This is a genomic window from Priestia sp. YIM B13489 (assembly GCF_042787645.1).
GTDB classification, from domain to species: Bacteria; Bacillota; Bacilli; order Bacillales; family Bacillaceae_H; genus Priestia; species Priestia megaterium.
Genome location: NZ_JBHZOQ010000036.1, coordinates 205,001 through 262,671, shown reverse-complemented (window position 1 = coordinate 262,671; position 57,671 = coordinate 205,001). Strand labels below are relative to the sequence as shown.

General features: G+C 36.6%; 50 protein-coding genes, 1 tRNA gene and 1 pseudogene (2 of these 52 running past the window's edge). 32 read left to right on the top strand and 20 right to left on the bottom strand.

The annotated features are described in order from the left end of the window. The 3 genes from ACFX4W_RS03185 to iolG form a co-directional block, all read right to left on the bottom strand. Positions 1 to 1,408, bottom strand: partial view of a CoA-acylating methylmalonate-semialdehyde dehydrogenase gene (locus tag ACFX4W_RS03185; protein WP_043982695.1) — the 5' portion only. 50 nt of this gene lie to the left of the window's left edge; the window shows 1,408 of its 1,458 coding nt (coding positions 1-1,408); its start codon is at positions 1,406 to 1,408; its stop codon lies beyond the left edge, outside the window. Positions 1,409 to 1,481: 73 nt separating this feature from the next. After that, entirely contained in the window at positions 1,482 to 2,489 is a 1,008-nt protein-coding gene (iolC, locus tag ACFX4W_RS03180; protein WP_043982693.1) for a 5-dehydro-2-deoxygluconokinase, read from the bottom strand. Between the two features lie 76 nt (positions 2,490 to 2,565). Next, the gene (gene iolG / locus ACFX4W_RS03175; protein WP_043982691.1) at positions 2,566 to 3,588 is read right to left on the bottom strand and encodes an inositol 2-dehydrogenase; all 1,023 of its coding nucleotides are present in this window, start codon (positions 3,586 to 3,588) and stop codon (positions 2,566 to 2,568) included. A 427-nt stretch (positions 3,589 to 4,015) separates the two neighbouring features. Between iolG and ACFX4W_RS03170 the strand changes: the two genes are divergently transcribed. Beyond that, on the top strand, positions 4,016 to 5,296 hold the full coding sequence (locus tag ACFX4W_RS03170; RefSeq protein WP_013055219.1) for an MFS transporter: 1,281 nt from the start codon (positions 4,016 to 4,018) through the stop codon (positions 5,294 to 5,296). Between the two features lie 63 nt (positions 5,297 to 5,359). Here the strand turns inward: ACFX4W_RS03170 and ACFX4W_RS03165 are convergent, their stop codons facing one another. Both ACFX4W_RS03165 and ACFX4W_RS03160 read right to left on the bottom strand, forming a co-directional pair. After that, positions 5,360 to 6,358: a LacI family DNA-binding transcriptional regulator gene (locus ACFX4W_RS03165; RefSeq protein WP_013055218.1), complete on the bottom strand. Its 999-nt coding sequence runs from the start codon at positions 6,356 to 6,358 to the stop codon at positions 5,360 to 5,362. 137 nt (positions 6,359 to 6,495) lie between these two features. After that, positions 6,496 to 7,827: a prolyl oligopeptidase family serine peptidase gene (locus ACFX4W_RS03160; RefSeq protein WP_043982690.1), complete on the bottom strand. Its 1,332-nt coding sequence runs from the start codon at positions 7,825 to 7,827 to the stop codon at positions 6,496 to 6,498. Positions 7,828 to 8,097: 270 nt separating this feature from the next. On the opposite strand from ACFX4W_RS03160, the gene ACFX4W_RS03155 reads away from it, so the two are divergent. Continuing rightward, positions 8,098 to 8,307, top strand: a complete 210-nt coding sequence (locus ACFX4W_RS03155; protein WP_016762907.1) for an alpha/beta-type small acid-soluble spore protein — start codon at positions 8,098 to 8,100, stop codon at positions 8,305 to 8,307. Positions 8,308 to 8,534: 227 nt separating this feature from the next. Here ACFX4W_RS03155 and ACFX4W_RS03150 read toward each other — a convergent pair whose 3' ends face one another. From ACFX4W_RS03150 to ACFX4W_RS03135, 4 genes are all read right to left on the bottom strand, one after another. Further along, positions 8,535 to 8,762 carry a hypothetical protein gene (locus ACFX4W_RS03150; RefSeq protein ID WP_028410211.1) on the bottom strand — a complete coding sequence of 76 codons (228 nt, stop codon included), beginning with the start codon at positions 8,760 to 8,762 and terminating at the stop codon, positions 8,535 to 8,537. 75 nt (positions 8,763 to 8,837) lie between these two features. Beyond that, entirely contained in the window at positions 8,838 to 9,329 is a 492-nt protein-coding gene (locus tag ACFX4W_RS03145; protein ID WP_043982688.1) for a YflT domain-containing protein, read from the bottom strand. Positions 9,330 to 9,503: 174 nt separating this feature from the next. Further along, a complete protein-coding gene (cls, locus tag ACFX4W_RS03140; protein WP_043982686.1) occupies positions 9,504 to 10,955 on the bottom strand; it encodes a cardiolipin synthase in 1,452 nt (483 codons plus the stop codon). A 468-nt stretch (positions 10,956 to 11,423) separates the two neighbouring features. Further along, a complete protein-coding gene (locus ACFX4W_RS03135; protein WP_043982685.1) occupies positions 11,424 to 12,254 on the bottom strand; it encodes a GNAT family N-acetyltransferase in 831 nt (276 codons plus the stop codon). Positions 12,255 to 12,402: 148 nt separating this feature from the next. Between ACFX4W_RS03135 and ACFX4W_RS03130 the strand changes: the two genes are divergently transcribed. Both ACFX4W_RS03130 and ACFX4W_RS03125 read left to right on the top strand, forming a co-directional pair. Then, a complete protein-coding gene (locus ACFX4W_RS03130; protein ID WP_165575601.1) occupies positions 12,403 to 12,576 on the top strand; it encodes a hypothetical protein in 174 nt (57 codons plus the stop codon). Positions 12,577 to 12,736: 160 nt separating this feature from the next. Then, entirely contained in the window at positions 12,737 to 13,273 is a 537-nt protein-coding gene (locus ACFX4W_RS03125; RefSeq protein WP_043982683.1) for an SH3 domain-containing protein, read from the top strand. Between the two features lie 53 nt (positions 13,274 to 13,326). On the opposite strand, the gene ACFX4W_RS03120 is transcribed toward ACFX4W_RS03125, so the two are convergent. From ACFX4W_RS03120 to ACFX4W_RS03110, 3 genes and pseudogenes are all read right to left on the bottom strand, one after another. Next, a complete protein-coding gene (locus ACFX4W_RS03120; RefSeq protein WP_080781703.1) occupies positions 13,327 to 13,449 on the bottom strand; it encodes a YjcZ family sporulation protein in 123 nt (40 codons plus the stop codon). Positions 13,450 to 13,678: 229 nt separating this feature from the next. Then, positions 13,679 to 14,440: a M15 family metallopeptidase gene (locus ACFX4W_RS03115; protein WP_043982682.1), complete on the bottom strand. Its 762-nt coding sequence runs from the start codon at positions 14,438 to 14,440 to the stop codon at positions 13,679 to 13,681. 208 nt (positions 14,441 to 14,648) lie between these two features. Then, positions 14,649 to 14,993, bottom strand: a pseudogene (locus ACFX4W_RS03110) (3D domain-containing protein); the annotation flags it as partial. Between the two features lie 45 nt (positions 14,994 to 15,038). Between ACFX4W_RS03110 and ACFX4W_RS03105 the strand changes: the two are divergent. The 12 genes from ACFX4W_RS03105 to ACFX4W_RS03050 all read left to right on the top strand — a co-directional run bounded on the left by ACFX4W_RS03105 (position 15,039) and on the right by ACFX4W_RS03050 (position 29,520). After that, positions 15,039 to 15,119 carry a gallidermin/nisin family lantibiotic gene (locus ACFX4W_RS03105; protein ID WP_377559249.1) on the top strand — a complete coding sequence of 27 codons (81 nt, stop codon included), beginning with the start codon at positions 15,039 to 15,041 and terminating at the stop codon, positions 15,117 to 15,119. 85 nt (positions 15,120 to 15,204) lie between these two features. After that, the gene (locus tag ACFX4W_RS03100; RefSeq protein ID WP_377559233.1) at positions 15,205 to 18,423 is read left to right on the top strand and encodes a lantibiotic dehydratase; all 3,219 of its coding nucleotides are present in this window, start codon (positions 15,205 to 15,207) and stop codon (positions 18,421 to 18,423) included. Next, a complete protein-coding gene (locus tag ACFX4W_RS03095) occupies positions 18,389 to 20,272 on the top strand; it encodes an ABC transporter ATP-binding protein (protein ID WP_043981768.1) in 1,884 nt (627 codons plus the stop codon). The genes ACFX4W_RS03100 and ACFX4W_RS03095 overlap by 35 nt, the downstream gene beginning before the upstream one ends. A gap of 17 nt (positions 20,273 to 20,289) precedes the next feature. Next, a complete protein-coding gene (locus tag ACFX4W_RS03090; RefSeq protein ID WP_043981769.1) occupies positions 20,290 to 21,648 on the top strand; it encodes a lanthionine synthetase C family protein in 1,359 nt (452 codons plus the stop codon). Between the two features lie 25 nt (positions 21,649 to 21,673). Further along, entirely contained in the window at positions 21,674 to 22,279 is a 606-nt protein-coding gene (locus tag ACFX4W_RS03085) for a flavoprotein (protein WP_043981770.1), read from the top strand. Positions 22,280 to 22,365: 86 nt separating this feature from the next. After that, positions 22,366 to 23,100, top strand: coding sequence for an ABC transporter ATP-binding protein (locus ACFX4W_RS03080; RefSeq protein ID WP_043981771.1), 735 nt, complete (start codon positions 22,366 to 22,368; stop codon positions 23,098 to 23,100). Continuing rightward, positions 23,097 to 23,927: an ABC transporter permease gene (locus ACFX4W_RS03075; protein WP_043981772.1), complete on the top strand. Its 831-nt coding sequence runs from the start codon at positions 23,097 to 23,099 to the stop codon at positions 23,925 to 23,927. Before ACFX4W_RS03080 ends, ACFX4W_RS03075 begins: the two co-directional genes overlap by 4 nt. Before the next feature lie 17 nt (positions 23,928 to 23,944). After that, positions 23,945 to 24,706, top strand: coding sequence for an ABC transporter permease (locus ACFX4W_RS03070; protein ID WP_043981773.1), 762 nt, complete (start codon positions 23,945 to 23,947; stop codon positions 24,704 to 24,706). A 24-nt stretch (positions 24,707 to 24,730) separates the two neighbouring features. Continuing rightward, complete coding sequence (locus tag ACFX4W_RS03065; protein WP_043981774.1) at positions 24,731 to 25,510, top strand: ABC transporter ATP-binding protein; 780 nt, start codon at positions 24,731 to 24,733, stop codon at positions 25,508 to 25,510. After that, positions 25,491 to 27,323, top strand: coding sequence for an FtsX-like permease family protein (locus tag ACFX4W_RS03060; RefSeq protein ID WP_080781678.1), 1,833 nt, complete (start codon positions 25,491 to 25,493; stop codon positions 27,321 to 27,323). The genes ACFX4W_RS03065 and ACFX4W_RS03060 overlap by 20 nt, the downstream gene beginning before the upstream one ends. Positions 27,324 to 27,412: 89 nt before the next feature. Continuing rightward, positions 27,413 to 28,093 (top strand): response regulator transcription factor, encoded by a 681-nt coding sequence (locus tag ACFX4W_RS03055; protein WP_043981776.1) that lies wholly within the window; start codon positions 27,413 to 27,415, stop codon positions 28,091 to 28,093. Next, positions 28,093 to 29,520 carry a sensor histidine kinase gene (locus tag ACFX4W_RS03050; RefSeq protein WP_377559232.1) on the top strand — a complete coding sequence of 476 codons (1,428 nt, stop codon included), beginning with the start codon at positions 28,093 to 28,095 and terminating at the stop codon, positions 29,518 to 29,520. Before ACFX4W_RS03055 ends, ACFX4W_RS03050 begins: the two co-directional genes overlap by 1 nt. Positions 29,521 to 29,557: 37 nt before the next feature. On the opposite strand, the gene ACFX4W_RS03045 is transcribed toward ACFX4W_RS03050, so the two are convergent. Both ACFX4W_RS03045 and ACFX4W_RS03040 read right to left on the bottom strand, forming a co-directional pair. Then, the gene (locus ACFX4W_RS03045) at positions 29,558 to 30,970 is read right to left on the bottom strand and encodes a S8 family peptidase (protein WP_043981777.1); all 1,413 of its coding nucleotides are present in this window, start codon (positions 30,968 to 30,970) and stop codon (positions 29,558 to 29,560) included. A gap of 27 nt (positions 30,971 to 30,997) precedes the next feature. Beyond that, a tRNA-Cys gene (locus ACFX4W_RS03040) sits at positions 30,998 to 31,069 on the bottom strand. A gap of 376 nt (positions 31,070 to 31,445) precedes the next feature. Between ACFX4W_RS03040 and ACFX4W_RS03035 the strand changes: the two genes are divergently transcribed. The 4 genes from ACFX4W_RS03035 to ACFX4W_RS03020 all read left to right on the top strand — a co-directional run bounded on the left by ACFX4W_RS03035 (position 31,446) and on the right by ACFX4W_RS03020 (position 34,956). After that, on the top strand, positions 31,446 to 31,682 hold the full coding sequence (locus ACFX4W_RS03035; protein ID WP_241771387.1) for a hypothetical protein: 237 nt from the start codon (positions 31,446 to 31,448) through the stop codon (positions 31,680 to 31,682). A 12-nt stretch (positions 31,683 to 31,694) separates the two neighbouring features. Continuing rightward, positions 31,695 to 32,816 (top strand): FtsK/SpoIIIE domain-containing protein, encoded by a 1,122-nt coding sequence (locus ACFX4W_RS03030; RefSeq protein ID WP_377559231.1) that lies wholly within the window; start codon positions 31,695 to 31,697, stop codon positions 32,814 to 32,816. Between the two features lie 198 nt (positions 32,817 to 33,014). After that, entirely contained in the window at positions 33,015 to 33,758 is a 744-nt protein-coding gene (locus tag ACFX4W_RS03025) for an ABC transporter ATP-binding protein (protein ID WP_043981714.1), read from the top strand. Then, a complete protein-coding gene (locus tag ACFX4W_RS03020) occupies positions 33,751 to 34,956 on the top strand; it encodes an ABC transporter permease (protein ID WP_043981715.1) in 1,206 nt (401 codons plus the stop codon). Before ACFX4W_RS03025 ends, ACFX4W_RS03020 begins: the two co-directional genes overlap by 8 nt. 39 nt (positions 34,957 to 34,995) lie before the next feature. Here the strand turns inward: ACFX4W_RS03020 and ACFX4W_RS03015 are convergent, their stop codons facing one another. Together ACFX4W_RS03015 and ACFX4W_RS03010 are read right to left on the bottom strand one after the other, a co-directional pair. Next, positions 34,996 to 35,715, bottom strand: coding sequence for an EcsC family protein (locus ACFX4W_RS03015; RefSeq protein ID WP_043981716.1), 720 nt, complete (start codon positions 35,713 to 35,715; stop codon positions 34,996 to 34,998). 114 nt (positions 35,716 to 35,829) lie between these two features. Then, entirely contained in the window at positions 35,830 to 37,038 is a 1,209-nt protein-coding gene (locus ACFX4W_RS03010) for a M20 family metallopeptidase (RefSeq protein WP_043981717.1), read from the bottom strand. Between the two features lie 224 nt (positions 37,039 to 37,262). On the opposite strand from ACFX4W_RS03010, the gene ACFX4W_RS03005 reads away from it, so the two are divergent. Beyond that, entirely contained in the window at positions 37,263 to 37,928 is a 666-nt protein-coding gene (locus ACFX4W_RS03005) for a phosphatase PAP2 family protein (protein ID WP_043981718.1), read from the top strand. A gap of 47 nt (positions 37,929 to 37,975) precedes the next feature. Here the strand turns inward: ACFX4W_RS03005 and ACFX4W_RS03000 are convergent, their stop codons facing one another. After that, complete coding sequence (locus tag ACFX4W_RS03000; protein WP_043981719.1) at positions 37,976 to 39,364, bottom strand: hypothetical protein; 1,389 nt, start codon at positions 39,362 to 39,364, stop codon at positions 37,976 to 37,978. Between the two features lie 83 nt (positions 39,365 to 39,447). Further along, positions 39,448 to 39,954 (bottom strand): antibiotic biosynthesis monooxygenase family protein, encoded by a 507-nt coding sequence (locus ACFX4W_RS02995; RefSeq protein ID WP_013055327.1) that lies wholly within the window; start codon positions 39,952 to 39,954, stop codon positions 39,448 to 39,450. A gap of 185 nt (positions 39,955 to 40,139) precedes the next feature. Here ACFX4W_RS02995 and ACFX4W_RS02990 point away from each other — a divergent pair, with 185 nt between their 5' ends. The 5 genes from ACFX4W_RS02990 (at position 40,140) to ACFX4W_RS02970 (ending at position 46,830) form a co-directional block, all read left to right on the top strand. Continuing rightward, entirely contained in the window at positions 40,140 to 42,269 is a 2,130-nt protein-coding gene (locus ACFX4W_RS02990) for a transglycosylase domain-containing protein (protein ID WP_043981720.1), read from the top strand. A gap of 196 nt (positions 42,270 to 42,465) precedes the next feature. Further along, positions 42,466 to 43,509, top strand: coding sequence for a uroporphyrinogen decarboxylase (gene hemE, locus ACFX4W_RS02985; protein ID WP_013055329.1), 1,044 nt, complete (start codon positions 42,466 to 42,468; stop codon positions 43,507 to 43,509). A gap of 97 nt (positions 43,510 to 43,606) precedes the next feature. Next, complete coding sequence (gene hemH, locus ACFX4W_RS02980; RefSeq protein ID WP_043981721.1) at positions 43,607 to 44,539, top strand: ferrochelatase; 933 nt, start codon at positions 43,607 to 43,609, stop codon at positions 44,537 to 44,539. 137 nt (positions 44,540 to 44,676) lie between these two features. Beyond that, positions 44,677 to 46,098, top strand: a complete 1,422-nt coding sequence (gene hemY / locus ACFX4W_RS02975) for a protoporphyrinogen oxidase (protein ID WP_013055331.1) — start codon at positions 44,677 to 44,679, stop codon at positions 46,096 to 46,098. 162 nt (positions 46,099 to 46,260) lie between these two features. Continuing rightward, positions 46,261 to 46,830, top strand: a complete 570-nt coding sequence (locus tag ACFX4W_RS02970; RefSeq protein WP_013081690.1) for a TetR/AcrR family transcriptional regulator — start codon at positions 46,261 to 46,263, stop codon at positions 46,828 to 46,830. 52 nt (positions 46,831 to 46,882) lie between these two features. Here ACFX4W_RS02970 and ACFX4W_RS02965 read toward each other — a convergent pair whose 3' ends face one another. Then, entirely contained in the window at positions 46,883 to 49,054 is a 2,172-nt protein-coding gene (locus ACFX4W_RS02965; RefSeq protein WP_043981722.1) for a peptidoglycan D,D-transpeptidase FtsI family protein, read from the bottom strand. 280 nt (positions 49,055 to 49,334) lie between these two features. Between ACFX4W_RS02965 and ACFX4W_RS02960 the strand changes: the two genes are divergently transcribed. From ACFX4W_RS02960 to ACFX4W_RS02950, 3 genes are all read left to right on the top strand, one after another. Then, entirely contained in the window at positions 49,335 to 50,624 is a 1,290-nt protein-coding gene (locus ACFX4W_RS02960) for an ABC transporter substrate-binding protein (RefSeq protein ID WP_043981723.1), read from the top strand. A 149-nt stretch (positions 50,625 to 50,773) separates the two neighbouring features. Further along, on the top strand, positions 50,774 to 52,594 hold the full coding sequence (locus tag ACFX4W_RS02955; RefSeq protein WP_043981724.1) for a cache domain-containing sensor histidine kinase: 1,821 nt from the start codon (positions 50,774 to 50,776) through the stop codon (positions 52,592 to 52,594). Then, complete coding sequence (locus ACFX4W_RS02950; RefSeq protein ID WP_377559230.1) at positions 52,572 to 54,155, top strand: response regulator; 1,584 nt, start codon at positions 52,572 to 52,574, stop codon at positions 54,153 to 54,155. Before ACFX4W_RS02955 ends, ACFX4W_RS02950 begins: the two co-directional genes overlap by 23 nt. A gap of 38 nt (positions 54,156 to 54,193) precedes the next feature. Here ACFX4W_RS02950 and yhfH read toward each other — a convergent pair whose 3' ends face one another. After that, positions 54,194 to 54,325 carry a protein YhfH gene (yhfH, locus tag ACFX4W_RS02945; RefSeq protein ID WP_080781675.1) on the bottom strand — a complete coding sequence of 44 codons (132 nt, stop codon included), beginning with the start codon at positions 54,323 to 54,325 and terminating at the stop codon, positions 54,194 to 54,196. A 228-nt stretch (positions 54,326 to 54,553) separates the two neighbouring features. On the opposite strand from yhfH, the gene ACFX4W_RS02940 reads away from it, so the two are divergent. The 3 genes from ACFX4W_RS02940 to ACFX4W_RS02930 all read left to right on the top strand — a co-directional run. Continuing rightward, positions 54,554 to 55,285, top strand: a complete 732-nt coding sequence (locus ACFX4W_RS02940) for an MBL fold metallo-hydrolase (RefSeq protein ID WP_043981726.1) — start codon at positions 54,554 to 54,556, stop codon at positions 55,283 to 55,285. A gap of 15 nt (positions 55,286 to 55,300) precedes the next feature. Then, on the top strand, positions 55,301 to 56,290 hold the full coding sequence (gene lplA / locus ACFX4W_RS02935; protein WP_043981727.1) for a lipoate--protein ligase: 990 nt from the start codon (positions 55,301 to 55,303) through the stop codon (positions 56,288 to 56,290). A gap of 169 nt (positions 56,291 to 56,459) precedes the next feature. Further along, positions 56,460 to 57,671, top strand: the 5' portion of a protein-coding gene (locus ACFX4W_RS02930) for a fatty acid--CoA ligase family protein (RefSeq protein WP_043981728.1). It continues 321 nt past the right edge of the window; the window shows 1,212 of its 1,533 coding nt (coding positions 1-1,212); it begins with the start codon at positions 56,460 to 56,462; the stop codon falls past the right edge of the window.

Here is a 57,671-nt window from a genome sequence, read left to right as displayed (position 1 = left end):
CCGTACCGTTTGCATGAAGATCACCATAAAAAGAATCTTTCCAGCCAGAGAATGGGAAGAATGCCATAGGTGCCGGTACCCCTACATTTACTCCTAACATACCAGATTCAATATTTTCACGGAACTCACGTACACTTGCGCCGCTATCTGTATAAATACAAGCACCGTTTGCAAATCGAGAGTTATTAGCTACTTCAATAGCTTCTTCTAATGTTTTCACACGTACAATGGACAGCACAGGTGCAAAAATTTCATCTTGCCAAATTTTCATTTCTTGCGTAACATGATCAAAAATCGTTGGTCCGACAAAGTAGCCATTGCCATTTACTGCTGCATCTGTGCGACCGTCACGAATAAGCTTTGCTCCTTCTTGCACGCCTGATTCAATATAGCTGAGCGTACGCTCTTTATGATTTTCACGAATAACTGGTCCTAAGAAGACATTTTCTTCTAAGCCGTCGCCAATTACAATATCATTTGCTTCCTCTACTAATCTTTCAATTAGCTGATCCGCAATTTCTTCTTGTACAGTAACAACAGATGCTGCCATACAACGTTCACCTGCTGAACCAAAAGCGGCTCCGATAATTTGTTTTGTTGCTACGTTCAAATCTGCATCCTTTAATACAATTGAATGGTTTTTAGCACCGGCTAAAGCTTGAACACGCTTTAAGTTTTCCGTACCTTTTTTGTACACGTACTCAGCTACAGGCTGGGAACCTACAAACGAAATAGCTTTCACTAACTTATGTTCAAGAAGACCGTTTACCACATCATGCGCGCCGTTTACAATGTTTAATACACCTTTTGGCAAACCAGCTTCTTCAAATAATTCTACTAATCTTGCAGCTAAAAGCGGTGTACGCTCAGAAGGCTTTAACACAAATGTATTGCCGCAAGCGATCGCAAGCGGGAACATCCAGCAAGGAACCATCATTGGAAAATTAAACGGCGTAATTCCCCCAATGACACCAATTGGGTAGCGGTACATGCCAGACTCAATGTCTGTTGCAATATCAGGAAGCTGTTTCCCCATCATTAACGTAGGAGCACCCGCCGCAAATTCTACACATTCAATACCACGCTGCACTTCGCCTCGCGCTTCGTTAAAGCTTTTTCCGTTTTCAACCGTCACTAACTTTGCTAATTCATCCCAGTTATCTACTAATAGCTGCTGATACTTGAATAAAATTCGTGCACGTTTAGGCACGGCTGTTTTTGCCCACCCTTTGAACGCTTCATTTGCTGCTTGCACCGCTTGATCTACGTCTTCTTTTGTAGAAAGAGGTACCTGTGCGATTAATTCACCTGTCGCTGGGTTATACACAGGTTCCGTTTTTGATGTAGCTGATTCAATCCATTGTCCACCAATATAGTTTTTTACTGTTTTTACTGCTGTCTGTGTCATAGAATATCTCTCCCTTTATCTCATTTTAATAAGTTGCTATTCCTTTAATCTCTCAAGATTTTCCCTTTGTTTATTAAACTTCCTGCAAAACTTCCGTTGCTGTCTCCATAAAGTTGAAGAGCTCAACGCTTGTCGGCATAGCATCTGAACAGCTGTGTTTTGAAATTACAATCGAAGCGGAGGCACCCCCCAATCGCATTGCCTGTGGAATTTCCAGCCCTTGCATCAATCCGTAAATAAAGGCTGAAGCATATGAATCACCAGCGCCAAACGTTTTCAGAACTTTTGTTTTAAATATTCCTCCGCGGTGAGATTTACCATCTCTTGTATAGGCAATAGACCCTTCTCCACCGTGCTTAATCACGACGATTTGAGCATGGTGAGAAAACCAGCGCTCTGCTGTTACTTGATCATTAGATTCTTTATAATTTAAAAGTTTTTCCATCATGTCAAACTCTTCTCGCGTACCAATAATTACATCTGATTTTTCAGCGGCTAAATTAAAATAGACTGCCGTTTCAGCTTCCGATTCCCATGTATATGGACGATAGTCGATATCAAAAAACACTACAACTTCATGCTTGCGTGCGTGTTCTAGTGCTAAAAACACTGCTTCACGAGAAGGACTTTGCGCAAGAGCTGTTCCAGATATTAAAAGTGCCTTTGACTGTTTGATATATTCTTCGGATACTTCTGTAGGACTTAGCTTTAAATCCGCTACGTTATCACGATACATTAAGATGCTGCAATCTGTAGGGCTCTTGATTTCCGTAAAAGCAAGCCCCGTTACGGCCCCCGTTTTATCAACAACAATGCTATCTGTATTAATCTTATTTTTTTGCAGATAATCCATAATGAAGCGTCCCATTTGATCATCTGATACTTTTCCGATAAAACCGGTTTTTAAGCCTAGCCTTGCTGCTCCAATCGCAATATTAGCCGGAGAGCCTCCGACATATTTAGTAAATGTTTTAGTCTCTTCCATTGGACGCTGTGTTTCATTTGCATTTAAATCAATACATAAACGGCCAACAGCGATGAAATCTAACCCACGATTTTCTTTAAAAACAAGCGGATTCATCTTTATTCCTCCTTAGTTAAGCGCTTTCTTAAAAGGGTAGAAAGACCAATTTCTTTCATCCCCACGTTTACTGTCATTAATTCACTGCGTATTTTTTATGTTCAATCTTCACTGGCTGCCCGGATAGTAAAGATTCTTTTGCTGCTTTAGCAATCCGTTCTGCTTGTAACCCATCGTTCCCTGTACAAATAACGCTTTGCTTTTCCATAATTGCTCTTGCAAACTGTGTCACTTCCGCTATGTACGCTTGTGTATAGCGCTCAAGAAAGAAATACAGCGGCTTCTCTTTGACTACGCTTTCGCCTGTTGATATTTCTACTGTAGTAGGACGGCAATTGTCAGCGGCAGCTGCACCTTTTTCACCAAAAACTTCAAGGCGCTGATCGTAACCGTAGACAGCTTGACGACTGTTATCGATTACACCTAAAGCTCCATTTGCAAATTTTAATGACACAATTGCTGTATCTATATCCCCTGCTTCTTCAATAGCAGGATCGATGAGCGTAGTGCCGTAAGCCGATACTTCAATTACTTCACTGTCCATTACATAACGAGCCATATCAAAATCATGAATCATCATATCCATGAACAATCCTCCTGAAGCGCGAACGTATTCCGGACTCGGAGGCTGAGGATCTCTGGAGGTGATTTTTAAAATGTGCGGCTGTCCTACTTCTCCTTGCTGTACAAGATCATGCACTTTTTTAAAATTGGGATCAAAGCGTCGGTTAAAGCCAACTTGAAGCTGCACGCCATGTTCTTTTACTACTTCTAACGCTTGGATTGTTTCTTCTACTGAAAAACTAACGGGCTTTTCACAGAAAATATGCTTTTTCGCTCGAGCTGCTTCTTTAATAATCGATGCGTGCGTATTCGTTGGCGAACAAATGAAAACGGCATCAATTTCTGGATCAGCTAATAAATCTTGATAATTTGTTGTTAACGTCGAAATTTCTTTACTTGTAGCCCATTCATGTAAATGGTCTACTACCACATCTGAAACCGCTTTAATTTTTATTTGCGGCATTAATTTTAAATTATCAACGTGTAATTTCCCTATGCGTCCAGCACCAATTATTCCAATTGTAAGAATCCCCATCTTATTTTCCCCTTTAATTAAAAGTTAAGAAAACATTCGCTCAAACCTTTATACAGGTTAAGCGCTTTCCTGATTCCAATTATACATAACGTTTTCTGAAATGCAAACAGTTTTTATAGATTATTTAGAATATTTGTTTTTTAGCATTCTAAATAATCTATAAAAAACTATTTTTATTTTTTATCTATTTATCGATGAAACATAAAGAAATTCTCTATATTTAAGTATTTTTATCATGAATTCAGTGATTATTGACTTACATACTAATATTTTTATGATCGAAATAATTTAATTGAAAATTATATATATTTGAAATTTTAATTGACGTTCAAAAAATGTAAGCGTATACTTTTTATCAAATAGATTAAGCGCTTAACCAAATTAGTTTGATGTTTTACACAAAATAATCGATCTGGTGGTGTGGAAAATGAATGAATTTATTTCCAGAAAAACGGCTTTAGACAGGATTGGGATCCCTTCTCATTTAACGTGGGGATACATAGGTATTATTGTTTTTATGATTGGCGATGGTTTAGAACAAGGATGGTTATCTCCTTATCTTGTAGAACGAGGTTTAACCATTGAACATGCTGCTTTACTGTTTACTGTTTACGGCATTACGGTCTCTGTTTCTTCCTGGTTCTCCGGCGTACTGGTTCAACTGTGGGGTCCTAGAAAAGCAATGGCATTCGGCTTGATATCCTTTATTATTGGTTCAATTGGATTTATAGGTTTAGGACTTCATATTATGAATTACACCATTATACTAATTTGTTATGCTCTTAGAGGATTTGGTTACCCTTTATTTGCTTACTCATTCTTGGTCTGGGTGTCTTACCGCACACCCCAGGAAATGCTTTCAAAAGCAGTAGGCTGGTTTTGGTTTGTCTTCCAGCTCGGATTAAGCGTAATCGGAGCCTTTTACTCAAGTTATATGGTTCCAAAGATTGGAGAAATCGCTACCTTATGGAGTGGTTTACTTTTTGTTTTGATCGGTGGAATCTTTTCGATTATTATGAATAAAGACAAGTTTACCGTACAAAAAGTAAACGATAATAAAACAAAAGAATTAATGAAAGGGATTACAATTGCATTTGAGAACCCTAAAGTAGGAATCGGCGGTATCGTAAAGATTATTAACTCTGCTGCTCAATTTGGATTTGTTGTTTTCTTGCCAACATATATGATGAAACATGATTTTACGATGAGTGAATGGTTGCAAATCTGGGGTACATTGTTTTTTGTGAATATGGCTTTTAATATTATTTTTGGTATTGTTGGAGATAAGTTTGGCTGGGTAAATACAATCAAATGGTTTGGCGGAGTTGGATGCGGAATTGTAACACTTGCTCTCTACTATGTACCGCAATTCGTCGGACATAATTATTGGGTAATGATGATTGTCGCATGCTGTTACGGTGCAACGCTAGCAGGTTATGTCCCTCTTACAGCGTTAGTGCCTTCTTTAGCTCCGGAGAATAAAGGAGCTGCAATGTCTGTGTTGAACTTAGGATCTGGACTTTCTGCTTTTGTAGGTCCTTTAATTGTGACCGTTTTTATTGGTCTTTTGGGCACGGGCGGCGTAATTTGGATCTTTGCTTGCTTATACTTCTTTGGTGCTTTTCTAACTGGTTTCCTTACGATTCCAACAGAGACAACTATTAAAGGCGAAACAATAAACGAAGTCAAAAGTCCGGTCTCTCTATAAATATGCTTAAGAAGAAAAAGCTGCAGGTGTCTCAACACCTGCAGCTTTTTTACTTTCTCTATTTTATAACTTTTTTACCGACGCACGTTCTACTAGTTCGGGAATAATCGTTACTCGCTGTTTCGCATGCTCTTCTTTTTTCATAGACTTTAACAGCTGTTCAAACGTACTAGTAGCCATCTGAGAAATGGGTTGTTCAATCGTTGTCAAACCCGGCTCAGCAATATCAGCATAAATCGTATTATCGAATCCAATTACCGACAGATCTCCCGGGATCGAAAGCCCCTGCTTTCTTGCCTCGTTTATGAGCGATACCCCAATTAGATCTGTACATGCAAAGACTGCTGTTGGCCTATTAGGCAAGGAAAGCAGCTGTTTACTTGCTCTCCTGCTATCTTCTACTGTTGAATAACAGCTGATAATGGATTGATTTTCTAGTGATAAATTTGCTTCTGTGAGCGCTTGTTTAAATCCCGCTAATCGTCCCTCACTGCTTTTTCTATCTTTTTCAGTCATAATCGTTACCGATTGATGACCTTTTTCTATTAAATACGTACCTGCGATATATCCTCCGCGAACGTTATCAATTGTCACTACATGCGTTGAAATAGAAGGATGGTCAACTGAAAACAATACAAGCGGTACATCATGCTTCACGATCTTCTTTACGAGCTTCGTATCATTTAGTTCGGTTGCGATAATGATTCCATCTACTTGTTTTTTAAATAAAAGATCTATATATTCATGTTCGCGCGCAGTTTGATGATCTGTACTGCATAAAAAAAGCGTGTATCCCGCTGCTCTAGCACTATTTTCAAAAGCTCTTGCTACCTCTGCAAAAAAAGGATTCGAGATATCAGGAACTAGAACACCGATCGTGTACGTCTTTTTTCCTGTTAACGCCGCTGCAACACTGCTAGGCTGATAATCTAATTCCATCATTACTTCATTCACTTTTTTTATCGTTTTTTCACTAATACGGCCTGTTTGATTGATTACTTTGGATACAGTGGCTATTGATACCCCTGCTTTTTTCGCAACATCGTAAATGGTTGGTTTCACTTTCACTGTTCCTTTCTTCGTGATCTCTTTCCTTATTTTATCACGAAAGTATTCAATCGTTTATTTTAGATAAAATCTTTCGTTTTAAAAGAGAAATAAAAAAGCTGTTCAATGTGCAACAGCTTTTTTTAAAATGATTAATTTTTCAACGATTGTTTGCTCATCCATTCCATTATGCTTGTTGTGCTTCCGTTTATTTTAGCGTTGGGCTCATTATTATACAGATATATCCAAGATGAATGTCCATTATACTGATAGGGCGAACCATCGTTATTTTTATACAAGCCTGTGGTGTCATGGACATCTTCAAATAGTGATAAATAAACATTATTTGCATGGCTTTTCACCAAACGTTCATAAGTTGGAAGAGTGTTAATTGTTGGCGGAAGGACCGTATCATTCTTGGCGGCTACGAACCAAATAGGTGTTTCTTTCATCTTTTCAATATCTTGATTCGTAATTAATCTATCATTTAGTCCTTCACATACTGGAAATGCTGCTGCAAAGTATTTTGGATAATCACGAATCATAAGCATAGTCATATATCCGCCATTAGATGCTCCTCCGATATAGATTCTATTGGGATCAATATCAGGGTTTTTAGAAACATATTCTTCAATTAAGGCCATCAGTGATTCTTTATAAATAGAAGTTCCATCCGCTTTACTCGTATAACCATCCATCCATTTTGTTGGCGCTTGCGGTACTAAAACGTAGGCACCTTCAAAATAAGCCTGAGTTTCTTTTGTGATAAAACTAACAGCTTTATTGGCAGATAAGGGAATTTTTGCATCTGTTCCTCCCTCTCCTCCACCATGTAGCCAAATGATTAATGGATTCTTTTTCTTATCCTTTGCCGGTGCATGACTTGCGTATGCTAATTCTATATTTTGATATATACCTTTTTTAATTGTAAAATCATCTACGAGTTCTTTTTTCTCTCCCGCAAACTGTTTCACTACAAGCCCTGACAACTTTCCTTTATTTGTTATCATGTCTTTTTGCTGAGTAATGGTATATTGACTGTCTATCCATGCATTTAACCCTGTACCATATTCATCGTAATTTAGTGGTGCTCCTAATGAAACAGCTGGTCCAACTTCCATTTCTAAAACTGCATATTTTCCAGTATGTACGGCTGGTTGTCCATCTTTATCGGATACATAGGCTTTTTTTACTGTACGACCTCCTTGTTCCAATAAAGACGGTTCTAATCGACTATCACTGCGAGCCACATGCACCTTAAACGTTTCTTTTGTAAGTGAATTGGTTGGAACAGGTTCACCTAAGTCAATAATAATTTTTGTGATCGCCGCTCCCCAGTCATAAATCTCTGTCACTGTACGATAGGATGTAGATTTTTCGTGCGTCTGCTTCGCCAGCGCTGCTTTCTCATAAGAGAGTACAATGCCAATTGCTAAACTCAATGTAATAGCCAATAGTACAGACTTTTTTAACCTTTGATACATACCAAATCTCCTCCTTTTAAATAGAATAGGAATATTAAAATTCTCCTTCTATCTTAATTATTTTGTAACCGCTTACTTACTTGTGTTCTATTTTACTTGCCCTCTCTCTCTTTCTACACATAATTATTTTCCGTTACCTAGCGGAAACTTTTGGTTCTTTATTCCAATAAGCATATTCTATAAGTCCCTGAAAAAATTTTTTTATTTTATGTATAAAAACTATCTATTAATCAAATCATAATCTTAACCTTATAAAAGGAGTTGATTATGATGGCAAACAGCAGAAATAAGAGCAGCAACGAATTAGCAGTACACGGTGCTCAACAAGCAATCGATCAAATGAAATATGAGATCGCTAGTGAATTTGGCGTAACTCTTGGTCCTGACACAACTGCACGCGCAAACGGCTCAGTAGGCGGCGAAATCACAAAACGTCTTGTGCAAATGGCTGAACAGCAACTTGGCGGCGGACGTTTCTAAATCACTATCATAAGCAATACGGCTGGAGGAAGAGCGAATAACCGTTCTTCCTTTTCCCATTTTTACATAATCTCTTATCGCATTTCTTCTCCTCTATATGTATCTAAAACAAAACCTCCCCATAACGTTTACGTTCCGTTATATAAGGTTCTCTTTCTCTCACAATAGATTGTTTATGATAAAACATAAAAAGAAGTTCCTTTTATAGGAACTTCTTTCATCTCACTCTATAAATGTGCAAGCTCTTTAGATATCTTTTCGGTCTTTGCTTTTAGCTGCTCTTGCTGACCTTCTAAGTCAGCAAGAACAGCTAATACTTCCGTATTCTCTGGTTCTTCTTCATACTGTTTTAACGTAGCAACAAGAGACTGTGAAACTTTGATGAGCTTCTGATTAACTTCTTGCTGCTGTTTTAAATAGTCAAGTTCGTATTCTGTTTTTTCTAGATTTCTCATCGGTCCCCTTCCTTTCGTTAACTAGCTTTTATTTAAGAACGCAGTCTTTTATTATCGCATTTGGTTACTTCAACATTACCTTATTTTATTTTCGTGATTGCCGTATAACATTTTTTCATTCATTGGGTCAGCTGATTTTTCAGCAGGTGTCACTGTTTGTCCTAGAGCTGAATTGTGTTTATCATGCTCAACTGCGTCTACCATCAGCAAAACTTTTCCTTTTTTAAGATCAGATACATATGAGGAAGCTTCTGCAGCAGGTACACCATATTCGGTTAATTGATTTTCGATTCGATTAACATCTTGATCCATTTTTTCTTCAGACGGCGTAAAAGCATTTTTTATTTTCTCCATAAAGGATTGATGGTGCTTTGAGTGTTGATCTGTATCAACTGTTTGCACACCAATTCCTGCAGAATGCTCAATCGCTTCTGTATTTTCATGACGCAGACCACTGTTTGTCAAGACAGAAAGTGCACTATCCGGATATCCCTGTGTTTTTAAATTTCGAATCGCTGTAATAACCGCTGCCTCTGAATCATACGTACCTACTACATTTTTTGTCATTTTCTCTTCCTCCTAGGTATTATCATTTTTTAGCTTGTTATAGTATTAATACCCTTGGATTTTTTGGTAAAACTTTTTAATTTTATCTCTAACTCTCCTTACAAGGAGAAACCAATAAAATAACAGACCTGAATCTAAAAATTCAAGTCTGCTTCATGGTATCAATGATTTGTATTATAAAATTGGTGACAGTAAGCGAGATACCGCTTCTTTAAATTTTATAAGAAGAGAGCGCTCTTTATATCGTTCAAACGTTAATTTTGAACTGCATTGCACATCTTCAAGAAACAGGTTCTGCAACTTTTTGGCAATAGGCTGGTCATATACAACTGCATTCACTTCAAAATTAAGGCTGAAACTTCGTGGATCAATATTCGTCGTGCCTACAGAAGACACTTCATTATCTACTACAATCGTTTTAGCATGCAAAAAGCCTTTTTCATAGAGATAAATATGTGCACCATACGTCAGCAGTTCGCCTACGTGAGACCACGTAGCCCAATAAACAAAAGGATGATCGGGTTTGTTTGGAATCATAATATGAATCTCTACTCCAGATAATAAAGCAATTTTACAAGCATCCATAAAGCTTGCGTCTGGAATAAAGTAAGGCGTTTGAAGGTACACACTTTCTTTGGCCGACATAATCAATGAGATATACATGTTTTTCAGATGCTGAGTAGTCGAGTTTGGCCCGCTTGCTACAATTTGTACAGGAACCGTTCCAGAATGAGTTTCTGTACGATGCAAAAATTGTTCCAGTTCAATTGGCTGCTTTGTTGCTTGATGCCAATCTAAAATGAATCTCCCTTGAATATCGTTCACTGACTCTCCTTTAATACGAAAATGAGTGTCTCTCCAATAACCCATTTTTGGATCTAACCCTAAATATTCATCTCCTACGTTAAATCCTCCTATGTATGCTACTTCACCATCAATAATACAAAGCTTTCGATGATTTCGATTGTTAATCCGAAAATTAATTAAGCGAAGAATTGAAGGGAAAAACGCCTGTGCTTCGCCGCCATATGAAATAAGCTCCTTAAAAAATGATGGCGTCATTTTTCTAGATCCTACTTCATCATAAAGAACGCGAACCTTTATGCCTTCTTTTGCTTTTTTTGTTAGCTCATCTCTTAATTTTTTCCCAAGATTATCTCGTTGAATAATATAATATTGAATATTAATTTCTTTTTTAGCATTTCGAATGTCCTCAAACAATGCATCAAATTTCTGATTACCATCACTAAAGATATCAATTTCATTGTCCGTGCGCACGAGTGACTTAGAAGAATTTAAATTAGTGAACAGCAGTTTATTATGTTGAATCAATAAATCATTTCGATACTCATGGGTAGCTTTAAGTTCTTTTAATTGTTCATCTACTGAAGATCTTAAATATTCCCGCTCATCAGATGATAACTTATAAAAGTTCTTCTGTTTTAGCTGTCTTCCAAAGAATAGATATACAATAAAGCCGACAATCGGTATAAAAAATAAAATAAGAAGCCACGCCCATGTAGATCCTATATCTCTTCGTTCGATGAAAATAAGAATACCGGCTAATAAAACATTAATAGCTGTTACAACAGATACACTTAGTGTAAAGATATGGGCAAATTCCATCCTATTACTCCTTTCTTTCTACTGCATTGCTTTATTAACTCATTTCCGTTTTTAACGCTTTCATTCACTTTACTATACATAACACAGATCGCTTCCTTTTTCACCTTTAGGATCCAAATTTTTTCTTTTTTGCTACACTAAAAATGTGAAATATTTCTTTTATGGTGTATTAAAAACAAGGGGGGAGATAATTTGTTTTTTTCGTTTATTTTTCTTAGCCTCATCAATGTATTTGTCAGTATTAGCCTGGGGTATACGGCTTATCAATTATTTAGAAAAGCATTTATTGGAGGTATTCTTACGTGTATCCTTGCTTGCAGCGCCCCTATCATGTTTGTATGGCCTTCCCTGTTTCTATCAACGGGCATATCACTTTTTCTCTACTTTCTCATTATTTACTCAAAAAAGCACATATCATCTAATATATAAATAAAAAACACGAAAATCTAAGATTTCCGTGTTTTTTATCTACAAGCTGTATACGTAATAATCTTGCACGTGATATGAATTGAAACCGCATGTTTCGTAGAGTTGCAAAGCGCGTTTGTTTTTCGCTTCAACCTCAAGAAATATATCATATCCTAGCCGAAACTGCTTTAAAACAACTTGTTTTAAAGCAGCTTTTCCTATTCCTGATTTTTGGTAAGAAGGTAAAATACCAAATCCATAAATCCATGCTTCGCTTTTATCATACGATACCCTTAACTTTCCAACCGCTTGACTATTGTACTCTACGATAAAATGAATTTGCTGTTCTTCCGTTTTCGTTTGTTCATAATAAGCAGCTGCTTCTGTTAAAGACATACCAAAGCATTCCACATCGACTTGCATTTCCATTTTCATATCTGTATCTGATTGGGAAGAGCGAAGTGTAACAAAGGGATTATCATCTTCCAATTCTTTTTCTGCCCACTTCATTTGATATTCTGAAAAAGTAAATGAACATGGAATTTGCTTTAAGAACTCCCTGCCTGAAACCGAATCGCCAGGAGCATTTAATAAAATCTCTGTATACCCACGCTTCTTACATATATGTAAAGCTTGAGAAAACAGCTTTGAAAAAATCCTTTTTCGGCGATAGCTAGGAGCGACCATTCCGCATATTTCTACTGTATTCCCAAACCCATAAAGACCAATAAACCCAACAAGCTGATTATCTTCATAATGAAAAAAATCGTTAACTTCATTTTGTTTTCGACTTCGTAACATATCAAAATTCAGCTTCAGCTCTATGTGCTCTTCTTGTTCGCAAATAGACTGTAGCTTTTGTATATCTTCTAACACATGTTGTTCTAACATAAAACGCCCCCTGCATTCTTCTTTTTATTATAAGTTCGGCTTTATTTAACTTTTTCCTTTCATCTTTAGCGCAATAGTCGAATAATTATAGGGTAAAAGCAAGATCAAAAAGCATATAGAGTAATCAAACTAAATAGGCGGGGTGCTTATGAAAAAGACCATTTTAATAAGTTTTATGGCACTAGTTGCTTTAACCATTATTTATTGCCTGCAGAAAGAATTCATTTTCGCTTTAGCTTTGTGGAGCATTTATGGAACAGTATTATCTGTTTTTGTATATTTTTCTTTTTACAAATCAACGGAAGATCGCGAGGAGGAGTAACAATAAAGCTATTAAAAGGTCGGTGAAATAAACTTTTTTACAGACCTTTTATAAATTTACAACTGGGATATATGTTGGTAACAACTTAGAAACAAGTAACCCTTATTCTTAGTGTTATAGAAAAGTTATTACCTATTTCACTAAGGAGTTGGATATTTGTATGAAGACAATTACAAAATCTATATCGGTTTTAGCATTAGCAGCGGGCTTTACTTTTTCATCTCTATCTGGAACACTGCCATTCACTCACGAGCAAACAGCAAGTGCAGCAGAAAAAATAAACGCACCGTTCAGCGTATATGAAGTGACCGCAAACGTACTCAATATACGTGCAAAACCTAGCACTCAGGGAAAGATTCTTGATACATTAAGAAAAAAAGATCAAATCGAAGTAGTCAAGTTTGTAAATGCAGACTGGGCCGCCATTAAAATAATTGGCGGCACCGGATATATCAGTACTTCCTATTTAATGAAAGTCCCTACCACTGTTCATACAGCTGCTAACCTTAATTTACGCACAGGGCCTAGCACAAGCAACAAAGTTGTAACAACTATTCCTAAAGGAAAAAGCGTCAGCTTCTTAGCTTGGGGCTACTCAAAAGATAACAAGCTTTCATTTGATTGGGCTTTTGTAGAATACAACGGCTTTAAAGGATATGTAAGCACTGCGTACTTACAGTTACCTACTTATAGATAAAAATAGATAACTCCCTTGAATTATTTCAAGGGAGTTTATTTATGGACAACTGATTAATAGTGCCCTGCCCATGAAGCACCGATGATAATTAGTAAAATAAATAGCACAACGATTAGCGCAAAGCTACTTCCGTGACTTGATCCGTACCCATAACCATAACCTCCGTAAAAACTCATTTTCTTTCACCTCCCTTTTTTGTAGAATATGTGAAGGGAAATGAAAACGAACATGAGTATTCTTTATCACAAAATTCATTATAATTTATAAACGTTAACTCTTTTACTAGTAAGGCATAGGATATATCATCCCGTGCTTCATCTCTACATCTTTCCCTCGTTCCCCTTTTTAAAGTAAGGGTATATTCCAGCAATACAAAAAAAGAAGAGTTTATATAACTCTTCTTTTTTATTGAACCAGATTATCAACTTGCATGTAGTCATTATAATATTCTTCTAACGTAATTCCTTTCTTAGACACCTTAGAGGCGAGTTCTTTTCCGACAAATCGTATATGCCACGGCTCATATTTATAACCTGTAATCTGCTGCTTTCCTTCTGGATAGCGAACAATATATCCGTATTTATATGAATTTGCTTCAATCCATTTGGCTTCAGGAGTATCTTTAAAACAATCTTGAGCTGCACACTTACCGGTGCTGCTTGATACATCTATACTTAAACCAGTTTGATGTTCACTGCTGCCTGGATGAGCACTGTAATGATTAGCTGCCGCTTCTCCATCTTGTTTTATATACGCTTGATAAAGAGATTCTTGACGACTTTGAGAACGATAGGCAGAAACACCGGCTAGGTAAATTCCTTCTCGTTCAGCAGCTGAAAACATCCTTTCTAATGCTTTTGCTGCTTCTGTACGCATTTGGCGCTTTTCGATTTTTTCTTTAAATACAAACCGAACGTCTGGGTATACAAGGTCGGTGGGTTCATAGTGATCAGGAAGAAGATTTTGCTTGTTTACTAACACAGCAATGGATTCTGGGTTCCCTACAATTTCTATACTATTCTGCTTCTGTTTAGAAGAAGATAAAGGATTATGATCAGACGTATTCAAATGATCATCGTGCTGAAATAATCCCTGATAGCCTAGATACGAGAATCCTGCGATAACACCCAGCACTATTAGTAAAGCCATTTTTTTATAAAGTTTCATATTTCTATACTCCTGACATATTTTCAGCTTTTTAGGACACTCAAACATTGTATACAAATCAAGAAATAATTACTAATATAACAAACTAATTCCTACTATAAATTTTAGTATGCCCGGACCTAATTTTTTCAAACGTTCATTTTAAGCATAAAAAAAGAGATGTCTCCTAAAAGACATCTCTCTTTACTTCTATTCTATAAGACTAGTATTAGTCGATAACTGTAATTTTAACTGATCTTCTGCCCCAGTCTTGTGCAGCACTATCTGAAGAAACGAATACATCAATTCGATTTCCTTTAATTGCGCCACCTGTATCTGCTGCTACAGCTTGACCATAACCTTCAACGTATACTTTTGAACCTAATGGAATAACGCTAGGATCAACCGCAATTACTCGTTGATTTGGATTTGATTTTAAATTTACTCCAGTAGCTGTTGTACCACTGCATCCAGCACAGTTAGCTGTATAAGCTGTTGCTTCAACAGTCATAGACTTGCCGCTAGCTTGCTGTTGAGACTGCTGTTGCTGTTGTTGAGCTGCTTGTTGCTGTTGCTGAGCTGCTTGTTCTTTTTGTGCTNAACAACAACTTCAAGTGATGTGGATCCGCAAATCACAAGTGTATCCCTGTGTACACCAGGTTGTGGAGATACAGGTAGTTGGAACAGCTTCTGCTGCTAATTAGAAGTCGAAAAGGAGGGAAACAATGTTGTTCCCTCTTTTCTCTTCTTTTGAATTATATTATAAAAGGAAAGGGAGATAAAAATTGATATTACAAAAAGAAAAATTCAATCATAAATCTAGTGTAACTACCGAAAATAATTTATTTGAACCTCTTCCATTTTTTATGTTAAGAACCCCGTTTCTACCAACCCATACCTTCGACCAACTTAAGGATGAAACAATATTAGTGGAAAAGTTAAGAGATTATGTGGAAAAAGATTATGTAAAAGAAGCCATTGCTATTGCAAGTCCTTCTCTATTAAATTCCCTTCATTATATACATGGTGATTTAAGTAATAGAAAAACCCAACAAGTTCTATCTTCTACATTGCGTTACATGTTGAGAATGACAACTAGACCAACTCCTTTTGGAGCTTTCTCGGGAGTAGCAGCTGGACAATTTAAAAAGACTTCTTCCCTAAAAATAGATCATTTCAAAGAGTTTAAAAAGAGGGCACGACCAGATATGGAGTGGCTTTTGGGAGTTATTTCAGTTTTAGAAAGAAGCAATATCCTTCCTTCTCTAATTGTAGATAAGAATCGTGCATCGTATGTAGTAGGCGATCGTCTTCATTTGCCATTTTCAACTGAATGTGGTCAACTTCGAAAAAAAGGAATGGATAAAAAGGAAAATATTTCTATAATGTACAACGAAGTGGTTGAAAAGGTTCTCAATTTAGCTGAGGAAAGAATAACGGTCAGAGAAATTACACAAAGGTTACATACTATTTATCCAAATACAGATTTGACAATAATTCAACGCTTTATTATACAGCTATTGGAACAAGAATATCTTATAACGGAACTAAGGCCTCCTTTAACTGTTGATAATCCATTTAATTATCTCCTTGGAAAATTAGAAGAAAAAGATGAGAAGATAGAGCTCTATGAGGGATTGTTAAAGGTAAGGGAACTAATCAATACTTATAATCAATTACCATTAGGAGAAGGCCTTTCTCTTTATAGTGATTTGATTTCACAAATGCGACAGATTAATGAAGTCACAACGCCTCTTCAAGTAGATTTCTCCTTAAATGCCACAGATTTAACTATTGGAGAAAAGGTAGGAGAAGACATAAGCAGAGCTGCTCAAATATTATGGTCGATAGCTGATGAGGGAGTTGGATTTCCTCATTTACAAAAATATCATGTTGATTTTTTAGAAAAATACGGAACATCTAGGGAAGTTCCTTTACTGGAATTATTAAGTGAGGAGTTAGGTCTCGGTGCACCTGCCTCTTATCAAAATCCCAAGGGGAAAAGGGGAGGAGATACTACCACCTCTTCTATAAATCAAGAACGTAATAGTCAGTTATCATATCTTCTTATTAAAGCTATTCATAATCAAGAAAAAGAAATCGAGATTACTGAAGAAATAGCTCAGAGATTGAGTAAAGAAAAAGATAGAAGATATGCGCCGGATTCTTTAGAAGTATATGGAGAGTTACATGCTGCTTCACAAGAAGACTTAGATCAAGGTAACTATACATTTTGTTTAAGTCCTAACCCTGGATCTAACGCCTTAGGTAGCACATTTGGTCGATTTTTAGATATCTTAGATCCGGATGTTTCGTTGAAAATACAACAGTATCAACAAAAAATTGATCTTGAATTCAACGAAGATACTGTGATGGTAGAAGGCTCCTTTCTTCCAGCAACTGGCCGATCAGCTAACGTAGCAATTGGAAAAACGACAAGAAAAGTGAACGTTACTTTGGGAACAAACGGTGATGAAGAGACAATCCAGTTACCTATCGATGATATTGTGGTAGGGGCATCGTTAGAGAACTTCTATATGAAGTCAAAAAAATTAGGCAAACGCATTAAAGTAGTAGCTGGTAACATGCTTAATTATCAAAGTGGACCTAATATTTATCGCTTTATGAGGGAGATTTCACTCAATGATTTAGACCAATGGCGACCATTCAATTGGGGAAGTATGACACACTCTCCTTACTACCCAAGAATTCGTTATAAAAACATCATACTTTCACCTAATATTTGGAAATTAAATAAAGATGTTTTCGGTATGAGAGAGAAACCTCAGAATGAGGAAGAATTTTTTAAAGCTTTTGAAGAGTGGCGTGAAAAGTGGGCAGTTCCTCGTAATGTATTTATGACTTACGGAGATAATCGCATCTTAATTGATTTGGAGAACACCTTACACCTACGTGAACTAAAAAATGAATTATTCAAGCAAGGAAGGTTACAATTAAGAGAAACTTTTCAAGAACGAGATCAAAATTGCTTAAACAGCCCTTTGGGGAAACATGCTGTAGAAATAGTTGTTCCATTAAAGAAAACAGAAAACACTGAGCGAAGAAAGAAAATTGGTGCAATAGGGGAAGCGAAAAAAGATATTGTAAGTAATAAAATAATCTACAAGTTGCCAGGGAGCGAGTGGTTATATGTGAAACTCTATGCTCCAAACACAAGAGAGAATGACTTAATATTAAAACATCTTACCCCTTTTGCTAGTGAAATGGTTAAAAGTGACATGGCATTATCCTGGTTTTTTATGCGTTACCGCGATCCAGATTCACATATTCGTTTACGGTTTCAGGGAGACCCTTCTAAGCTTAGTGGGCTAGTCCTTCCTCGTTTAAGGGAGTGGGCAGATAAACTAATGGATTTAGGATTAATCCAAAAGATTACTATCGACACATATGAACGAGAAGTAGAGCGTTATGGTGGTCCCATATTAATAGAAAAAGCTGAGGATTATTTTTATTACGATAGTCAGTCTGTAGCCATGATTCTTAGTACGTTAAACCAACAAAATCATCTTCCAGCTTATGTAATGGCATCACTTTCAATTATAGACATCATGGATAACTTTGGCTTGAATTACGCACAACAATTAGCCTCTATAGAAAATAATACCGAAAAATATGAGTATGTAGATGAATTTAGACCGTTTCGAAAAGAACTATCCCTAATAGGAGATTCACGAAATGATTGGGAAAACTTGCGTAATTATAATTCTGGAGTCGGCAAATCTATATATGGAAGCTTCTTGATTCGCAAAGAATCTTTATCCCGTTATGTGACTGAAATTAAAGAGTTACAAAAAAGAGATATGCTTTGGAATGAGCACCAAATGATTATGGGGGCAATTATTCATATGTACTGTAATCGATTATTAGGAGCAAATAGAGAATTAGAAAAGAAAGCATTAGCTTTTACTAGACATATTTTGTCCAGCCAGAAGTATTGGAGGAATAAGAATGAAGAATACGCTAGATCCTACAATGGAAAATGAGAAGGTATCATTTGTTAGCATTCTAAAATCTTTTCGATACTGGCCGAATCTGTTTAAGCTTTTGTGGGAGACACACAGAGGATATTTCTTCTGTGTTCTTATCCTAAATTTTCTAAATGGGCTATTACCAGCTTCCTTGATTTTATCAATTAAATATCTTGTAAATATGGTCCAAAATCTGTATACCCAAGGGTACAAAGATAACTATTTTTACGACATTTTACCTTTTTTTATCTTCTTTTCAGTTGTCACTTTATTAACCAGCGTTACAGGTTCAATCCTAGAAACGCATAAGCAATTGTACAGAAATCTACTGTCTAACAAGATAAATGTAAAATTGATTGAAAAAGCGAAAAGATTACCTTATGCAAGCTTTGAAAATCCAGAGGTATATAATAAACTCCAACGAGCAAGGCAAGATTCTACGTATAAGCCGTTTGCTATTTTTGAAGAGTTAATGGGTATCGTAAAAGGTGCTATTACTTTAATTTCTATTTCAATAATTTTAATGGTTTGGAACTGGGAGTTTACGTTGATCTTAATTTTATTACCTCTAATATCTGCCTGGTCTATTGTGAATGTGGGAAAAGAAATATTTTTAGTAAGCCATAAGCGAGCAGAGGAGACAAGAAAACAGTTTTATTACTATTATCTAATGACCACTGATATTACTGTTAAAGAGGTTAAAATATTTGGATTAGGTAGCTTACTACTAAGAAATTATTCGGACTTATTTAGTAAGTTCTATAATCAGGATCGACATTTGCTTTTGAAAAAGATGAGAATTGATTTATCTTTTCAATTGATAAGTGTAGTTTTTGTAATATTCATTCAATTTATGATCGTTAGGGATACAATCCAAGGGTTAATTGCTATTGGTAGCCTTATTGCTTATTTTCAAGCTGTCAACACGACTCAAAAAACGTCAAATGAGTTAATGTATATGATTTTTAACATGCATCAGAACAATCTATATATGACACAATTATTTTCCTTCCTTAACGTTCCGGAAAACACAGCTAAACCTAGTGTCTCCGAGAAAAAAACATTAGAAAATATCTCTTCAGTGGAAAAAGGTATTCAATTTTTAAATGTATCCTTTAAATATCCAGGACAAGAAAATTACACATTAAAAAATGTTAATTTTCATATTAAACCTGGAGAGACTTTGGCTTTAGTAGGATCTAATGGATCTGGAAAATCAACAATTGTTAAGCTACTAACACGACTATATACAGATTATGAGGGACTTATTCTCTTAGATGGTAAAAGAATTGAGGACTATCAGCCGCAGGATTGGCAGGATAGAATTAGTGCTATTTTCCAAGATTTTGTGAGATATGAGTTAGATGTCAAAGAAAACATTGGTTATGGTGATTACAAAAGGTCTAATCATTTAGTAGCTATACAAGCAGCAGCTAAGAGGTCCGGAGCGCTTACAATGATTGATAGCTTGCCTGATAAAATGGATACTCAGCTTGGAAAAACTTTTGCTAACGGTATTCAATTATCTGGAGGCCAATGGCAAAGAATCGCTATTGCGCGAGCCTATATGAGAAGAGCAAGTTTATACATTCTTGACGAACCGACTGCTGCTTTAGATCCAGCTGCCGAAGAGGAAGTTTTTCAAGATTTTCAAGAGATTGCCCAGAAAAGTATGGGACTTTTCATATCTCATCGCTATTCAACTGTAAAATACGCTGACAGGATCATGGTACTTGATAAAGGAAAGGTCGCTGAGTATGGAACTCATGTAGAACTTTTAGATACAAATGGAATATACGCCAGATTATTTAATCTGCAAGCTAAGAGTTATATAGAAGCCAGTGCAACACAAGCAAGCTCATAAGGAGAAAGGAGAAAATTATGCCATCTATTACTGACCAAAAAACGTATTGGTTAAGGGGAATTGATAATGAGACAAGAAATAAAGCACTAAAATTAGTGTTAAGCATAGCTGAAAAGTTAAAGGATCCAAGTGGTGTAGAAAAAATAATAATGGCTCCTGATAACGTATCATTGGCAGGTAATTTGAATCCATGGGATCCTATCACATTGTCCCATGGTTTTCCAGGCACTATTTTATTATTTGGGGAACTTGACCGTCAGTTTCCTGATAGTGGGTTTGACCTTGTTGCACATAACCATTTAGTAGAAGTACAGAAGGTTATTGAAAAGCAAGGGGTAAATAGTATTTCGATGTTTGGAGGTATAACAGGTGTTGCTTATGCCACGTTGTATATATCCCATAATTATGAGAGGTATTCTCGATTCCTCCAAGTCTTAAATAATTTCATATTGATGCAATTAGAAAAGATATTAAATGAACCAGAGAAGGAACCAGGTGTACACCCTCTAAAATATGATGTGATACAAGGAATGACAGGAATAGGTCGCTATCTCATTGAGAATACGAAGTATAAAGAAAATCGGGAAGCACTAAAAAAAATACTTACTTATTTTGTGGGTATGTCTTCTGATATCGAGGTATACGGTGAAAAAGTACCGGGTTGGTATGTTTCAAAAGCAAATCAACTACTAGAAAAAGATAGAATTATGTTTCCAGAAGGGAATTTTAATTGTGGTCTTGCTCATGGGATACCGGGTCCACTTTCTCTTATGGCTCTATCGATTCAAAAGGGAATTGAAATACCTGGTCAGAGGGAAGCTGTGCGCAAAATTACCAATTGGTTAATGAAGTGGAAACAAGTAGATAGTGGTTGGCCTTCCAGACTAAGTTTTCAAGAAGTAGCTACTTCCAAAATCTCTCATACTTATCCAAAACGTCAGGGCTGGTGTTATGGAGATCCAGGCGTAGCGAGAAGTATATATTTAGCTGGAAAGGCCCTAGACGACACAGCAGCAATAAGGAGTGCAGTGGGAGCTTATCAGGACATACTGGTAGAACAAAAAGAAGAATGGGAATTAGTATCGCCAACATTTTGTCATGGAAGAGCAGGGTTATTACAAATGCTTATAAGGATGGCAAAAGATGAAGAGAATCAGATCCCAGTTCAATCAATAGTAGAGTTAGTACATTATATAGAAGAATCATATGATCCTAATGCACCCTTTGGTTTTAGAGATATAGAATTCAATGGAGAGAAGTCACATCAATTAAATAAGGCTGGATTACTCGAAGGTGTAACTGGCGTATTATTACCTTTACTAAGTTTAAGTTCAGTGGAAGAACCTTGGTGGGACGGTGCATTTTTACTTTCTTAATTAAGATTCAGGGGGGCTATGATAAATGGACGTTAAGAATATTGCAGAGAAAAAAATACTGGTAGGGGTAAGTGGATCGATTGCAGTGGCAGGCATTTTTCAATATTTAGCTATGCTAAAGGCAAACTTTAGTGAGGTAAAAGTTATAATGACGAAAGGTGCAGTTCAACTTATTCCAGCTGAGACAGTAAAGTTATATTGTGACGAGGTATTTATTGATGAAAAGCTTAGCTTGAGTGGAACCATAGGACATGTGGAATTAGCGAGGTGGGCCGATTTAATGGTCGTACTTCCAGCTACAGGAAACACATTATCTAAAGCAGCTCATGGTCTAGCAACTGATTTATTAAGTACGGTAATACTAGCTCATGATAAACCCGTTATCTTTTTTCCAAACATGAATAAATTAATGTGGGAAAAGAAAGTAGTTCAGCATAATGTTAAGCTACTACAACAATATGATCATATTGTTGTACCTCCTGTAAAAACAACAGCTTTTGAAATTGCAACTATGTCATTGAGGCCTAACTATGTGTTACCTAATCCGCAAAATATATTAAATATTATTTCTAAACAATTAGAAGAAAGAAATACACTATTGAATGTTTGTGAAAAAGTTGAAGTTCAATAAAAACTCACAAAAATGTGAGTTTTTTTCTTTTCTTTATTTTTTATTTATATTTGTCTTTTATATTAAACCATAAGGAGGGATTGAATATGAAAAAAGAAATTGTTTTAGAAGCAAATAACATCACAAAAGCAGTGAGTGGAAAGAATATTGTAAGCCAATTCTCAACTAAGGTGTATAAAGGAGATATATGCGGCTTCTTGGGACCCAATGGAGCAGGAAAAACAACTGTTATGCGAATGTTTACAGGACTTATTCGTCCTACTGAAGGCTCAATAATGGTAGGGGGTAAAGATGTAAATAAAGATAGACAACAGGCTTTAAGAAATGTAGGAGCAATTATAGAATCTCCTATCTTTTTCCCTTACATGTCAGGAAGAAAGATGTTACAAAATCTAGCGAGACTATATCCTGATCTATCGAGAAAAGAACAGTTAGAACAGGTGGAGGCAGCATTATCCATTGTAAGACTAACAGAGGATGCGGATGTAAAAATCAAGAATTATTCATTAGGTATGCGACAAAGGCTGGGAATTGCTCAAGCTCTCTTAGGAGAGCCAGATGTCATTTTATTAGATGAGCCAGCAAACGGTCTGGATCCTATGGGAATGAGAGAATTAAGAGAATTAATTCTTGAACTTCGAGAAAAGAAAAACCTAACATTTTTCATCTCTAGTCATTTACTTGATGAAATTCAACAAATGTGTGATCGTCTTGTCATTATTCGTAACGGTAAACTTGTTACACAAGGAAGCAAAGAGGAGTTAATTAAAGATCCAAGCAAGAGACTAGAGGATATATTTGTGGAGATGATGACATCATGAAAGGACTTTTCACTTCAGAGTTAGAACGATTATGGTCCCAAAAGATATCATGGATCATACTATTTTTTATACCCTTGATGTCAATAGGCTCAGTCAAATATTACTTGAGTTGGAATGAACGGGTGTCACCAGGGGAACCAGATTATGTAACTTCCTTAAACTTTCCTATAATCAGCATTTCTGAACATCTCGTTGTTTCTTTTAATATCATAGCTATAATACTAATTTCTACGGTTATAGCTAATGAGATAGAAAATGGGCAGTTAAGAATGATCCTCATTCGTCCTTTTTCTACAACTCAACTTTTTTTAGCAAAATTAGCTACTATTTTAACAACCATGTTCTTGTATTTAACTCTATTTTGGATTTTAAATACTGTTGCTGGTTATATCTTTTTTCCAAAGGTTGATACCTTAATAACATTTTTAGATGAGCAGAAATTATCTTTGACAGCAGCTTTATTATATAACTTAAAATATTTCTTTGCTTGTTTTGTGACAATGATTAGCGTTGTATCAGTTTTTACATTATTAGGATCGATAAGCAGAAGTACAATGATAACACTTGGTGCAGGGGTTGGCTTTATTTTCTTAGCAATTGCCATTCCTCAACTCTTAGAATTTTCCACACAAACTATTATTGGACACAATACAGTGGTTCACCTTATGTACATGTCTATTGTGAAAATTCAGCACACGGGAATAGCATTTTTACTTTCATCAACTAACAATCTAAATTCTTACATAATTTTAGTTCAAGCAGTATATATTGCTATATTTGGTTTAATTGGTTATTGGACGTTTGTGAAGAGAGATTATTTTATATGACTCAAGGAGGGTTTTAATTGAAAGCATTATTTATAAGCGAATGGGAGAGACTTTGGAGCCAGAGAAAAAGTAAATGGATGATTGGGATTTTTGCTGTGATTGTACTTCTTCAAGCTTGGTTCTTAAGGTACTATGGAGTTGGAATTTATAATAATGATCAGCAAATTCCTCTAAATACTTGGAATTTTCCATGGTTCTTATTAAAAGAATCTTCATTTTTACTTACATTAATCTTTATGCCAGTATTTTTTCTAAATAGCCTTAATGTAGAATATAACTCAGGAGCGTATCGCCTTTTTTTAATTAGACCTTTTAAAAGAAAATCATTTCTAATTTCAAAATGGTTCTCTCTTGCCTTAATGGTACTAGTACATTTATTAATTATTCTAGGGATCGGCATAGCGTTTGGTTTTATCTTCTTAAAACCAGATAATGATTTTATTTTTTATGGTCAACAGAAAAATGCTATAGAAGCTATATTATATACAGTACAAGTTTATGGTCTCTTTTTCATCATTCAAATGTGCTGTTTAGCTCTTGCTAGTTTAATTAGTGTAATAATTTCAAATGCGGTTATTAGCTTTTTCTTATTAATTGGGTTATATGTAGGTTGTTTGTATGTTTCTAGCCAACTTTCATTTTTCTTATTATCAGTCCAAAGTATCTTTCATACTCTTAGTACCGGTAGCAATTCTTTATATGCTTTTGCATTAATTATTATGGTAGTTGGTTTTGGTGCTTGCGTACGAATTTGGAGTAAAAAAGAATTTACTTCTTAAGCAAAAATAGGAGGGAAAACTAAAATGGCTATATTGGAAGCAAGAGAAATTAAAAAAGTTTATAAAACTAAGTACAGAGCGTATCCTGTCCTGAAAAATATAAGTTTAGATGTTGAAGAAGGAGACTTTGTAGCAATTATGGGTCCTTCGGGAAGTGGAAAGTCGACCTTATTAAATGTGCTTTCCTCCCTTGATATCCCCTCAGAAGGGGATATCAAGGTTGGAGGAACCACTCTAACAGGTATGAAAGAAGAACAGTTAGGTATTTATCGACGTGAACATATTGGTTTCATCTTTCAAAATTATAACTTGCTAGATCATTTGACTATCGAAGAAAATATTTTATTACCTGCTGCTTTAAAAAAAGGAGATAAGAAAGGTGTACAGAATAAACTTCAAACATTTGCTGAAGAATTAGAAGTGACAAAATTTTTAACTAAATATCCTTATGAAGTCTCTGGGGGACAGCAGCAAAGAGCTGCTATCATTCGTGCTCTTATTAACAATCCTGCTTTATTATTTGCCGATGAACCGACAGGGAATTTAGATTCTAAATCTGCTCAAAATGTTCTACATACTCTAAACGCATTAAATGAGAAGTACAAAACAACTATTCTAATGGTAACTCATGATTCTGTAGCTGCTAGCTTTTGTAACAGAGTCATATTTTTAAAAGATGGTAAAATTGTCCATGAGATGAAACGCTGCCAATTAGAAGATACATCTAAATTTAATCAAAGAATCTTATCATTTGTCGCTAAGGAAGTGGGGGATCGTAGTGTCAATGCGGAAATATATAATTAAGAATATAACCCGTAACCTTTCTCATTACACAGTATACATACTTAGTAGTATTCTTTCTGTAGCAATTTTTTATATGTACGCAGCCTTTCTGTTGTATCCAAAGGTTTCAGGAACGGAACAATTATTAATTGCATGTGAAATTATTATATTACTATTTTCTTGTTTTTTTATCGCATATTCACATGAGCATTTCCTTAGAGAAAGAAAAAAAGAAATGGGTATTTGGAAAACATTTGGAGCCTCTAGAAGGCAATTGTTTAACGTGCTCGTTTTAGAGAACGCCGTAGTTGGTACGTTTTCTATTTTAGTAGGTATTTTATTTGGAATGCTGTTATCAAAGATTTTCTTTAATTTTATGAGTGATATTCTATTTTTGAATCAATCGTTCATTTATACTTTCTCTCCCGTGGCTGTTTTTGTTACGGTTATTTTATTTGGAATAGTATTTTTACTTGTTTCATGTCGAAGTTACTTAAAAATTAAACGAATTGCAGTTCTAGAGTTATTTCAAGAAGAAAGAAAACCTAAACCTTCAGCTCAATTCTCTAGGATTAAATTCCTTTTATCTATCTGTTTTCTTTTAGCCTCTTATATATTTATTTCTTATGCATCTTTACCTATACTATTATTTTCCTTTTTACCCTTATTAGTCTTAGTACTAGTAGGCACATACCTATTCTGTTCAAATGGTTTAGTAGGTGTAATATCTTATTTAAATAATAAAGAAAAACGGCAGTTAAATGGGATAAAGATGTTAACTCTTATAAGTTTAAGAAAAAAATTATATTATAATTCAAAAATTATCTTTATCGTATCTATTCTATTATCTGCAATTATGATATCAATAGGTTCTATTCAGTTATATATAGAAAATAACAATCAAAGAATGCAAAGAACTCACCCTCAAGGAGCATTATTTGTTGTATCAAAGGGGAAGGAAAACAAAATAGAAGATAGTATAGATGAATTGAAGAGACAAGGAATAAAGGATTTACAAACGAAGAAATGGGAAGGACTAAAAATTTCTTTAGAGAGTGGGAACAAGGAATTTTTAGTAATACAGAATGATCCATCTTTTATAAAAGATGAAGATTCATTAAAAAATAACAATTATATTTTTAATAATAAAAAAAAGTATGATATTACTAATGGAATCGTAAAATTAAAATCTGAAAAAGGGGAGAGAGATCTAAAAGTTAAAGAGATGAACGGTAAAAGAGTTCTTAATCCCATAGATGGAATTGAGGGTATTATCTCTGTACCGGAAAATACTTTTAGTAAAATATATAGAATAACGATTTCTGAAAAGAAATTGTTACTTTATAAACTAGATTTTAAAGAGGATGCAAAAAGTTATAACCTCTTAAAAAAATTATCCGATACACCCTCGTTAAAATCGGGTAATCTTCATAGTGTTCGACTTCTCGATTATGAAAATACAGTTCAATTATCCTCAATACTGAGACTTACAGGACTGTTTATATGCTTAGTTTTGTTTCTTGCTTTAGCTAGTCTGCTTTGGTTTAAACTGTATGAAGATATGAATGATGATAAAAAAGTATTCCACTCATTACGAAAAGTTGGTCTTACAGATAAAGAAGTTAAAAGGACTTTGTATATTCAAATTTCAGTCATATTCTTTGTTCCTTTATTTATAGGGGGATTAAATTTATTTATAGCTACTAATGCCTTGCAAAATATATTAGAAGGAATTACAATTTATTCTATAATAGTAATATTTTTAATATTTGGAGTGTCTCAATTTATTATCTATCTTATTTCTAGTTACTTTTATTCTAAAAAGGTGCTATGAAAAGAAGGTATTTTTTGTCTAGGAGAGTACTAACTAATTGACCTCTCCTAGGTAAATCAAATATTAGGAGGGCGGGGAGGTATATATCTATGCAAGAAAGTATTCTTGTGGTCGATGATGAGTTAGAGATTGTAGATATAATCTCTGATATCTTTGAAGATCGAGGTTATAGAGTTCTTAAAGCTTATAATGGAGAACAAGCATTAGATCAGTTAAAGGCAAAGGTAGATTTAATAATATTAGATGTTATGATGCCTCAAATGGATGGCTTTGATCTTTGTAAAGTTATTAGGGAACAAATTCATTGTCCTATTCTGTTTTTAAGCGCGAAGCACTCAGAGATGGATAAGGTAAAGGGTTTAACTTTAGGGGGAGACGATTATATAACAAAGCCTTTTCAAGTGAAAGAACTTATTGCTCGGGTAGAGGCACACTTAAGGCGTGAACATAGGGAGAGAGTTAGCACTCAAAATCAACGTCTTTTAGGTAATTTAACTATTAACTATTCACAACATGACGTTTTATTAGATGGTAATAAGATAGATTTGACCAGTAAAGAGTTTAAGATATTAGAACTCTTAACAGTAAACTTAGGACAAATATTTTCTAAAGAACAGATTTATGAGAAAATTTGGGGTATTGATGCAATGGGTGACTTAAATACTATTATAGTTCATATTAACAACTTAAGGGCTAAATTAACTTCGGGTATGTCAACTTATCACATTAAAACAGTGTGGGGAGTAGGATACAAATTGGAAAAACGTTGATGATCAAACGGCTATCTTTAAAAAATCAGTTTATCTTAACCTTTGCTTCTGTAATTTTTCTAAGCCTCATAAGTACAATTGGTAGTTTAGTTTTAATATATTATTTTCTCTCTGTCTACAATGAAAAGTCAGTTCAACCTGCTAATTACTACGAGAAAAAAGTTCCTAGTATAGAAAAGTTTGTCGAATCAAAAGGAGAAAAGATAGTAGACGTATCTTTTCAAAAGAATTTAGAAAAAGTTATTCCTATGGAAGGTATTACATACCAGGTTATAAACCTTAGAGGAAAGAAAGTGTATGGCACCTTAGATGATCAATTAATAGAAAGTAACAAAAGTATATATGAAAAAGTTAATCGATCTGATCAAAAAGGGAAGGTCATAACGAAGTACCTTCCAGTCCTCGACAAAAATAAAATGGTAGGAGCTTTAGCCGTACGATACGTGTTAGCATCATCTATTGACTATTATATAAAATACATATTTCTTATAATATTATTAATTCCCTTTTTATTTTTAACACTTTACTCATACTTATTTGCAAGACGTTTAGGGAGAGAATTAAATAAGCCGATTAAAGAATTGAGTGCTGCTTCTCAGAAAATTAAAAATCAAGATTTGGATTTTGAAATTAAATATGAAAGTGAAAATGAAATTGGTACATTAATTGATTCCTTTAACAGTATGAAAGCAGAGTTAAAAACATCACTTTATCTTCAATGGAAATTAGAGCAAGAGCGTCGAGATATGGTGGCTTCTATTGCTCATGATTTAAGAACACCTCTAACAATCATATTATCTCATGTAGAGGTCTTAATGGATCCATCATTAAATGGGCAGAAACGTTTACCACAATACTTGCAAACAATAAAAAACAATACTCAAAGAGTATTGCATTTGACAGACGAAATGAAAAGAGTGTCTGAAGTAGATAACCCAGATTTTACTCTTGAGCTTGAAAGCGTCCTTCCTATAGAAATGTTACCAGAAATGTTAGAAGAATTTAAAAAGTGGGCTGAGGATGAGAAAATAAATCTTACTTACAGCTTCACTAGCAAATTGGAAGAAGAAAATTCTGAATTTGTATTAGATCCAAAACGTTTGCATCAAATTCTTACTAATTTAATTTCTAATAGTATTCGTTTTACTTCAGTAGATGGGAGTATTCATGTTCAAGTTCAGATAGAGAAAGATGAGATGTTTTTTTCTATTTCTGATACAGGAAGAGGCTTTGATACTAAAGATTTACCTTTCTTATTCAGTAAATTTTATCAAGGGGATCCTTCAAGAAACGACCAACTTCATCATGGTTTAGGTTTATATATTGTAAAAGAGTTAGTTATAAAACATGGCGGAGAAATTTGTGCTAAAAATAATGAACCTCAAGGAGCATGTATTGAATTTAATATCTCTTCTATTAATAAATAAAAAAATGAACTATGATATTCATAGTTCATTTTTTTATTTATTTGACCGCGTTATATACGTCTAGTTGACCATTTCCCCAATAAGCTAAATTAGGTGTAATATCTTTTTTCACTCCGTTTTTGTAGAGATAATCAATAGAACTATTTGGACGATTTTTATAATGACGTTGGTCGATAATCAAGGCCAGAGTAGCAGAAACCTTCGGTGCAGCCATGGAAGTTCCAGAAGCAAATAAGTATCTGCCCGTGTTAAAGGTAGTTAATACTTGTTCTTGTCGGAAAAGTCCACCATCCCACCATGCCTCTTGGCCGTATTTTTCTAATAATCTAGAATCTCCCCCTGGAGCAGCGATATCAATATAATTTTTTCCGAAATTAGAGAATAAAGAAAGTTGTTGCGTAGGACCAGTAGAAGACACGGTAACTACACCAGGCAATTCCCCTGGAGCCTCAATCCCTACCCCATTAAATGTTTTTCCTTCTTCCGCATATTTTTTCTTAAGAAAATCATTTAGCTCTGATTTGTTGGAAACATCTATTGAATCGTTTCCTGCAGAAGCAACTACCACACTACCTAACTTATTAGCATATTCAATTGCAAGTTTATATCCTTCAACATCTGCCCACTTATTATCTAAAAGTTCCCCGTCTTTATATATTTCGCCATCAATATAATAGGAACCAAGGCTAAGATTAATAACATCGACGTCATCCTTAGCTGCTTGAATAATTGCTTTAATGATCCACACAGCATCAGCTGACTTATTACCGAACACACGATATGCTTTAATTCCTGTATTAGGTGCCACCCCTTTAATTTCGCCATTGGCAGCGATAGATCCAGCTACCATAGTCCCATGTCCATTAATATCATTAATACTATTAATATCGCCTGTTTCTTCAGGTTCTGTCCCTCTGAGCCCACCTTTTGGAACAAGATTTTTTGATCCACTTTTTAGATTGTCTACGAGGTCTGGGTGGTCGATGTCAATTCCAGAGTCAACAATTCCAACAGTTACATTAGGAGAACCTGATTCTATGTTATAACTTTCTCCATTGTGCGTAATTTCTTTCATATCCCATTGCATATCCCATAAAGCAGGAAGGGTGCTATTTAAACTTTTTATTGAGTTTACGCCTAAATTAGGCTTTTTTAAAGATTCAGGGATAGAAGGCTTTTCTAGTTTTAGAGAAGGGCTTAAGGATTTAAATAAAGAAGCATTTTTTTTAGCAACTGTTTGATTTCCTTTAAATTGAACTAGTCCTATCTCAGAAACAGTATAAGTAATTTCTCCCTGGCTCTTTTTAATCTTCTCTATAGAGTGTTTCCACTGAGAACGATTTTTTAAGATAACCGTATAATATTGATTTGTTTCTGCTTTAGCATGCATATCATTAGTAAAACAAAAGCAAAGTAAGAGGGTAGTAATGATTATAGTGAGTTTTTTCATAATCTTCTCCTTATATTTATAATTTAGAGGTGGAATCCGGGATTGAACTGGAGATCAAGGTTTTGCAGACCTTTGCCTTAACCACTTGGCTATTCCACCTAGATCCTATAAATATAAGATAACGAATATTGATAGATTTATAATCTGAATATATCGAAGAAATAACTAGTATATTCCGCAAGATAGATAAATATGATTAAGTATTTATAAAAACCAACTCACAATATATGGATATTAATTCTCGTCCGTTTCATGAAAAAGGTAAGCAACTAAGCCAACTCCCAGCACCTCTTACATCGACATCTACTAATCCCCTACTGCAGTAAAAGTTATTTTTTATTTTTCGAGTGGACAGGCAAGCCTACTGCATTAGCTACATAGTATCTAAAGAATCGCGACTTCGTTACCTAATCAGTAGCTAGTTCAGTAACATTACCTCGGTTATACAAGCTATATACGCCTAGCGAGGCCCTTCGTGGAACCTCGTCCCTTCAAGGCTTATTCCTTTGTTTCTTTTAGTCCACTAGCCATGCTTGACCCTACTATTCTAACCATAGGAAGCATTGTCTTAGGAATTGCTATCATCGAACGAATCTTAGAGCGATGGGGTGTCATCGATCTTGTTGATCAATTTGCGAAAGTAATGCGATTTATCTTGCCTGTCACGTTCTATAGCGCGTTGATTTACTTTTTTGGGACCTTTATGTTTTGAGGAGGGTTTTAGATGTTTGAGAAACTAAAATTGCGTGGAAAGCTTATTAAAGCGTTTCGTACAGCAGAAATTTATCGGGTTATAAAACGTGGGGATCGTACTTCCTATCAATTTCCTAAAATCCATCGGATCGATCATCAGCACTCCTACACTCGGTATGCTTTTTCCTTACTGAATGGCATTGATCCTGAACTTTTAAATAAAAAAAGATGGGCATTACGACAAGTATTAGGCAGCAATATTGAAATAAACGGCAGCTTAAAGAACTTTAGTATTACCGTTCATCACAAAAGCCTACCTAAGATGCTTACTTATGAGTATGAAATCATTTACCCTCATATTAAGAAAATGGAGCTTCCTGTATGCATTGGTCAAGATGTCTATGGAAACCCTGTTTCATGGGAGTTTGCTGATTTAGAAACCTTATTGATATCTGGGGAAATTGGAGCCGGAAAAAGTAGTCTCATGCGTGTGATCCTCACAACATGGGTGAAATATACATCTCCTGAAGATTTGCGATGGGTATTAGTGGATCTCAAGCGAGCCGATTTAGACCTATTTAATGGGATTGCACATGTAGATACGCTTTGTTTTGAGGCAAAGGATATGAGAAAACCATTTGCGTTATTACGAGCTGAAATGTATCGGAGAGGCGATTTATTGTTAGAACATGGTGTGACACATATAAGCAGGCTTCCGTTTAAGCTCCCTCGGATTGTAGTAGTGGTTGATGAAATGTCCATCGTGAAGAGAGAAACGGATCTTGTAGAGATGATTGAACAGTTTGCAAGTCAAGGTCGTGCTCTAGGTGTTCATACCATCATTGCCATGCAGCGTCCCGATGCCGATTTGTTGAATTCCGCACTCAAAGTAAACTTAAGGGTTCGGATCTCTGGCAGGCAGGCGGATGCGATAAATGCGAAAGTAGCCGGAGTAATTGGCGCAGAAGAAATCGATGCTGCAGCCAGGGGGCGCATAAAAATTAAGATTGATGAGGTCAAAGAGTTTCAAGCCTACTTCTTAGATGAAGGAGCTTGTAAGGAAATACTCTCTTCTTATAAAAGGCTTGTGAAAGATCCCGAACCAGAACTCGAAGTTACATCACAANCTGTAGACACCTCATCCCAAATGTAAGAAGCTTTGTAATGATTAGTTGTAATCAATAACTTGTTTTCCTTCTTCCCTATATAGAATGTCCCGATATTTCGATTATATTCTGGAAAAATTAACCGAAAAAAATTGAAAACAATGTGAGGAAGAAAAAGATTTGGTACAATAGAGCAAATAGCGCTTGCGCTTGGAGACAAAAAGAACAAATAAAAGGAGATCGTGATGGGTTCTTTATTGCAAATTAACAATATTACAGGGGGATATACAAAAACTCCCGTCTTAAAAGATGTATCGTTTGATGTAAATGCAGGTGAATTAGTCGGGTTAATCGGGTTAAACGGGGCCGGCAAAAGTACAACGATTAAACATATCATTGGATTAATGGAAGCAAAAAAAGGAAGTGTATCCATTAATAATAAAACCTTTCAACAAGATCCAACAGGTTATCGAAGTCAGTTTACGTTTATTCCAGAAACTCCTGTGTTATACGATGAATTAACATTAAAAGAACATTTAGATCTGACAGCTATGGCTTATGGACTTGAGCCTCAAACATATGAAGCCCGTCTGCAGCCGCTTTTAAAAGAGTTTCGTTTAGACCGGAAGTTAAAATGGTTCCCTGCGCATTTTTCAAAAGGAATGAAGCAGAAGGTTATGATTATGTGCGCTTTTTTGGTTCAGCCGTCTCTTTATATTATTGATGAACCTTTTTTAGGTTTAGATCCGCTGGGTATTCAATCTTTACTTGATTTGATGACGGATATGAAAAAGCAAGGTGCAGGCATTTTAATGTCCACACACATTTTGGCGACCGCGGAACGCTACTGCGATAAATTTGTTATTTTACATAACGGAGAAGTAAGAGCGCAAGGAACGCTTAAAGACCTTCAAGAAGAATTTCAAATGCGCAATGCTACTCTTGATGAAATTTATATTGAATTAACAAAGGAAGAAGGCTATGAGTAAGATTGATGCATTATGGAAGCAACGGTTTCAGCAGTATTTAGTGGATATAAGAAGATATACAAAATATATCTTAAATGACCACATTAAATTAGTGTTAATTTTTGCAATTGGCGGTTTGGCCTACTATTATCAACAGTGGTTGAGTACATTAACACCTGCGTTTCCTTCGGCTGTAGTGATTGCGATACTTATGGGATTGATTTTAACCATGGGTCAAATTCAAACGTTTTTAAAACGACCTGATTTAGTCTTTTTACTTCCTTTGGAGACGAAGCTTCAGCCTTATTTCAAAAAATCTTTTTGGTTTACCTTTACGATTCAGCTTTATATTTTATTATTTGCAACTGGTGCAGCAGCACCTCTTCAAGTAAAGGTAATGCATGATTCTTACTCAAACGTTTTTGTGTTTTTTCTGCTATTACTTATCTTGAAAGTTGTAAACTTAGGCATGTCTTGGTGGGCTGTATGGTTTGAAGAAAAGTGGGCGAAGTGGACAGATTATGTCGTCAGGTTTTTCTTGAACGCAGTTTTTACGTACTTCTTATTTTCCCATGCATACGCATTCTTTACAGGAATCGTAGCGGTGATTATGATTGCGCTAGCCATTTATTATCGCTCGCTTACAAAAAGAAAGCCGATCAAATGGGAAAAGCTAATTGACTTAGAAGAAAAGCGCATGGGCTATTTTTATCGATTAGCTAATTTATTTACGGACGTTCCTCAGGTGAAAGAGCGAATCAAACGCCGTAGATATTTAGATTGGCTAGTAGCACGTATTCCATTTCGTCAAAGTGCCACTTACCATTACTTATACACCAGAACATTTTTGCGATCAGGAGATTATTTAAGTTTGCTCGTTCGCTTAACTGTCATTGGCGGATTTTTAATTGTAGCTGCGCCGTTTCAATACGGCAATATAGTGGTTGTTTTATTTGTTGTATACATGACGGGTTTTCAATTACTTCCGCTTTGGAAGCAGCACAAACAGATTTTATGGCTTTCTCTTTATCCGGTTGAAGCTAAAGAACGGAAAAAGGCATTTTTGGACGTATGGAAAAAAGCGCTGTATGTACAAATTCTTGTGCTCGCCATAGCGGTGGCTTTTTCTAATATAGTTGCTGCACTGCTTTCCGTGGCAGCAGGTGCTATATTTATTCACTTATTTGTACATGCATATGTAAATAAAAAATTAACGTAAAAAAAAAAGCTCCGAAAGGAGCTTTTTTACGTTTTTAGACTACTTTGGAGACGAAGATAATATACGGAAGCGATAGACGTTCATTGCTACTTTTGTGAGATGGTCAAGAAGCTGATAATTAGCATATGCACCTATAACAGCTCCAATTACCGGCATAAGCTGAAACATTTTCACAACATCAATGTAATCACGGTATTCTTGTTGAAAAGCTTTCCAATCAAGCTCAAGAAGTTCCTCTTTCTTTTCTTCCCAGTTTTCTAATACTTCGAGCAGCTTCGTTCTATGGTCGTCGCTGCAAAAGGCAAGATGAAAAATATACAGCATATAAATGCGTTCTTCTTTTTCTTTTACATCAAAACCATACGTAGCGGCAATGTCAAATAAGCACTTCATTTTTATGGAAAGAAGAAGCGGGAAATCTGCTGCACCTAAAAGGATACCGCCTGCACCAGTACCAGCTCCTTCTACAGCAGCTGTTTTTTTGTACTTAGGTATGAGTTCCAAAATTCTGTTCTCTTTTTCTTCAAATGAAAGACCGCTGACATCTCTTTTTTTAGTGGTGAAATCGGATCCAACAAGCGTGGTTTCAACCATTTTTTTTATGCTTTCAGTCATAATCTTATGGACTTTAGCAGGGATTTTTTCATTTATTTTAAGCTGTAAAGATTTTGCGGTCCGTTGAAATTTAGAAGGTCGTTTCAACATGCTGAATTTCCAATGTTCAGCTTCTTGTAACACTTTTTCTTCATACGTATTCAAAAAAAATCACCTCATTTCAGTCGATATAAATACTACGTTTTAAGTGAGGAAAAGGTTCCTGAAATAAAACAACAAGCACTCGTCTGCTTATCTGTACGAATGCTTGCTGAATGATTAATTCGCTTTTATTACGTTTTTAGAAGGAGCTTGTTCTCTTAAATACTCAACAGCAGCCGTACCAAGCGTTTTAGCTGCGATAAGCATTGCTTTTTCGTTAAAATCAAATTTAGGATGATGATGAGGATACGGAGCATCTACACCTTCTGGCTGAGCCCCTGTAAAAAAGAACGTTCCTTTAATATGCTGCAAATAATAAGAGAAATCTTCCCCAGTCATGTGAGGCTCCGTTTCTTCGACTGTATGAACTTCATCGATTTGAGAAGCAGCAGAAGCAAGAAAGGCCGTTTCTTCCGGGTGGTTGACGACGGAAGGATAGCCGCGCGTATAACTCAGTTCATAAGAAGCGTCAGCTGTTAAGCATGTACCTTGGACAATTCGTTCGATTTCTTTTTCTACGTCATTTCGTACATCTTCATTAAATGTTCTGACCGTTCCAATTAGTCGAGCAGAATCAGCAATAATATTAAATGCATTTTCTGCTACAAAAGAACCTATGCTCACAACCGCTGAATCAATTGGGTTTACACGTCTGCTTACAATTTGCTGTAAATTAACAACAAGCTGAGAGGCGATGACGATTGAATCTTTTGTTTTGTGAGGCTGTGCACCGTGGCCGCCTGCTCCTTTGATCGTAATTTCAAAGCGATCGGCAGCAGCCATAATAGGGCCCGTTCGATATTGAACGACACCAGTTGGAGTTAATGACCATAAATGCGTTCCGAATATCGCGTCTACACCGTCTAAGCATCCGTCTTCAATCATGGACTTGGCGCCTCCGGGTGCGTACTCTTCGGCGTGCTGATGAATGAAGATGATTTTACCAGGGAGAGAATCCCTTATTTCAAAAAGCGCTTTAGCAAGGACTAAAAGAGTAGCTGTATGACCATCGTGACCACACGCATGCATTACACCGGGAACAGTTGATTGATATGGTACATCTTTTTCATCTTGAATAGGCAGGGCATCAAAGTCGGCTCTCAAAGCTACAGTAGGACCAGGGTTTCCTCCTTGAATGCTTGCTACAATGCCGTTTCCTCCTACATTTGCTCGGTAAGAAATACCGATTTTGTCATAAAAAGATCGAATGTAGGCAGCAGTTTGAAATTCTTTAAAAGACGGTTCTGGATACTGATGCAGATATCGGCGGACTTGAACCATTTCATCAAATTTTTCTTCAAGTAAAGTATATAGCTTGGAATTCACGTGACCATATCCTTTCTGTATAGGTTGAATAAAGTTTTGAATTTTTTGACATTTTAATCATTATATCATTATCTATTAAAAAGAAAAGAATGTAAGCGTTGTTATTGAAAAAAGTAATTGAATCATGAAATATTTTATATACATAATAGATACATAAGATGAGGAATAGGGATAAAGAATGAGTTTTTTGCCAATTTTCTCATGAGATAATAGGAGGTAACGATATGGTAGATTCACAAACTGTATCCCTGTACAAAAAATTGATGTGGGTGTTTGGGGGGGCAGGTCTCGTTTTTTTAGGAGTGTTGTTTGTTGTGTCGACAGATTCTTTTCAAGGAGACCACTGGCTTGTTTCAGCTATAGATGACAGCACTGTTCTTCAGTCAGCGTCATCTGTTTTTCATGGCTTGTCTTTTTTAGCTTCAAAAGTGATGATTATGGTTCTTTTAGCTGTACTTCTCGTTTTTTTATTTTTTAAAAAGGACTATATCGGTATGATATCGGCATTTTTATTTATTTTAAGCGGTGATATTATTAATAAAGCAGTTAAGGATGCGGTAGAACGAGGGCGTCCTCTTGGAGGCATCCAAGGCTACAGTTTTCCAAGCGGCCATGCGATGATGGGAATTCTTATTTATGGTCTGATTATCTTTTTTCTCACAAAGCATATGAACAGTCAAAAGGTAGCCAAGCGGTATCAGCTTGCAATTACTTTAATTGTTTTATTAATAGGTGTGAGCCGTATTCTATTAAGAGAACATTTTTTAACAGATGTCTTAGCTGGCTACAGCTTAGGGCTTATGTGGCTTATTGTAGGCATTTTCTTCTATACGCTTGTTTATGCGTATGTAAAGCCTTCAGCGGAAAAAGAGTTTCCAAAAGGCATGTAAAAAATATATACATATGGCCCCCTTCATAAAAAGAAGGGGGCTTTTGTTTAAACTAAGAACATCGCGACAATTGTTGTAACGACTAATCCAATCGCTACAGGTTTTAAATTACGTCTGGCGAGTTCAAACGGACTGACTCCGCAAATCGCAGCAGCTGGAATCAATGCCCATGGAATCAATGTGCCTCCCCCAACCCAAATCGCAGCAATTTGCCCTAAAGCAGTTAGGGTGGCAGCGCCCGATCCTAAAGCAGATGCAAATAAATGAGAGACAGAGCCTACAAGTGAAATGCCTGAAAAGCCTGAACCGTCTAATCCGGTAATAGCTCCTAGAGCAGTTATCGTTACAGTGGCGACCTGTGCGGTTAACGGCACAGTGGAAGCAAGCGCAACGCCTAGGTCATTTACAAGTCCATGTGACCCTTTCGGAAGAAAGTCACCGATGATTGTTGTGAATCCAGCATCTCCTAAATAGAAAAAAGCTGCAATGGGAATAACGGGACCGAATACTTTAAAACCAAACTGCAAGCCTTCAATCAAGTAGGAAGTTGTTTGTTCGAGACCTTTTCCTTTGTGAGCAATAAGTGAAACCACCACTAAAATAAATAAGGCTGTGCCACCAACGAGAGCAGTTGCATCTCCTCCCTGTAAATGAAGGGCGAACATTGCCCATACGTCTATAGCAAAGAAAAGGGGAACTATAATGGCTAAAGCCCGGCGTACTGAAGAAGAAAGAGGTGTGGATTGGACAGAAGAACTGCTTGTTAACATTGTCGGTTGAGCGTGAATTCTATTGTGCTTCATATCTTGTTTTAAAAAGTAAAAAGCAGAGAGTGTCGTAACAACTCCCATCACAATGACCAGAGGGACACTTGCTTGAACCACCTCGTGAACTGGAAGACCTGCTGCGTCAGCAGTTATCTTAGGAGCAGCTTGAATAACAAAGTCTCCTGAAAGCGCAACGCCGTGGCCGAACAAATTCATCGCTACGGCTACGCCTATAGCTGGAAGCCCTACGCGGATGGCCACTGGTAAAAGCACGGCTCCAAGTAAAGCAACGGCTGGAGAAGGCCAGAAAAAATAGGAGATGGTCATCATAACTAATCCAATAACCCAATAGGCAAGAGCAGGCGTTTTAATGAGGCGAGCAAAAGGTGAAATCATCGATTCATTTATTCCTGTAGCCATTAAGACTTTACTCATGGATACAATAATTGAAATAATTAAAATGGTAGGAAGCAGTTCTGTAATGGCATAAATGAAGCTGGAAAAAACAGCGCTGACGGAGTGGCTTAACGAAGAGGTAGCCGTTAAGGAAAGTAAAAAAATCCCGAGTATACAAAGGATACTCGTATCTCGCCGCATAATCATAAAGCCGATAATGAAAGCGATAAAAAGGACATACATCCAATGAAGAGCTCCAAGCTCTATGCCCATAAAAATTCCTCCCAATAGGTGATATAGTATACAATATGACGTTTGTGCCTATTGTGATACTCGCCTACTAGGAGGATGTTTACTTATTTAACTACGTGGTATGAGGTCACATAAGAAGGGCGAGAGAAAATCGATGGCTGCTGATCCACGCCTTCTGACGTACCGCGTTTTTTGTGTGCTTCATTATAGGCTTTTGAAGACTGCCAATCGCTAAATGAACTTTCATCTTTCCATCCTGTAAAGATAATGTATGTGTCATTTTGCAGTGGACGAAGCACACGAATAGCTGAGAAGCCTGCTTCATTTTCAATTAAACGAGCTCGTTGGCTAAATCGCTGTTCAAACAAAGGACGGCCTTCATCTGTAACTGAAATATTATTTAGTACAGCAAATCCGCTATCTGCAAGATCTCCAGAAGCATCTAATACCTCATAAGCATGTCCTTCTTTAAAAATTGTATCTCCATCTGTTTCGTGAACTAGTGCAAATTGATCGTCATCTTTGTGAAGCAGTAGCAAACGTTCACTCGGATGTTCGTCGATCAACTTCTGAAGGTAAGGGCCTGTTCCGTAAGTAATAAAGATCTTCATGGATTATACTTCCTTTCTAATTGGGAATTGCATACAATTTACAATTGTAAATCATACTAAAATTATAAAATTTTACACACAAAAATTCAAAAATTGTGAACTTCTAATGAAGATGGTAAAGTAAAACATTGATGAAGTTGTTTTCCATATTATCAAAAGTTCAGCGAAAGAAAAGGGGTGGCACGATGTACAAAAAAGGCTTATACGCAATTGCTGCCTTAGTTGGAATTTTTCTATTAGGATTGATTGGATATATTATCATCTTGTTTCTTGGAAACTATGTAATTGATGAGAAAAAGATCGTCATGGACTCGGCTACGAGGTTAGTGGACGAAAATGGAGACGAATTAACAAAGCTCTATGTGAAAAATCGGGACTTGGTTTCAATTGATAAGATTCCAAAGCATGTGCAACAAGCATTTATTTCAATTGAAGACGTTCGTTTTTATGAACACCACGGAATCGATTTTAAATCTATTGGTCGAGCATTATACCGAGATATATTGGCTGGAGGAAGTGTTGAAGGAGGAAGTACTTTAACACAGCAGTTGGCTAAAAATGTATTTTTATCTAATGATAAAACGTTGCTTAGAAAAACAAAAGAAGTAGTGGTGGCCATTAACTTGGAGCAGCGTTACAGTAAGCAAAAACTGCTTGAAATGTATTTGAACCAAATATACTTTGGACACGGAGCCTATGGAATCCAAGCTGCATCCAAGCTTTACTTCAATAAAGATGTCTCCGAATTAACGGTAGAAGAAGGTGCACTGCTCGCTGCACTGCCAAAAGCACCGAATTCTTATTCTCCTATTTTACATCCGGAAAAAAGTATAGAACGTAGAAATGTTGTGTTAAATGCCATGCAAAAAGCAGGTTATTTATCAGCTGAAAAAAATGTCCGTTTGCAAGGAAGAACGCTGGGGTTGAACGTAAAGGAACAGGCTAAAAACCCAGCGTATCTAACCTATATCGATATGGTTATTCAAGAAGCAGAGAAGAAATACAGTATTTCGAGCAATGAGCTTCTGCGCGGCGGTTATACGGTCAAAGTACCTATGAGTACAAAAGTACAAGAAGCCGCCTACGAGCTGATGAAAGAAAATCGTTATTTTCCAGGTACAGATAAAAGTGCCCAAGGTGCTTTTGTATTAGTCGATAACAAAAGCGGAGGAGTTTTATCTGTTATGGGAGGACGAGATTATGTACAAAAGTCGCTCAATCGCGTAAATGTCAAAAGACAGCCAGGTTCTACGATGAAACCTATTGCGGTATATGGCCCTGCGTTAGAAGAAGGTCAATTCAAGCCTTATTCCTTGCTGCAAGACAAGCTTAGAAGCTACGGGGGATACACACCTAAAAATGTAGACGGTCAATATGCTAAAAAGGTAACGATGTACGATGCCCTAAAAGATTCTAAAAACGCAGCTGCCGTCTGGACGTTGAATCAGCTAGGAGTTGAAACAAGTAAGCAGTATCTCACAAAGCTAGGAATTCCTTTAGAAGATAAAGGGCTTGCGATTGCTCTTGGAGGATTAAAGGAAGGAATTACACCGCTTCAATTAGCAGGAGCGTACCGTGCATTTGCTGAAAACGGAGAAAACATCCAACCGTACTTTATTCAAGAAATAAAAGATCAAGACGGAAAAATGATTGCAAAAGCTGTTCCCGACACTCACAAAGCATTTTCAAAACAGACGGCTTGGTATATGACAAAAATGCTTCAAGGAGTTGTTAAAGAAGGAACGGCAAAAAATGGAGAGTTTAAAGGAGAGTTAGCAGGAAAAACAGGGTCTACTTCGTATACGAATGTTAAAGGAGCTACAAGGGATGCTTGGTTCGTTGGGTATACGCCAGATGTTGTAGGAAGCGTGTGGATGGGATATGATTCTACAAATGACCAGCATTATTTAACAAAAGGAAGTTCTTATCCGACGCTATTATTTAAAGACATTCTCACAAGAGCTGGTTACGACGAAGCTGCATTTCAAAAGCCAGCAGGCGTTAAAGATTTGCCAAAACCAATACGCTTAGAGGAAGTTAAAGACTTAAAACAAGAATTAACATTCCATCCATTTGGTTTGTTAACGGTAAATTTATCCTGGACACCTTCACCTGATAAAAGAGCTGTTTATTATGTTTATGAGAAAAAAGGAGATAAAGCCGAAGTAATTGGCAAAGTGAAGGGAAAAGGAGCATTTGAAAAAGAGCGTGTGAATCTGCTCGACAGTCCTACTTATTATGTAGTTCCTTACAATTCCCAAACAAAACAAAAAGGAAAAAAATCCAACGAAGTAACACCTGCTCTTTTTCAATAAAAAAAGGAAGAGTAGGGCGAATTTTTGACATTTTTAACAGGTGGCTATACAAGTCGTAAAGAAATGGGTATAGTGACAAGTAGAGAATATAACGTGAAACTTTAATCAGTAGAGGAACCGGTATGTTCCTTTGCTGATTATTGTCTGTCTAATCGAAGAAAATACGGATGGAAGACAATCGAGAAAGGTGGAAATTATGAGTCAAGGAACGTTTAACGATACTTTTTTAAAAGCCTGTAGAGGGGAAAAAACGGATCATGTTCCGGTTTGGTATATGCGCCAAGCAGGGCGTTCACAGCCGGAATACCGAAAGCTAAAAGAGAAGTACTCTTTATTTGAAATCACTCATCAGCCAGAGCTTGGAGCATACGTAACACGTCTGCCCGTTGAACAGTACGGAGTGGATGCAGCTATTTTATATAAAGATATAATGTCACCGCTTCCTTCAATTGGAGTGGATGTTGAAATCAAGTCAGGAATTGGTCCCGTAATTTCTAATCCAATTCAATCTTTAAGCGATGTAGAAAAACTAGGAGAAATTACGCCGGAAGAAGATGTTCCGTATGTATTAGATACGATTAAGCTGTTAACAACAGAACAGTTAAACGTACCTCTAATTGGCTTTGCAGGTGCTCCTTTTACAGTGGCAAGCTATATGATTGAAGGAGGACCTTCAAAAAATTACAATAAAACAAAAGCATTTATGTATACCGAACCTAAAGCATGGTTTGCACTAATGGATAAGTTAGCAGATATGACGATTACATATGTAAAAGCGCAAATTGACGCTGGGGCAAAAGCCATTCAAATCTTTGATTCATGGGTGGGTGCTTTAAATGTAGCGGATTATCGTTACTTTATAAAACCTGTTATGGAGCGAATTTTCACCTCTTTACGTGAAAAAAATGTACCGCTCATTATGTTTGGAGTAGGGGCAAGTCATTTGGCAAAAGAATGGCATGATCTGCCGCTGGATGTAGTGGGATTAGATTGGAGAACACAGCTGGATGAAGCACGTGCATTAGGCTTAACAAAAACACTGCAAGGAAACTTAGATCCTGCTATTTTGTTAGCTCCATGGGAAGTTATTGAAGAACGTGTAACAGAAATATTAGATAAAGGGATGGCCAGTCCTGGTTACATCTTTAACTTGGGGCACGGCGTTTTTCCACAGGTTCAGCCGGAAACGTTAAAGCGTTTAACAACCTTTATTCATGAATATTCTGCAAATAGACAATAAATTGTCAAATAATTTGGAGCGCTAAACTTTGAATTTTTCTTTTTATTCATGGCAAAATGAAGACAAGTATTGAATCTAATAAAGAGGTGTCGAACACATGAGTAAAAAAGTAATGGGATTACTTGTAATGGCATATGGAACGCCATATAAAGAAGAAGATATTGAACGTTACTATACACATATCCGCCGCGGACGTAAACCTTCATCAGAAGCCTTAGAAGATTTACAAAACCGCTACGAAGCAATCGGGGGCATTTCACCTCTTGCCAAAATTACGCAACAGCAAATGGAAAGTCTGGAAAAGCGCTTGAATGAAGTGCAGGATGAAATTGAATTTAAAGCGTATCTTGGCTTAAAGCATATTGAACCGTTTGTTGAAGATGCAGTAGAAGCCATGCATAAAGACGGAATTAAAGAAGCGGTCAGCATTGTGCTTGCACCTCACTTTTCAACGTTTAGCGTAAAATCCTATAATGGGCGCGCCAAAGAAACGGCTGAAAAATTAGGAGGACCAATCATTCATTCAGTAGAAAGCTGGTACAGTGAGCCAAAGTTCATTCAGTACTGGGCTACACGTGTTAAACAAACGTTTGATTTAATGGACGAAGAGAAACGCCAAAAAGCCGTGTTGATTGTATCTGCACATAGCTTGCCGGAAAAAATTATTGCAGCAGGAGATCCATATCCAAATCAGCTTCAAGAAACAGCGGATTTAATTGCACAAGCAGCTGGTATTGAACATTACGAAATTGGCTGGCAAAGTGCTGGAAATACGCCTGAACCATGGATAGGTCCGGATGTTCAAGATTTAACAAGAGAATTGCATGAAGAAAAAGGCTATACATCGTTCGTGTATACTCCGGTTGGATTTATCGCAGACCACTTAGAAGTACTTTATGATAACGACTATGAATGCAAAGTTGTGACAGATGAAATTGGGGCTGATTATTACCGCCCTGAAATGCCAAATGCACAGCCTGAATTTATCGATGGGTTAGCTACAGTTGTTTTAAAACAGATTGCCCGCTAAGTCAATATAGATTCTTTGTACGTTGAACAGGGATGAAAAGTAACTTATAATCAATATAGAGAAAAGTAAGAAGCGAGCTATGGATTTCCATAATCGCTTCTCTTTATATTGAATTTTACAGAAAAGGCGATGATAACATGACGGATAGACGAAAAAAGGTTGTCATCATCGGTGGAGGAATAACAGGTCTTTCAGCTGCCTATTATTTGCAAAAAAAAATAAAGGATCATCAGCTGCCAATTGATCTTCAACTAATAGAAGCGACGCATCGGCTTGGTGGAAAAATTCAAACGGTCAAACGAGACGGGTATTTATTTGAAAAAGGTCCTGATTCATTTTTAGCGCGTAAGCTAGCTGCTACAAAACTGGCAAAAGAAGTAGGGTTAGGCAGGGAGCTAGTCGGAAATGAAAAAGGAAAATCCTATATTCTAGTAAAAGATACACCGCATGCGCTGCCTGATGGTGCTGTAATGGGGATACCAACCAAGTTATCTCCTTTTATCACAACAGGGTTATTTTCACCTGTTGGCAAGCTGCGCGCAGCAGCTGATTTTTTCATACCGAAGACAAAAAATCAGGATGACCGTTCGCTAGGCGTATTTTTTAGAAGACGGTTTGGTGATGAAGTTGTTGAAAATTTAATTGAGCCTCTATTATCAGGAATTTACGCAGGAGACGTTGATCGCTTGAGTTTACGATCAACATTTCCACAGTTTCTGCATGCTGAACATAAGTACAGAAGCTTAATTGTTGGAATGAAAAAGCTAAAAGAAATTCACCCACAGCACGGTGATGATTCGGAGTTTAAAAAAAATAGTGTCTTTTTAACATTAAAAGAAGGTCTTCAATCGCTAGTAGATGGGGTAGAAAAAGCAATAGATCCTGATATTATTACAAAAGGAATAAAAGTAGAGAAAATTTATAAAGAAGATACCACATATGAATTATCGTTAAATAGCGGGAAAGTCATAAAAGCAGACAGCGTTATTGTAACTTCTCCTCATGCAGCTGCTCAGTCTATGCTTTCGGAATATAAAATATTCGAACCGTTGAAGCATATGCCTTCCACTTCAGTAGCTACTGTTGTGATAGCCTTTGCACAAGAAGCGCTGCAAGACAATCTAGATGCAATGAACATCGCCGTTTCAAGAAATAGCGATTACACGATTACGGCGTGCACATGGCTAAATAAAAAGTGGCCGCATGCGGTTCCGGAAGGAAAAGTGCTGCTGAGATGTTTAGTTGGACGAACCGGGGATGAAGCTGTGGTGGATCAGCCTGACGATGAAATTTTCAAAATTGTCCTGGAGGATTTGAAGAAGCTCATTACCATTTCTGCTGAGCCTGAATTTTACGCGGTAACGAGATGGAAGCAGTCAATGCCTCAGTATACGGTCGGACATCACGATATGCTAGATACGATGAACGAACAGCTTGAAAAAGAGCTGGCCGGTCTTTATGTAGCGGGAAGCTCATACGAAGGTCTGGGTATACCAGAATGTGTAGAGCAAGGAGAAGATGTGGCTAAAAAAGCGGTTAAATATGTGCAGCAACTGTAGAAGTGGAGCGGTGAATCAATGCTCCGCTTTTTTGTCTACTACCTGTAGAGAAAGGTTATACTAAGAGAAGAGATTGTGGTTGAAAAGCAAAAGAAACTTATGCTATAGTAAAACCGTACTTGTTGACTGAAATATTCATTTGGTCAGAAAGAAGGGGATAACGTGGCGATAGACCGAAAGCAATCAGTTGTTGATGCAGCGTCAAAATCATTTGCGCTGTTTGGATATAAAGCAACGACTATGGAGCAAGTGGCGAAGCTTGCAAATGTCGGAAAAGGAACGATTTATACTTTTTTTAAAAACAAAGAAGAGTTATTCGATGAAATTGTGACACGAATGATTCGAGAAATGACAGATGCAGCTGAAACTGTCATTGATAGCAACCGTCCTTTTTTTGAAAATGCCCAAGCAGCCATTTTTCGAATCTTAGAATTCCGCACTGAGCATCAGCTCATGCTGAAGCTGGTACAGGAACAGCAGTTAGGCACTACAGCAGTGCAAGAAGTGCTGGTACGAGTAGAAGAAGAGATTTTGACTTATATAAAAAACAAAATCGAAATTGCGATTTCTAAAAAAGAAATCAAACCGTGCAACCCGGAGCTCACAGCTTTTTTACTATTTAAAATGTACATTGCACTCGTCTATGATTGGGAAAAACGGCATGAGCCGCTTTCAGAAGAAAAAATTGCTGAATTAATTGAACTATACTTTTTACGCGGTCTGTCTCAGTGAGATGGGCTTTTTTCATAGAAAAAACAAAAAAGGTCTCATGACGAGACCTTTTTTATTGTTCATTATCATCTTTTTTTACGCCGTTTAATTCTGTATTTCCTGTTTTTGCATCTTCTTCTTTTTGCTCTACTTCTTTTTCGCCTTCTTTTTTAAGGTCAAAGTAAGCTTTAATAGAATCACCTGTAATAGTTTTACTTAACGTGTTAGATGTACCTGCTACATAAGCAGAAGGAATAACAACCGCTACTGCTACTTCCGGATTATCATAAGGCGCGTATGAAACGAATGTAGAGTTACGTACGCTTACACCTTTGTTAAAGGTTTCAGCTGTCCCGGATTTACCAGCAATGTTATACTGACGATATTTCCCTAAATTAAGTAAACGCCCTGTACCATGTGAGCTTGTGACTACGCGGCGGAAGCCTTCCTTAACAATGTCAATTTCCGATTGACTCATTGTAATACGGTTTAATACTTCCGGCTCAAACGAGCTTTGTACGCTTCCTTTTAGTTCACTATCAAGCTCAGGCTCACGAATTTCTTTTACTAGATGGGGTTTCATACGATAGCCGCCGTTTGCAATCGTTGAAATGTATTGAACAAGCTGAAGCGGTGTGTACGTATCATACTGTCCAATACCAAAATCTAGCGCTTTACCTGGTTCATTTGTTACAGTATTGCGAATACCCGTTGATTCGTTTTCTAATTCGATGCCCGTTGAAATTCCAAGACCAAACTGGCTATAGTATGAGCGCAGCTTATTAAAGATAGACGGTGGAATGTTCAGTCTGCCGCCAGGGCGGTACGTTTCACCAGCCATGCTCATAACCGTACGGTACATGAACACGTTTGATGATTGTTCTAGCGCTTTTTGGATTCCGGTAGCTCCCATATTATGTGAAGACTTTTTCTTAGTGCCCCCAGCAAATGTCATCGGTGCATCATAAAACACCGTTCCGGGCTGAATAGCGCCTGAGTCAAGACCTGCAAGAACAGTAGCTCCTTTTACAGCCGAACCTACTTCATAAGAAGTGGTCATGTTACCAAGAGCAAAATCTTGTACTTTTCGTGCTCCGGTCTTTTTATCTGTAACGAGCTGTTTTCCGCCCATTGCTAAAATGTCTCCTGTATGAGGGTCCATCATAATGGCAAACGCTCGGTCCATTAATCGTGAACCAGCAGCACCGGATGTCACAGCTTTTGTTAAAATATCTTCGACTTGCTTTTGAAGCTCCATATCAATTGTTAAAATTAAGTCACTGCCGCGCTGACCTTCAGTAACGGTCTCTTGGCTCACTAGGTTGCCAGAGCGGTCTGTTACGTTTTGCACGCGGGCTTTTTGACCGCGAAGAACGTCTTCGTACTGCTTTTCTAAATAACTTTTTCCTACTCGGTCATTACGGCTGTAGCCGTGTGATAAATAGTACTGTAAGTTTTCGCTTGGCAATCCTTCATCTGCTGATGTGATTTTACCAAGCAGCGTGCTAAGTAAGCCGTCGTATGTATACATACGGTCCCAGTAAGTTGTCGTATCGACGCCTGGTAAGTCACCCAGCTGCTCACTAATGACGGCAAGCTCTTTATCGGTTAATCCGCTTTTAATAATTTGCGCGGTTAACGCGTAGCCGCCTTCCATCTTGCTTTTAATAGCAATCACTTCAAGGTCATCTTTCACCGATAGAAGTTCGTTTTTTGTGATGCGCTTTAGCTGAAGAGGATATAAATCATCTTCAGAAAGTTGACCTTCTTTTACTTTTTGCTTATCCGCTGCGGTAATTTTTTTCGCTGCTGCTTTTGGATGAGTTGCAATCCAGTAATCTTTTAAGTCGCGTTCTGTTAGCTTAATCGTATTTTTATCTTTCTTTTTAGCCGATTTGCCAAACACGTCTGTTGTAACAGGAACATCAATAAGAGTGGCAAGCTTTTTAGCTACTTTTAGCTTGTCTTCTTGAGTGACGCCTTTCAAACGCGTGTACGTGACAGCGTTCAACGGTTTATTATCCACGATAACGCGGTCATAGCGGTCTAGCATCTTTCCGCGAGGAACCGGTGAATCTACCGTTTCATCTTCTGTTTTTTCAACTTCTCGTTTATAGTTCTCTCCGTACACGATCTGTACGAAGCCTAATCGTAAAATGAGTGCAGAAAAAAGCAGGAAAACCACAATAAACAGCCAGTTAATTCGAAATGAGACATGTGTTTTTTTGCGCTTTTTAGTTTTCATGTAAACCCCTTCACTTTGTTTATACAAGTTAAAAAAATTCATAAATTTTCTTATGAATCTATCACTCTACATATTAACATAATTTTGTCTATAAATGTTATTAGGTGGAATAAAACAGACAAAAAATTTATAGAAATTTTTGCGGAAGAAGAGAGACCTGTCGAAGGGTGCTGAAGGGGTTGTTCAATATTTTCCACTCGGTTGTTCAATATTGTTACCTGTTCAAATGTCCTAGAATCGGTAAAATAAAGAGAGATAGATATCAAGGGGGGCAAAACGAATGAAAATGAAAAGGCTTTCAATAATGTCTGGCGTGTTAGCAACATCACTTTTATTTGCGACAGCATGTTCAAACTCAGGTACGGATTCAAAAGCAAGTAAATCAACAGGCTCAGGTGATCAAGTTGTTATTGATATGTTCCAGTTCAAAGTGGAAATTGCAGATCAGCTGAAAGAATTAACGGATGAATATACAAAAGAACATCCAAACGTAAAGTTTAACATCCAAACAGTCGGCGGAGGCGCGGACTATGGTGCAGCATTAAAAGCACAGTTTGCCTCTGGAAATGAACCTGATATCTTTAACAATGGAGGGTTCCAAGAAGCGCAAACGTGGAAGGATAAATTGGAAGATTTATCTGATCAGCCGTGGGTAGATAATCTGTATGATATCGCCAAAGAACCGATGACAATGGACGGGAAAATTTATGGTCAGCCGCTAAACTTAGAAGGTTATGGTTTTATTTATAATAAAGATTTATTTGAAAAAGCAGGCGTTAAAGAATTACCTAAAACGCTGTCAGAATTAGAAGCAGCTTCTAAGAAGCTTAAAGCAAAAGGCATTACGCCATTTTCTAATGGATACGGCGAGTGGTGGGTGCTAGGTAACCACTTATTTAATATTCCAATGGCACAGCAAGACGATCCAGATGCGTTTATTAAAGGTCTAAACGAAGGAAAAGCAAAATTTGAAGGCAATGAAACGTTTAAGCAATTTATGAATCTGTTCGATTTAACGTTAAAGTATGGAAATAAAAATCCACTAACGACAGACTACAATACACAAGTTACTCAATTTGCTTCTGGTGAAACAGCAATGATGCAACAAGGTAACTGGACGGTAAATATGATTACGAAAATTAATCCGGACATGAAAATGGGCTTTATTCCAATGCCAATCAGCAACGATGCAAAGAAAAATGATAAATTAGCAATCGGAGTTCCAAATAACTGGGTAGTAAACAAAAATGCGCCAGATGCAGATAAAAAAGCAGCGAAGGAATTCTTAAATTGGATGGTTTCTTCTAAAAAGGGTCAAAAATTCTTAGTTGAAAAGTTCAAGTTCATTCCAGCGTTCAAAAACATCGATGGAAAAGGAATCGATTCTTTATCTGATGATATCTTAAAATACTCTGAAGAAGGTAAAACATTATCTTGGAACTGGTTTAAGTATCCGGAAGGAACGGTTCAAGAAGTCGGCGCAGCAATGCAGTCTTACGCAGGCAAGCAAATGACAGAAGAAGAATTTATGAAGAAATTAGATACAATTTGGGCAAAAATGAAAAAATAAACAAGAAGTCCGCGTGGAAAACGCGGACTTTTTGGTGTAAAAAAATAGCTGGTTAGATTCATAGTTATGAAAAAATAATAGTTAATTGAAAGCGCTTTTAATGTATAATAATAGTCATAATGTATGACATTAGTCAAAGGAGGTTATTTGTGAAAGGCTGGAGCATACGCAAGAAATTAATTTTGTTTTTCTTATTCGCAACGGTTATTCCATTTTTAATTTCAACGATTTTTACGTATCAATACACAAAAGAAACGGTTAAGAACCGATTTATTTCTACCAACTATCAAGTTATTAAAAACGGAAGCAATGATTTGAGCGATTACTTAAATGAAATTGCTAATATTACAAAAAGGCTGTACGGCTACCACCCATTTATTAAGGTGTTAGATGAAGGTGTATCAAGTGACTTAGGAGCCAATCAACTGGAAATATCACGGACTCTTCTTTATTTATATAATACTCGTCCAGAGATTGAACAGCTCCATCTTTACATTGAAAACGGGCATGACTCGTATACAGCTTATAATTCGAAAGTGAGCAGCAGAGGAAAGTACGATGATATTTACACTCAGCCTTACTATTCTTATTTAAATAAAAATCATAAATTTCTTGTGATTGAGCCTACCCATGAAATTTATAGCTACAATAATTTATCAACGTTAATTGATTCACTGCCGAATCAAGTTATTAGCTTTCATCAGCGGATTGATGAGATTCCATCAGACAAGTTGTTAGCTTATCTATCTTTAGACATTAATATGACACAAATTCAATCTATATCGCAGCGTCTATATAATGAAGAGTCAGAAGATTTTTATTTAATGAACAATAAAGGGAAGGTTTTGTATTCCTCTAATTCAAAGGTTATTGGAAAAAATGAAAACTACGCGTGGGTGAAGGCGCTCACTTCTCAAAAAGACCATAGCATGGAATGGGAAGATAAAAGCTTCTCAGGCGTATTAATGTATGAAAAGCTTAAACAGCCCTTTGAGGACTTGTACATTGTGAAACGAATTCCTTACAGTGTTTTATATGAGGATGCAAGAAAGACAGCACTTATGAATGTATTAATTGGGCTGCCATTTTTGTGTATGCTCGTTATCGCTACGCTTTTTATATCAGTACGTTTTACACAGCCGATTAACGTATTGATTCGCAATATGAAAGAAGTGGAAAAAGGATCATTTGAGGTGCGGTTTAAGTCGCTTGGAAACGATGAATTTGGTGTTTTAGGAAGGCATTTTACCTCTATGGTAGAAACAATTAATGACTTGATTGAACGTAAATTTCGATTGGAATTAGAAAATAAATCAACGCAGCTAAAAGTACTGCAGTCACAAATTAATCCGCATTTTTTATACAACGCATTTCAATCGATTGGAACTCTTGCTCTTAAGCATAAAGCAGTTGAAGTATATTCTTTATTAACCTCACTTTCGCACATTATGCGTTACAGCATGAATATGAAAGAGGATATCGTTAGCTTAAAGCAAGAAGTCGATCACGTAAAAGCTTTCTTAAGTCTGCAAAAGCAGCGGTTTGGTTCAAAGTTTGAGTATGAGTTAAATATCGAAAAAGAAGCAGAGCTTATGCGAATACCGAAAATGATTTTGCAGCCTCTTGTTGAGAATTCTTTTAAGCATGGATTCGAAACCCGTACAGGAAGCGGAAAGCTGCTGATTTCAGCGGATTTGAACGGTGAAGAACTGATTCTAACGGTTTCTGATAACGGAAAAGGGATAGGGCAACAAGAGTTGAATCAATTAAAAACGAGACTTCAGCAATCGTATAATCAAACAGATGAGCATATTGGGTTGCAAAACATTTATGAACGACTTCGCATCTACTATGGAGATCATGCTTCAATGCAAATTAGCAGTCAAGAAAATCACGATTTTACCGTTGTCATAAAGCTAACAACAATTGAAGAAAAGAGGGATAGTGATGAAAGTATTAATCGTGGATGATGAAGAGCATGTAAGAGAAGGAATAAAGCTGCTTGGACAGTGGGAAGAGCATGAAATTACAGATGTGATAGAAGCTGATAGCGGTGAGCAAGCGATTGCGCTTATCGAGGATCACGGACCGGAAATCATTTTTACTGATATGAAGATGCCTAATATCGATGGAATTGCTTTGTTGGAGTGGATTAAAGAGAATTCGCCTTCTAGCAAAACGATTGTGGTAACAGGGTATGATGACTACCACTATATGCGTAAAGCTATTCATTTTGGAAGTACGGATTATATTCTAAAACCAGTGGATCCTTCGATTTTAAACGATACGCTTATACGAGCTGTAATCCAATGGAAGAAAGAAGAAGAGTCCAGAAAAGTCCATAATAGCAGCTATCGTTTAATCAATGAAATGAAGCCGATTTATCGAGATCGAAAACTGACGCAGTTAATGAACAATTATTTGCTAAATCAATCAATCTATGAAGAGTTTGGTTTCCATCTGACTAGAGAGTATGAAGTGGGGATTGTACGTGTAGATGAATCCATCATTCGTTCTTTTGGCGGTGACCGGGATTTAGCCTATTTTTCAATTTTAAATGTAATCAATGAAATGCTGATGGCAGAAGAAAATGGGGTAGCCTTCCGTTATTTATCAAATAAGTGGGAAATTATTATTATATTTTGGAATGATTTTGAACGCATAACCTCTTTACTGACGACTTTACATACAGCCATTCGCCGTACGCTAGACGTGAGCTGTCGGATTGCAAGAGGGTGCAAAGTTTCTTCTATTGATCAGCTAATGAAATCCTATGAAGATGCGAAAAACTCGCTTTTATTAAGCAATGTTCTTGATCAAAATAAAGTGAAGGTCTACGGCGAGCAAGACGTTTTAGCAAGTGCTTTATTAATAAATATGATGGATTATAATAGTAAAATTGAAGAAGCGCTGCAAGTCGGGAAGTTTGAAGCCTTTTTGCCGGTATTCAACGAAATTATCACAGCTTTTGAAGCACAAAATTATCTCTCATTAAAGCAAATTCTGCATTTTGAGCAGGAATATCAGCTGTTAAGCCAGCATTGGTTAAAAAGATATCACATTCCTTATACGATAAATAACGGTCCTGAATATGTTCTTTCTTTTTTCTATAACCAAGATGGGCAGTTTCAGCTAGCAAAGTATGTAGAGAGAAAGAAGCGTGAAGTAAAGCGCTTTTTAAAAGTAGTAAAAAGGTATAGCAAGAAAAACAATCGCGACGTTATTTATGAAATCGAACAATATTTGCAGCAAAATTTTCATCGAGATGTGAAGCTTCAAGAAATATCGGAACGTTTCTATCTAAGCCGTGAATACATTTCGAGGAAGTTTAAGCAAGAATTTCAAGAAAACATTTCAGATTATATGGTGAAAGTCAGAATGAATAAAGCCAAATCACTTTTACTAAATGAAGAACTAAAAATCTATGAAATTGCGAATATGATTGGATATCATGATGATAAATACTTTCGAAAAGTGTTTAAAAAAGTAGAAGGCATTACGCCAAACGAGTATCGCAGTTTGACCGTATAAAAAAAGCTGAAACTGTTATAAAACAGTTTCAGCTTTTTTTATTTCATGACATCTAGACAGTGATCACATTTGTTTCCGTAGCATTCATGCTGTTCCTCAATGTCGTTTCCGCATTCTACGCACTTTTTATTGGGTAATCTTTTGAAAAATTCAGTCATTTTTTCTAACATTTTAAATCCCCTCCGTTGTTTTTGTTACTAACATTGTATTATAACAGATGATAAAATGTCAATTATGTTTTATAACAATTTAGCCTATTTTGCTATTCTAAGTGGTTATTTGTTATATAACAATGAGTTATTTCGATAAAATCACCGAAACGAGTGCCTTTCAGTTAGTTTTCAAAAAAAAGTAGGGTATACTGAACGTAATAAAAATAGTACGAAAGGGTGATTGAAATGAAAGTAACTGTTATTGGTTTTTGGGGAGGATATCCTGCGGTTTCAGAAGCTACTTCTAGCTATTTAGTGGAGCACGATGGGTTTCAGCTGCTTGTTGATTGTGGAAGCGGTGCATTGGCTCAGCTGCAAAAATATGCAAAGCCAGAAGAAATAGATGCTATGATTTTATCTCATTATCATCATGATCACGTGGCTGATGTCGGAGTATTTCAATATGCACGCCTCATTCAGACTCATCTAGGAAACGCTGTTAAGGAACTTTCTATTTATGGACATACATATGATCAGGAAAGCTTCAACAAACTTACTCATAAAGGAATTACTAAAGGGGTAGAGTATGATCCGAGTCAAAAACTTGAAGTTGGGCCTTTTACCATCGAATTTATGAAAACGAAGCATCCAGTCGTTTGTTATGCCATGAGAATAAGCGCCGGCAATCAAACTGTCGTGTACACAGCGGACTCTAGCTATTTAGAAGAGTTTATTTCCTTCTCAGACGAAGCAGATCTTCTCATTTGTGAATGTAATTTTTATGCTAACCAAGATGAAAGAGGCGCTGGACACATGACAAGTACAGAAGCCGGTACACTTGCTTCAAAAGCAAGTGTCAAACACCTCATGCTTACTCACCTTCCGCACTATGGAGAACATCAACAGCTAGTAGAGGAAGCTGCTGCTCATTATAGAGGTACGCTTACGTTAGCTGAATCAGGATATGTATGGGAATAACAAGGAGGAAAATGAATGTTATTTATTGATAATCAAAAAAACTATGATCCCCGAATTAACTTAGCAATTGAAGAGTATGCGCTCAAGCATCTAGACATTAATGAGACATATCTGCTGTTTTATATTAATGAACCTTCTATTATTATTGGGAAAAACCAGAACACCATTGAGGAGATTAATACAAAATATGTTGAAGATCAGCAAATTCATGTAGTGAGACGTCTGTCTGGAGGCGGGGCCGTTTATCATGATAAAGGAAATTTAAACTTCAGCTTTATTACGAAAGACGATGGAAATAGCTTTCATAATTTTAAAAAGTTTACCGAGCCGGTCGTGGAAGCGTTAAAGAAATTAGGAGTTAATGCCGAGCTAAGCGGACGAAATGATTTAATGGCTGAAGGACGGAAAATTTCTGGAAATGCTCAGTTTTCAACGAAAGGGAGAATGTTCAGCCATGGAACTCTTCTTTTTGATTCAGAGATTGAAAACGTCGTATCAGCGTTAAAAGTAAAAAAAGATAAAATTGAATCCAAAGGCATTAAGTCTATTCGAAATAGAGTAGCAAATATCAGCGAATTTTTAGAACAGAAAGTAACGGTGGAAGAGTTTAGAGAAATGCTGCTTCGATATATCTTTGACGGAGAAGAAAATATAACAGAATATAAACTAACGGAAAAAGATTGGGAAACGATTCATCAAATTTCTAAAGAGCGCTATCAGTCATGGGATTGGAACTATGGAAAATCACCTAAATTTAACTTACAGCACTCTCACCGCTTTCCTGTGGGACAAATCGACGTTCGTTTAGAAGTGAATAAAGGAAAAATCGATGCTTGCACCATTTACGGAGATTTCTTTGGAGTGGGAGATGTCGAGGAAGTACAGGAAAAATTAACAGGTGTTCGTTATGAAAAAGCTTCTATTGAACAAGCCTTAGAAGACATCGATATTCCACATTATTTTGGTAATATTACAAAAGAAGAGTTTGTTGAATTAATCTATTAAGAAAAAAGTCTGCTACATCAGGCTTTTTTTCTTTTTAAACAGATGAGTCTTGTCAATGGAACAGCAGTAACATTATAATAGAATAGAAGAAGTAAGAATTTTTACATTATTATGACTTAATAATGAATGGTTGTTCATTCATTCATTATTAAAAGGAGGAAGTTATGAGATGAATTTGTCAGCACAGCTTCATAAAACAGCTGAGCAATTTCCACAAAAATCGGCATATGTTTTTATGGACCAGGAAACATCTTATGCAAATCTTGATGCATCGGTATCTAAGTTTGCTGATGGTCTGAAGCAATTAGGTGTAAAAAAAGGAGATCATATCGCTTTGATTGTCGGCAACTCGCCTCATTTTGTGATTGGATTGTACGGTGCTCTTCGAGTAGGAGCTACTGTTATACCTATTAATCCTATTTACACAGCGGATGAAATTAGCTACATGCTTCAGGATGGAGATGTAAAAGCAGTTATTGCGGTTGATTTACTTCTCCCTATTTTAAAGAAAATCATTGGACACACTCCATTTTTGGAACATGTTATCTTATGTGAAACGACAGATACAGTGGAAAATATACCTTCTTATTTTCACACGTTTTCGCAAGTTATAAACAGAGGAGAAGCTACATATGATTTTCTGGAGTTAAAAGAAGAAGATGTGGCTATCATTCTGTATACGTCAGGAACGACTGGAAAACCAAAAGGAGCTATGCTTACACATAAGAATATTTATTCAAATGCTCAAGACGTAGCAGATTATTTAAGTATAAATGGGAATGACCGAGTCGTAGCTGCTTTGCCGATGTTTCACGTATTTTGTTTAACTGTTTCATTGAATGCGCCTTTAATGAATGGAGGAACGATATTAATTGAACCAAAATTCAGTCCATCTTCTATATTTGAATTAATTCAAAATCGACAAGCGACTATTTTTGCCGGCGTTCCCACAATGTATAATTTCTTACTTCAGCATGACAAAGGGAAAAAAGAGCACTTTCACACGGTAAGGCTTTGTATATCAGGCGGGGCATCAATGCCGGTGGCACTTCTAACCAATTTTGAACGTAAGTTTGGGGTAATGGTAGCAGAAGGGTATGGATTATCTGAGGCTTCTCCTGTGACGTGTTTCAATCCGATTGACCGAGAGAGAAAAGCCGGTTCTATAGGCACATCTATTATGAATGTTGAAAATAAAGTGGTGAACGAACTAGGAGAAGAAGTAGAAGTAGGACAAGTTGGCGAACTTATCGTCAAAGGCCCTAACGTGATGAAAGGGTATTACAAGCTTCCAGAAGACACGGAATATGCTCTCCGAGATGGTTGGCTGTATACAGGTGACTTAGCAAGAATGGATAAGGAAGGTTATTTTTATATCGTT

Coding starts and splice junctions, on each gene's coding strand:
- ACFX4W_RS03160 (WP_043982690.1), bottom strand. CDS start 7,827: ATGTATCAAAGGTTAAAAAAGTCTGTACTATTGGCTATTACATTGAGT.
- yhfH (WP_080781675.1), bottom strand. CDS start 54,325: ATGTTAGAAAAAATGACTGAATTTTTCAAAAGATTACCCAATAAAAAG.
- ACFX4W_RS03170 (WP_013055219.1), top strand. CDS start 4,016: ATGAATGAATTTATTTCCAGAAAAACGGCTTTAGACAGGATTGGGATC.
- ACFX4W_RS02940 (WP_043981726.1), top strand. CDS start 54,554: ATGAAAGTAACTGTTATTGGTTTTTGGGGAGGATATCCTGCGGTTTCA.
- ACFX4W_RS03090 (WP_043981769.1), top strand. CDS start 20,290: ATGCCATCTATTACTGACCAAAAAACGTATTGGTTAAGGGGAATTGAT.
- ACFX4W_RS03060 (WP_080781678.1), top strand. CDS start 25,491: ATGCGGAAATATATAATTAAGAATATAACCCGTAACCTTTCTCATTAC.
- ACFX4W_RS03130 (WP_165575601.1), top strand. CDS start 12,403: ATGAAAAAGACCATTTTAATAAGTTTTATGGCACTAGTTGCTTTAACC.
- ACFX4W_RS03085 (WP_043981770.1), top strand. CDS start 21,674: ATGGACGTTAAGAATATTGCAGAGAAAAAAATACTGGTAGGGGTAAGT.
- ACFX4W_RS02950 (WP_377559230.1), top strand. CDS start 52,572: ATGAAAGTATTAATCGTGGATGATGAAGAGCATGTAAGAGAAGGAATA.
- iolG (WP_043982691.1), bottom strand. CDS start 3,588: ATGGGGATTCTTACAATTGGAATAATTGGTGCTGGACGCATAGGGAAA.
- ACFX4W_RS03065 (WP_043981774.1), top strand. CDS start 24,731: ATGGCTATATTGGAAGCAAGAGAAATTAAAAAAGTTTATAAAACTAAG.
- hemE (WP_013055329.1), top strand. CDS start 42,466: ATGAGTCAAGGAACGTTTAACGATACTTTTTTAAAAGCCTGTAGAGGG.
- ACFX4W_RS03075 (WP_043981772.1), top strand. CDS start 23,097: ATGAAAGGACTTTTCACTTCAGAGTTAGAACGATTATGGTCCCAAAAG.
- cls (WP_043982686.1), bottom strand. CDS start 10,955: ATGGAATTTGCCCATATCTTTACACTAAGTGTATCTGTTGTAACAGCT.
- ACFX4W_RS02990 (WP_043981720.1), top strand. CDS start 40,140: ATGTACAAAAAAGGCTTATACGCAATTGCTGCCTTAGTTGGAATTTTT.
- hemH (WP_043981721.1), top strand. CDS start 43,607: ATGAGTAAAAAAGTAATGGGATTACTTGTAATGGCATATGGAACGCCA.
- ACFX4W_RS03080 (WP_043981771.1), top strand. CDS start 22,366: ATGAAAAAAGAAATTGTTTTAGAAGCAAATAACATCACAAAAGCAGTG.
- ACFX4W_RS02960 (WP_043981723.1), top strand. CDS start 49,335: ATGAAAATGAAAAGGCTTTCAATAATGTCTGGCGTGTTAGCAACATCA.
- ACFX4W_RS03125 (WP_043982683.1), top strand. CDS start 12,737: ATGAAGACAATTACAAAATCTATATCGGTTTTAGCATTAGCAGCGGGC.
- ACFX4W_RS02995 (WP_013055327.1), bottom strand. CDS start 39,954: ATGAAGATCTTTATTACTTACGGAACAGGCCCTTACCTTCAGAAGTTG.
- ACFX4W_RS03025 (WP_043981714.1), top strand. CDS start 33,015: ATGGGTTCTTTATTGCAAATTAACAATATTACAGGGGGATATACAAAA.
- hemY (WP_013055331.1), top strand. CDS start 44,677: ATGACGGATAGACGAAAAAAGGTTGTCATCATCGGTGGAGGAATAACA.
- lplA (WP_043981727.1), top strand. CDS start 55,301: ATGTTATTTATTGATAATCAAAAAAACTATGATCCCCGAATTAACTTA.
- ACFX4W_RS03135 (WP_043982685.1), bottom strand. CDS start 12,254: ATGTTAGAACAACATGTGTTAGAAGATATACAAAAGCTACAGTCTATT.
- ACFX4W_RS03150 (WP_028410211.1), bottom strand. CDS start 8,762: ATGAGAAATCTAGAAAAAACAGAATACGAACTTGACTATTTAAAACAG.
- ACFX4W_RS03020 (WP_043981715.1), top strand. CDS start 33,751: ATGAGTAAGATTGATGCATTATGGAAGCAACGGTTTCAGCAGTATTTA.
- ACFX4W_RS03050 (WP_377559232.1), top strand. CDS start 28,093: ATGATCAAACGGCTATCTTTAAAAAATCAGTTTATCTTAACCTTTGCT.
- ACFX4W_RS03145 (WP_043982688.1), bottom strand. CDS start 9,329: ATGACAAAAAATGTAGTAGGTACGTATGATTCAGAGGCAGCGGTTATT.
- ACFX4W_RS03115 (WP_043982682.1), bottom strand. CDS start 14,440: ATGAAACTTTATAAAAAAATGGCTTTACTAATAGTGCTGGGTGTTATC.
- ACFX4W_RS03000 (WP_043981719.1), bottom strand. CDS start 39,364: ATGGGCATAGAGCTTGGAGCTCTTCATTGGATGTATGTCCTTTTTATC.
- ACFX4W_RS02965 (WP_043981722.1), bottom strand. CDS start 49,054: ATGAAAACTAAAAAGCGCAAAAAAACACATGTCTCATTTCGAATTAAC.
- ACFX4W_RS03055 (WP_043981776.1), top strand. CDS start 27,413: ATGCAAGAAAGTATTCTTGTGGTCGATGATGAGTTAGAGATTGTAGAT.
- ACFX4W_RS03045 (WP_043981777.1), bottom strand. CDS start 30,970: ATGAAAAAACTCACTATAATCATTACTACCCTCTTACTTTGCTTTTGT.
- iolC (WP_043982693.1), bottom strand. CDS start 2,489: ATGAATCCGCTTGTTTTTAAAGAAAATCGTGGGTTAGATTTCATCGCT.
- ACFX4W_RS03005 (WP_043981718.1), top strand. CDS start 37,263: ATGGTAGATTCACAAACTGTATCCCTGTACAAAAAATTGATGTGGGTG.
- ACFX4W_RS03120 (WP_080781703.1), bottom strand. CDS start 13,449: ATGAGTTTTTACGGAGGTTATGGTTATGGGTACGGATCAAGTCACGGA.
- ACFX4W_RS03095 (WP_043981768.1), top strand. CDS start 18,389: ATGAAGAATACGCTAGATCCTACAATGGAAAATGAGAAGGTATCATTT.
- ACFX4W_RS03155 (WP_016762907.1), top strand. CDS start 8,098: ATGGCAAACAGCAGAAATAAGAGCAGCAACGAATTAGCAGTACACGGT.